This window comes from Burkholderia sp. 3C (genome assembly GCF_054589155.1).
The window spans coordinates 1-57,671 of sequence record NZ_BAAILN010000066.1; the positions used below are offsets into that span (position 1 = coordinate 1).

General features: G+C 57.8%; 47 protein-coding genes, 1 tRNA gene and 6 pseudogenes (1 of these 54 running past the window's edge). 19 read left to right on the top strand and 35 right to left on the bottom strand.

The window, feature by feature from the left end; all coding sequences use genetic code 11:
* Positions 1 to 283 precede the first annotated feature (283 nt).
* Positions 284 to 379 (top strand): annotated as a pseudogene (locus ACYP33_RS10310) (IS5/IS1182 family transposase); the annotation flags it as partial.
* 231 nt (positions 380 to 610) lie between these two features.
* Here ACYP33_RS10310 and ACYP33_RS10315 read toward each other — a convergent pair.
* The 5 genes from ACYP33_RS10315 to ACYP33_RS10335 all read right to left on the bottom strand — a co-directional run bounded on the left by ACYP33_RS10315 (position 611) and on the right by ACYP33_RS10335 (position 4,131).
* Complete coding sequence (locus ACYP33_RS10315) at positions 611 to 1,177, bottom strand: hypothetical protein (protein WP_459621432.1); 567 nt, start codon at positions 1,175 to 1,177, stop codon at positions 611 to 613.
* 41 nt (positions 1,178 to 1,218) lie between these two features.
* Positions 1,219 to 2,166 (bottom strand): abortive infection family protein, encoded by a 948-nt coding sequence (locus ACYP33_RS10320; protein ID WP_459621434.1) that lies wholly within the window; start codon positions 2,164 to 2,166, stop codon positions 1,219 to 1,221.
* A 738-nt stretch (positions 2,167 to 2,904) separates the two neighbouring features.
* Complete coding sequence (locus ACYP33_RS10325) at positions 2,905 to 3,111, bottom strand: hypothetical protein (RefSeq protein WP_459621436.1); 207 nt, start codon at positions 3,109 to 3,111, stop codon at positions 2,905 to 2,907.
* A 115-nt stretch (positions 3,112 to 3,226) separates the two neighbouring features.
* On the bottom strand, positions 3,227 to 3,649 hold the full coding sequence (locus ACYP33_RS10330) for a hypothetical protein (RefSeq protein ID WP_459621438.1): 423 nt from the start codon (positions 3,647 to 3,649) through the stop codon (positions 3,227 to 3,229).
* A complete protein-coding gene (locus tag ACYP33_RS10335; RefSeq protein WP_459621440.1) occupies positions 3,646 to 4,131 on the bottom strand; it encodes a glycoside hydrolase family protein in 486 nt (161 codons plus the stop codon). Before ACYP33_RS10335 ends, ACYP33_RS10330 begins: the two co-directional genes overlap by 4 nt.
* A 228-nt stretch (positions 4,132 to 4,359) precedes the next feature.
* On the opposite strand from ACYP33_RS10335, the gene ACYP33_RS10340 reads away from it, so the two are divergent.
* The 8 genes and pseudogenes from ACYP33_RS10340 to ACYP33_RS10375 all read left to right on the top strand — a co-directional run bounded on the left by ACYP33_RS10340 (position 4,360) and on the right by ACYP33_RS10375 (position 10,675).
* Positions 4,360 to 5,085 (top strand): hypothetical protein, encoded by a 726-nt coding sequence (locus tag ACYP33_RS10340; RefSeq protein WP_459621441.1) that lies wholly within the window; start codon positions 4,360 to 4,362, stop codon positions 5,083 to 5,085.
* A gap of 92 nt (positions 5,086 to 5,177) precedes the next feature.
* A complete protein-coding gene (locus tag ACYP33_RS10345) occupies positions 5,178 to 6,146 on the top strand; it encodes a DUF932 domain-containing protein (protein WP_459621442.1) in 969 nt (322 codons plus the stop codon).
* A gap of 71 nt (positions 6,147 to 6,217) precedes the next feature.
* On the top strand, positions 6,218 to 7,213 hold the full coding sequence (locus ACYP33_RS10350) for a YqaJ viral recombinase family nuclease (RefSeq protein ID WP_459621444.1): 996 nt from the start codon (positions 6,218 to 6,220) through the stop codon (positions 7,211 to 7,213).
* An 8-nt stretch (positions 7,214 to 7,221) separates the two neighbouring features.
* A complete protein-coding gene (locus ACYP33_RS10355; protein ID WP_459621446.1) occupies positions 7,222 to 7,449 on the top strand; it encodes a hypothetical protein in 228 nt (75 codons plus the stop codon).
* 39 nt (positions 7,450 to 7,488) lie between these two features.
* A pseudogene (locus ACYP33_RS10360) lies at positions 7,489 to 8,393 on the top strand (recombination directionality factor).
* Positions 8,390 to 9,409 (top strand): hypothetical protein, encoded by a 1,020-nt coding sequence (locus ACYP33_RS10365; RefSeq protein WP_459621447.1) that lies wholly within the window; start codon positions 8,390 to 8,392, stop codon positions 9,407 to 9,409. The pseudogene ACYP33_RS10360 and the gene ACYP33_RS10365 overlap by 4 nt, the downstream one beginning before the upstream one ends.
* A 62-nt stretch (positions 9,410 to 9,471) precedes the next feature.
* Positions 9,472 to 10,278, top strand: coding sequence for a DUF4942 domain-containing protein (locus ACYP33_RS10370; RefSeq protein ID WP_459621449.1), 807 nt, complete (start codon positions 9,472 to 9,474; stop codon positions 10,276 to 10,278).
* A 97-nt stretch (positions 10,279 to 10,375) separates the two neighbouring features.
* Positions 10,376 to 10,675: a hypothetical protein gene (locus ACYP33_RS10375; protein WP_459621450.1), complete on the top strand. Its 300-nt coding sequence runs from the start codon at positions 10,376 to 10,378 to the stop codon at positions 10,673 to 10,675.
* A 3-nt stretch (positions 10,676 to 10,678) separates the two neighbouring features.
* Here the strand turns inward: ACYP33_RS10375 and ACYP33_RS10380 are convergent, their stop codons facing one another.
* Positions 10,679 to 10,936, bottom strand: coding sequence for a helix-turn-helix domain-containing protein (locus tag ACYP33_RS10380; RefSeq protein ID WP_459621452.1), 258 nt, complete (start codon positions 10,934 to 10,936; stop codon positions 10,679 to 10,681).
* A gap of 582 nt (positions 10,937 to 11,518) precedes the next feature.
* On the opposite strand from ACYP33_RS10380, the gene ACYP33_RS10385 reads away from it, so the two are divergent.
* Both ACYP33_RS10385 and ACYP33_RS10390 read left to right on the top strand, forming a co-directional pair.
* The gene (locus ACYP33_RS10385) at positions 11,519 to 13,291 is read left to right on the top strand and encodes a hypothetical protein (RefSeq protein WP_459621454.1); all 1,773 of its coding nucleotides are present in this window, start codon (positions 11,519 to 11,521) and stop codon (positions 13,289 to 13,291) included.
* 142 nt (positions 13,292 to 13,433) lie between these two features.
* Entirely contained in the window at positions 13,434 to 14,618 is a 1,185-nt protein-coding gene (locus tag ACYP33_RS10390) for a toxin-antitoxin system YwqK family antitoxin (RefSeq protein ID WP_459621456.1), read from the top strand.
* A gap of 441 nt (positions 14,619 to 15,059) precedes the next feature.
* Here ACYP33_RS10390 and ACYP33_RS10395 read toward each other — a convergent pair whose 3' ends face one another.
* From ACYP33_RS10395 to ACYP33_RS10405, 3 genes are all read right to left on the bottom strand, one after another.
* Positions 15,060 to 15,938: an HNH endonuclease gene (locus ACYP33_RS10395; protein ID WP_459621458.1), complete on the bottom strand. Its 879-nt coding sequence runs from the start codon at positions 15,936 to 15,938 to the stop codon at positions 15,060 to 15,062.
* The gene (locus tag ACYP33_RS10400) at positions 15,935 to 17,512 is read right to left on the bottom strand and encodes an AAA family ATPase (protein WP_459621460.1); all 1,578 of its coding nucleotides are present in this window, start codon (positions 17,510 to 17,512) and stop codon (positions 15,935 to 15,937) included. The genes ACYP33_RS10395 and ACYP33_RS10400 overlap by 4 nt, the downstream gene beginning before the upstream one ends.
* Positions 17,513 to 17,997: 485 nt before the next feature.
* Positions 17,998 to 18,249 carry a hypothetical protein gene (locus tag ACYP33_RS10405; RefSeq protein ID WP_459621461.1) on the bottom strand — a complete coding sequence of 84 codons (252 nt, stop codon included), beginning with the start codon at positions 18,247 to 18,249 and terminating at the stop codon, positions 17,998 to 18,000.
* A gap of 85 nt (positions 18,250 to 18,334) precedes the next feature.
* Here ACYP33_RS10405 and ACYP33_RS10410 point away from each other — a divergent pair.
* Positions 18,335 to 18,490, top strand: a pseudogene (locus ACYP33_RS10410) (IS5/IS1182 family transposase); the annotation flags it as partial.
* Between the two features lie 317 nt (positions 18,491 to 18,807).
* Here the strand turns inward: ACYP33_RS10410 and ACYP33_RS10415 are convergent.
* Genes ACYP33_RS10415 through ACYP33_RS10425 form a run of 3 tightly spaced genes read right to left on the bottom strand, consistent with a single transcriptional unit; the run spans position 18,808 to position 21,045 of the window.
* The gene (locus tag ACYP33_RS10415) at positions 18,808 to 19,512 is read right to left on the bottom strand and encodes an RES domain-containing protein (RefSeq protein WP_459621463.1); all 705 of its coding nucleotides are present in this window, start codon (positions 19,510 to 19,512) and stop codon (positions 18,808 to 18,810) included.
* Between the two features lie 12 nt (positions 19,513 to 19,524).
* Positions 19,525 to 20,199: a hypothetical protein gene (locus ACYP33_RS10420; RefSeq protein WP_459621465.1), complete on the bottom strand. Its 675-nt coding sequence runs from the start codon at positions 20,197 to 20,199 to the stop codon at positions 19,525 to 19,527.
* A 9-nt stretch (positions 20,200 to 20,208) separates the two neighbouring features.
* Positions 20,209 to 21,045, bottom strand: coding sequence for a hypothetical protein (locus ACYP33_RS10425; protein ID WP_459621467.1), 837 nt, complete (start codon positions 21,043 to 21,045; stop codon positions 20,209 to 20,211).
* A gap of 414 nt (positions 21,046 to 21,459) precedes the next feature.
* On the opposite strand from ACYP33_RS10425, the gene ACYP33_RS10430 reads away from it, so the two are divergent.
* Positions 21,460 to 22,265, top strand: a protein-coding gene (locus ACYP33_RS10430) for an IS5 family transposase (RefSeq protein ID WP_459621469.1) whose coding sequence is annotated in 2 segments (ribosomal slippage) — positions 21,460 to 21,790 and positions 21,790 to 22,265 — 807 coding nt in all. Because the reading frame shifts where the segments join, the coding sequence is not laid out codon by codon here.
* Between the two features lie 654 nt (positions 22,266 to 22,919).
* Here ACYP33_RS10430 and ACYP33_RS10435 read toward each other — a convergent pair.
* The 4 genes and pseudogenes from ACYP33_RS10435 to ACYP33_RS10450 form a co-directional block, all read right to left on the bottom strand.
* Complete coding sequence (locus ACYP33_RS10435) at positions 22,920 to 23,435, bottom strand: hypothetical protein (RefSeq protein ID WP_459621471.1); 516 nt, start codon at positions 23,433 to 23,435, stop codon at positions 22,920 to 22,922.
* A 184-nt stretch (positions 23,436 to 23,619) separates the two neighbouring features.
* Positions 23,620 to 29,487: an ESPR-type extended signal peptide-containing protein gene (locus ACYP33_RS10440; protein WP_459621916.1), complete on the bottom strand. Its 5,868-nt coding sequence runs from the start codon at positions 29,485 to 29,487 to the stop codon at positions 23,620 to 23,622.
* Between the two features lie 57 nt (positions 29,488 to 29,544).
* Positions 29,545 to 30,039, bottom strand: a pseudogene (locus ACYP33_RS10445) (YadA-like family protein); the annotation flags it as partial.
* 136 nt (positions 30,040 to 30,175) lie between these two features.
* On the bottom strand, positions 30,176 to 30,235 hold the full coding sequence (locus tag ACYP33_RS10450) for an ESPR-type extended signal peptide-containing protein (RefSeq protein ID WP_459621918.1): 60 nt from the start codon (positions 30,233 to 30,235) through the stop codon (positions 30,176 to 30,178).
* Between the two features lie 387 nt (positions 30,236 to 30,622).
* On the opposite strand from ACYP33_RS10450, the gene ACYP33_RS10455 reads away from it, so the two are divergent.
* The gene (locus ACYP33_RS10455) at positions 30,623 to 31,921 is read left to right on the top strand and encodes an excisionase family DNA-binding protein (RefSeq protein WP_459621473.1); all 1,299 of its coding nucleotides are present in this window, start codon (positions 30,623 to 30,625) and stop codon (positions 31,919 to 31,921) included.
* A 352-nt stretch (positions 31,922 to 32,273) separates the two neighbouring features.
* Here ACYP33_RS10455 and ACYP33_RS10460 read toward each other — a convergent pair.
* Positions 32,274 to 32,576 (bottom strand): annotated as a pseudogene (locus ACYP33_RS10460) (H-NS histone family protein).
* A gap of 352 nt (positions 32,577 to 32,928) precedes the next feature.
* Between ACYP33_RS10460 and ACYP33_RS10465 the strand changes: the two are divergent.
* Positions 32,929 to 33,732, top strand: a complete 804-nt coding sequence (locus tag ACYP33_RS10465; protein WP_459621475.1) for a lysozyme inhibitor LprI family protein — start codon at positions 32,929 to 32,931, stop codon at positions 33,730 to 33,732.
* A gap of 382 nt (positions 33,733 to 34,114) precedes the next feature.
* Here the strand turns inward: ACYP33_RS10465 and ACYP33_RS10470 are convergent, their stop codons facing one another.
* Genes ACYP33_RS10470 through ACYP33_RS10495 form a run of 6 tightly spaced genes read right to left on the bottom strand, consistent with a single transcriptional unit; the run spans position 34,115 to position 39,726 of the window.
* A complete protein-coding gene (locus ACYP33_RS10470; RefSeq protein ID WP_459621477.1) occupies positions 34,115 to 35,422 on the bottom strand; it encodes an MFS transporter in 1,308 nt (435 codons plus the stop codon).
* A 4-nt stretch (positions 35,423 to 35,426) separates the two neighbouring features.
* Positions 35,427 to 36,305: an amidohydrolase family protein gene (locus ACYP33_RS10475; RefSeq protein WP_459621479.1), complete on the bottom strand. Its 879-nt coding sequence runs from the start codon at positions 36,303 to 36,305 to the stop codon at positions 35,427 to 35,429.
* Between the two features lie 25 nt (positions 36,306 to 36,330).
* Entirely contained in the window at positions 36,331 to 37,134 is an 804-nt protein-coding gene (locus tag ACYP33_RS10480) for an SDR family NAD(P)-dependent oxidoreductase (protein WP_459621481.1), read from the bottom strand.
* Positions 37,131 to 37,688, bottom strand: coding sequence for a carboxymuconolactone decarboxylase family protein (locus ACYP33_RS10485; RefSeq protein ID WP_459621483.1), 558 nt, complete (start codon positions 37,686 to 37,688; stop codon positions 37,131 to 37,133). The genes ACYP33_RS10480 and ACYP33_RS10485 overlap by 4 nt, the downstream gene beginning before the upstream one ends.
* A 42-nt stretch (positions 37,689 to 37,730) precedes the next feature.
* Positions 37,731 to 39,050 (bottom strand): cation:dicarboxylate symporter family transporter, encoded by a 1,320-nt coding sequence (locus ACYP33_RS10490; protein WP_459621484.1) that lies wholly within the window; start codon positions 39,048 to 39,050, stop codon positions 37,731 to 37,733.
* A 34-nt stretch (positions 39,051 to 39,084) separates the two neighbouring features.
* Complete coding sequence (locus tag ACYP33_RS10495) at positions 39,085 to 39,726, bottom strand: hypothetical protein (protein WP_459621486.1); 642 nt, start codon at positions 39,724 to 39,726, stop codon at positions 39,085 to 39,087.
* 162 nt (positions 39,727 to 39,888) lie between these two features.
* Between ACYP33_RS10495 and ACYP33_RS10500 the strand changes: the two genes are divergently transcribed.
* Together ACYP33_RS10500 and ACYP33_RS10505 are read left to right on the top strand one after the other, a co-directional pair.
* Positions 39,889 to 40,821: a LysR family transcriptional regulator gene (locus tag ACYP33_RS10500; RefSeq protein ID WP_459621488.1), complete on the top strand. Its 933-nt coding sequence runs from the start codon at positions 39,889 to 39,891 to the stop codon at positions 40,819 to 40,821.
* 127 nt (positions 40,822 to 40,948) lie between these two features.
* Positions 40,949 to 41,791 (top strand): alpha/beta fold hydrolase, encoded by an 843-nt coding sequence (locus ACYP33_RS10505; RefSeq protein WP_459621489.1) that lies wholly within the window; start codon positions 40,949 to 40,951, stop codon positions 41,789 to 41,791.
* A 71-nt stretch (positions 41,792 to 41,862) separates the two neighbouring features.
* On the opposite strand, the gene ACYP33_RS10510 is transcribed toward ACYP33_RS10505, so the two are convergent.
* The 4 genes from ACYP33_RS10510 to ACYP33_RS10525 form a co-directional block, all read right to left on the bottom strand.
* Positions 41,863 to 43,146 carry a porin gene (locus tag ACYP33_RS10510; protein ID WP_459621490.1) on the bottom strand — a complete coding sequence of 428 codons (1,284 nt, stop codon included), beginning with the start codon at positions 43,144 to 43,146 and terminating at the stop codon, positions 41,863 to 41,865.
* 56 nt (positions 43,147 to 43,202) lie between these two features.
* Positions 43,203 to 43,658: a nuclear transport factor 2 family protein gene (locus ACYP33_RS10515; RefSeq protein ID WP_459621491.1), complete on the bottom strand. Its 456-nt coding sequence runs from the start codon at positions 43,656 to 43,658 to the stop codon at positions 43,203 to 43,205.
* Entirely contained in the window at positions 43,655 to 44,968 is a 1,314-nt protein-coding gene (locus ACYP33_RS10520) for an MFS transporter (RefSeq protein ID WP_459621493.1), read from the bottom strand. Before ACYP33_RS10520 ends, ACYP33_RS10515 begins: the two co-directional genes overlap by 4 nt.
* 552 nt (positions 44,969 to 45,520) lie before the next feature.
* Positions 45,521 to 46,684 carry a YagK/YfjJ domain-containing protein gene (locus tag ACYP33_RS10525; RefSeq protein WP_459621494.1) on the bottom strand — a complete coding sequence of 388 codons (1,164 nt, stop codon included), beginning with the start codon at positions 46,682 to 46,684 and terminating at the stop codon, positions 45,521 to 45,523.
* Positions 46,685 to 46,856: 172 nt separating this feature from the next.
* Between ACYP33_RS10525 and ACYP33_RS10530 the strand changes: the two genes are divergently transcribed.
* Positions 46,857 to 47,099, top strand: a complete 243-nt coding sequence (locus tag ACYP33_RS10530) for a hypothetical protein (RefSeq protein WP_459621496.1) — start codon at positions 46,857 to 46,859, stop codon at positions 47,097 to 47,099.
* Positions 47,100 to 47,412: 313 nt separating this feature from the next.
* On the opposite strand, the gene ACYP33_RS10535 is transcribed toward ACYP33_RS10530, so the two are convergent.
* From ACYP33_RS10535 to ACYP33_RS10545, 3 genes are all read right to left on the bottom strand, one after another.
* A complete protein-coding gene (locus tag ACYP33_RS10535) occupies positions 47,413 to 49,137 on the bottom strand; it encodes a DUF3987 domain-containing protein (RefSeq protein ID WP_459621497.1) in 1,725 nt (574 codons plus the stop codon).
* Positions 49,124 to 50,263, bottom strand: coding sequence for a hypothetical protein (locus ACYP33_RS10540; protein WP_459621498.1), 1,140 nt, complete (start codon positions 50,261 to 50,263; stop codon positions 49,124 to 49,126). The genes ACYP33_RS10535 and ACYP33_RS10540 overlap by 14 nt, the downstream gene beginning before the upstream one ends.
* Positions 50,264 to 50,385: 122 nt before the next feature.
* Complete coding sequence (locus ACYP33_RS10545) at positions 50,386 to 50,679, bottom strand: helix-turn-helix transcriptional regulator (protein WP_459621500.1); 294 nt, start codon at positions 50,677 to 50,679, stop codon at positions 50,386 to 50,388.
* A 288-nt stretch (positions 50,680 to 50,967) separates the two neighbouring features.
* On the opposite strand from ACYP33_RS10545, the pseudogene ACYP33_RS10550 reads away from it, so the two are divergent.
* Positions 50,968 to 52,170, top strand: a pseudogene (locus ACYP33_RS10550) (IS3 family transposase).
* Between the two features lie 179 nt (positions 52,171 to 52,349).
* Here the strand turns inward: ACYP33_RS10550 and ACYP33_RS10555 are convergent.
* From ACYP33_RS10555 to dnaG, 5 genes are all read right to left on the bottom strand, one after another.
* Entirely contained in the window at positions 52,350 to 53,204 is an 855-nt protein-coding gene (locus ACYP33_RS10555; RefSeq protein ID WP_459621502.1) for a hypothetical protein, read from the bottom strand.
* 28 nt (positions 53,205 to 53,232) lie between these two features.
* Positions 53,233 to 54,447: a tyrosine-type recombinase/integrase gene (locus tag ACYP33_RS10560; protein WP_459621504.1), complete on the bottom strand. Its 1,215-nt coding sequence runs from the start codon at positions 54,445 to 54,447 to the stop codon at positions 53,233 to 53,235.
* A gap of 177 nt (positions 54,448 to 54,624) precedes the next feature.
* Positions 54,625 to 54,700: transfer RNA gene (locus ACYP33_RS10565), tRNA-Ile, on the bottom strand.
* Between the two features lie 175 nt (positions 54,701 to 54,875).
* Complete coding sequence (gene rpoD, locus ACYP33_RS10570) at positions 54,876 to 57,290, bottom strand: RNA polymerase sigma factor RpoD (RefSeq protein ID WP_414439828.1); 2,415 nt, start codon at positions 57,288 to 57,290, stop codon at positions 54,876 to 54,878.
* A 96-nt stretch (positions 57,291 to 57,386) separates the two neighbouring features.
* On the bottom strand, positions 57,387 to 57,671 hold the final stretch of the coding sequence (dnaG, locus tag ACYP33_RS10575) for a DNA primase (protein WP_459621506.1). The gene runs 1,596 nt beyond the window's last position; the window shows 285 of its 1,881 coding nt (coding positions 1,597-1,881); its start codon lies beyond the right edge, outside the window; the stop codon is at positions 57,387 to 57,389.

Genomic DNA, 57,671 nt, shown 5'->3' on the forward strand with positions numbered 1-57,671 from the left:
GAGAGTACAACGAGGAACGGCCGAAGAAATCGCTGGGCGGGCTGACGCCTGCAAACTACGCCCGTCAGTTGATGGCAAACGCAGCTAAATTAACTCCGGGCTCCAAAGCCGAGTGCTACTGAAACCGGGGGGACGTCGGTGTATTTTTTATCTTCTCAGGGTAGAACAAGGATGGAAAAACGCTGCCCCTACCCAAGTGATGTGACTGATAAAGAATGAGGCTTCGTGGCACCCGCACCGCAGTGGCAATAAGAACTGCGAGATAACGCACTGCGCAGGCTGCGCGAGTGACTACGAGCGTCTGCCTGAAACTTTAGCTAATTCGCACTTCGTCGCCTTTGCCTCGTTGATGCTCGCCCGCGCTGCCCAGTATTTTTGAAAGTACATAACACGCTCTGGGCTGCATCCCTCGGGAACGACCAAATACTCCATCTGTTGGCTCCAGGCTGAACTACGGGTTTTCCAATTACCACCGGATAAATGGCAGAACTCCGAACATTTATTTTATTTTTACCCCAAACCAATCAACAATTTAATTCGACAAACTGAGTCAACACGGGCACACCATTATTAATCCAAACACATAACACGCCGACCATTTTATATAATCTCAAAAATTATTAGAAATATCTTCGTAAAATGTAACAAAATAAAAATGCCTCCCCAGAGGACTTGCTTCGAAGCCAAGTATCCCGAATGGAGCTTTCCCGGCTAACGAGCGGGCAGATGCCCGCCAGCCCAGGCTGTAATGATTTGAACCAGATGCAACCTGGTCGCTCGAGTCGTATATAAGCGCCTCGGTAAACCCCCATCCCTCCCAGCGAATATCTTGCCAACACACACTCAATTTTTGATTGTCGTCGAACGTTACCGCGTCCCGCTTGCATGCCTCATAACTCGCCGCGTGAAACCTGATGTCTAGCATGGGAATCCAGTGCCAATATCGGTTCGAAAATAGCAAAACCAGGGGCACGACGATCAACAAGAAAGATGCACCTCCCAAAATTACTCCACGACGATTCGCAGTGGCTGAGGCACTCGATATCGCAGCAATGCTGATACTCAGAAGAGAGATAGTGACGACCAGATGCCCCCAAAAAAGCACAACATCATATTTCGTATATTCGAGTGCGCAAGCGGACAGAAAACATACCGCGAACATAACAATGAATTTCATTGATAGTGACGATTCAAATCAAAATTAAACATAACACTACCCTAGACGATTGGCCTATCGCTTGGACCACTTGCCGTCAGCGAACTGGCCTGATGACGATCGAGCAAGAACGTGGCAGCGGCCACAGTCGCCTGTTTCACGAATACGGCGTAGCCTCGATCGAGCGGCGGCAAATGACTATTCGCGCCGTGGGCGGTGCCGAAGTGCGTGCGCAGAGCGCCGATTCCTTGGGTGATCGACTGGATACCGCCGAGCAGCTTCCTCACGTCCTCTTCGGCTTCTTTCTCGGCCGGCCACGCGAGCGTCTCCAAGCATGTCTTCACGAGAGGGGACATCGACTTGTCTCTAGGCAGCACCATCCCCCGTTCTCGCAAGATCGTGGAACACACGGCCTCCATGAACCGGCTACAACGAGTCAATGCGTCGGCGCTGTCTTGGTTCGTGGCATCCACCGCTTCTCGCCACAAACGGGACAGGTTGTCATCGCCAGCCGTGACGAGACTTGCAACCATTTCAGTATCGATTGCGGCCGTTTCGATCGAGAGTGCAGCCTGAACGGAGGCGAGCGTCTCATCAATCTTCACTTCTCGGGCACCAATGTCATCACCACCAAGACTATCGATCAACGATGCGATGACGTCTGGGTCGAGCAGTTGTTGCAACCAATCCGTTCTGCAGTCGTCGAGATACGTCCAACACCATCCATCAGTCGCCCAAGGAGGACCGGGCTCCTCCCAAAGCACCGTGCCTTCCGGTTGATAGACAACGACTACGCCGCCGTCCGAGTAATTCAGCCAAGCGGGGATCGACATGCCCTTACCGCCATCGGGATGGGCGACCAGCACGGAGCGACTCGAGCCGCTCACATTAAGATCGTCCATCTCCTCCCGCAGCGCCGCGACAAACTCGCGAGCCATTTTTCTGATATTGGCTTCTTTGCCTTCAATCCGTCTGAGCCGTGCGGCCCGGTCTTTAATCAGGTTTCTCATTTCGCGACTTTGTCTGCGTTCGCCATTCGTTTGTCTTCGTCACTCAATTCCGCGATGTGATGCTCAGTAGCGAAGCGACCGAGCTAAGCGCCACAGCGATCAAGGTTAGGCGTGCGGCGATCCGGTTGCGGCGCGCGGATTCCATCGCTTGGCGCACGTCGCCCGCATTCAACTGCTGTTGCTGGAGTCCAGGATCCGGCGAAAGGATCGCGTGCGGGTCTCCGTTTAGTGGGTCCCACGGCGCGCGGGTCGACCAGGCCCAGGCAAACGCCGCCGCCACGCCGATTACGAGCCCGCCGAATGCGCACCACCAGGCAACCGGTGTGCATCACGTTGCAGTGCAGTAGACCATGTCGAGCTCCTTGCGTTACGAATGCGCACTGCGTCGCCGCATGTCCGCTGCTGGCGGCCTTACGCGCCCCGGAAGCACTAGCCGCCACATCGATGGAGGCGACCACATATCTACGCTGGGTAATGTGGTCTGACGGGATTCTAGAGCATTAATCAAGTCTGCCAATGGGGATTAACGGACTTGACGATGCGCGCAAAAAACCCGGCCGCAGCCGCGTCCCAATTCCGTTGAGCGGCCTCACACGCGTGGCAAGATGCGCATGTTTTTGAGCCAAACGTCGTATGCACACACGTACTTGTGGTGAGCCCGAATTCCCGCCAGAAGCCTCATCAGCATCTTTCGAAGGTGCCCACGCACACCACCAGCGGTTTGGAGGACGAGACTGGTCAGTCGAACGTGATCGTGTGGTCAACTCTGCTCGAGAAATATCGGCATGATGCACCGGGCGTATTCAGGAACTGGCGCAACAAGCCCAGCAAGCGACGGACAAACCGGTGCAACTCGTTTTCGCGGACCAAGGATACACCGGCAAGGATGCGGCAGCCGCCGCGAGCGCCGAAGGTGACCTGCGGCGGAATTTTGTAGCCATTCAAGCAGTGAGTCGATTGTTGACGTTATCGAATTTTGGCCAGGCTCGAAGGGCCGTATCGAGAGATCCTTCGAACGATACAAACAATTGCTGGTCAAGCAACAGTTTTTATCCCTCGTTCAGCGTTTCACCGCTCGCATGATGACTCCATCCCAACCAAATACGATTCGATGGGAGTCCATCCGAAATATCGGCGCGCAGGCCGAGCTGTCTAGCAACAAGGTCTTCTGCGGTAGTCCGGCATCTGCAACGGCTATCTGGTAATAATCCAGAAGCTTGGGAGCCGTGTCCACTGTCGAGACTGTGAAGCCATCGGATGGCTGGCATTGCTGTCCGTCAAAATCGATCTCGTTCTTTGCGATCTTGATCGTCTTGCCGAGCAGACGCTTCGCCTCAGGCGGCCCACCCGACGTGTCGCTATATCCCACAACGTCTTGCACGACCCACGAACCCACAAACGGATTCGACTGACTCGCTGCATGAGCGCTTACCGAGGCAGCAACGACATACAGAAGCAGTGCTGATTTAAGTCTCGTCATCATTGCCCCGCCTGCGGCCGAAACGGTGCCGATTCACGCTGGCGGCGCGTTACCAGCCCGCGACTCAGTCGAGCCGGACCGGAGGGGCGGCCGTTGCTGTCACGTGGCGTAATCATCACATTGCGCGACATGTGATCAGCGACAGCAGCCATATCGCCTCGGTTGGCGGGGGCTAGCGTCGTCCTGGTGTTAGCCGTCGCGGAGTTATACGCGAACGAGACGGCTGCATCGAATTGCGCCTGCGTCAGTGGATGTACGTTGACCACAGCGCGTACTTTTCTTTCCGCATCCTGGACTCGCGTGCGCAACACAGCGTTGACTTGCTCGGTCGTCACCGTGCGCTGCAATTCTTCCGCCGTACACGGCCCACGGTGCGCAAGCGTCCCAACACCCCATGTGCAGTTGCCGTTCTGCGGCGCATCGTTGTAGTACCCCATCACGACGCCCTCGTTCACACGAAGCTGCGCGTATCCTGCCGAGCTCATCGATAGGCTCGCATTCGGGTTGGGTTGGCTGGCATGACTTCGGCCCTCTCTCATTCTGTTATGGATGATGCGAGATCTATTGTCGCATTTCCGCAGATTGAGCTGCGACGACACGGCTCGGCGGTCGAATCTAAAAAATCTCAGTCCCATATCACTCCCTCGAGCAAGGCCAACCACGGCCGCTCCGCCGCTGCCCTACCCATCGGCGCACATCGCTCAGGAGATATCGTGTCACCCATCATCTATTACGTTGCGTCGGCCGCGCTGACGGTCGCGCTGGTCCTTACCCTCACGCTGGGCCTCTACTGGCTGGCCAAAAACAATCGCCGGCCTGCTAAGCCGGCCTCACCTGCATTGTTCCCTTCTGATGACCATGACGACGTGAACGAGCAGGCAGCAGAAGCTGCGTATGCGCGACACGCTTTCGATACGGCATACGACGAGTTCGACGAAGCTGACGACGTCAGTTTCCACTTCGAGCCGCACAAGACAACGTCGCCGTCGTTTCGATCCGACGATAACGCTCGCGACAACGTCTTCGACTCCACCGGATCGCCGATCTTCGGAGCGGCAACACAAGAGTCACCGGTTTCCAATGCGGCACCTCGCGCGCCCGCGACGTCTGCGCTCCGCTGCCCACGCTGTCTGTCATCACGCATCGACACGCGGAATCGAGCTCGCAAAGCGGGCAGTACGATCGGCAGCGTCGCCGGAGCAACCGGCGGCATGGCCGCGGCACTGGCAGGCGCCGAAACCGGCGCGATCGTCGGTTCGGTGGCCGGCCCCATCGGGACCGTATTCGGCGGCCTGGCCGGCGCGGTCCTTGCCGGCCTCGTCGGTAGCGCAGCAGGCTGTGCCGCGGGCTCCGCAGTGGGCGGCGCCATCGACGACAACGTGCTCGACAACCACCTCTGCCTCGCCTGCGGCCACGCCTTCAGCGCCACGTTCAACTAGACGCCGCACATCTTCGCTTTTCCCTCGATCACCATTCTCGTCCGGCGATAGCCGGGCTGTATGCCCTCGCCTATTTCCCATCAGGAGCACACATGCATCTCGTCCAAACCATGGCCTATACCGGCCAAGAACCTTGGCACGGCCTCGGCCATCGCCTTGCCCCCAACCAGCCGATCGAAGTCTGGGCCGACAGCGCCGGCATGAACTGGACCATCGAATCATCCGAAGTCCGCTTCGTAACGGGCGCCGCCGGCATCGGAGCGATTCACGCGTTTCCTGATCAGAAGGTGCTCTACCGCTCCGACAACAAAGCGCCGCTGTCGGTTGTCTCCGCGCGATACCAGGTCGTGCAACCGCGGGAGATCCTCGAGTTTTATCGAGACCTCACCGAGATCGGCGGCTTCAAGCTCGAAACGGCGGGTGTGCTCAAGGAAGGACGCAAGCTTTGGGCGCTCGCGCGCACCGGCCAAAGCGCAACGCTCAAGGGCAATGATCAGATCAACGGTTACTTGCTGTTGGCGACTGCGTGCGATGGAACTCTGGCAACCACAGCTCAATTCACAAGCGTACGTGTGGTCTGCAACAACACCCTGCAGATTGCCCTCGGTCACGACAGCGTCGGTGCAGTCAAGGTATCCCATCGAACCCAATTCGATGCCCAAGCGGTCAAGCGTCAGCTCGGCATCGCCGTGTCGTCCTGGGACGCCTTCATGGCACGCACCAAAGCCCTCGCCGACCGAAAGGTCAATGCAACGACCGCGGAGACCTATCTGCGACGTGTGCTCACCTATCCCACGACCAACGTGGTGGATCGCGACGCACTTGCCGTGAACGAACGGGCGATCAAGGCCGTCGCTCAGCTGTATACCGGCCGCGGCAAGGGCTCCGATCTCGCATCGGCATCCAACACCGCCTGGGGTTTGGTCAATGCGGTAACGGAGTATGTCGATCATCACCGGCGCGCACGCAGCGATGACCATCGTCGCGACGCGGCTTGGTTCGGCGCCGGTTCGCTGCTGAAACAGCGCGCCTGGGACGAAGCCCTCAAGCTTGTCGCGTAAATGCTCCCGTATCCCCTCACCGTTGGCCCGGCCAGGTTCGCCTGCCGGGCCTTTCTGTTTTTGGAGACTTCATGAGTGCGACTCCATCCAATCATGGCCGATCGCGGCGCGGTGCACTGCGCCTGGTCAAGACTGACAATCTGTCTCGCAAAGAATGGCTTGAGGTCCGACGTACCGGGATCGGCGGGTCAGACGCAGCGGCAGCCGTTGGCCTCAATCCCTACATGAGCCCGCTCGAACTGTGGCTCGACAAAACCGGACGGGCAGACGGCATGCCCCGGCCCGACCCTGCCGACACGACCGCACCGACGTATTGGGGAACCCTGCTCGAACCCATCGTCGCGGCTGTATATACGCAGCAAACCGGCAACAAGGTTCGCAAGGTCAACGCTGTGCTTCGGCATTCAACGATTCCATGGCTGCTCGCCAATATCGATCGAGAGATCGTGGGCGCACCCGATGTGCAGATTCTGGAGTGCAAGACCGCGGGCGAATTCGGCGCCCGTCTTTGGCGCGAAGGTGTCCCGGAATACGTGCAGGTCCAGGTTCAGCACCAGCTCGCCGTAACAGGCAAGGCGGCCGCCCATGTTGCAGTGCTGTTGTGTGGTCAAGCCCTGGAAGTCCACCGCATCGAACGGGACGATGCACTGATCACCCGGCTCATCGAACTCGAAGCGCGGTTCTGGAAGTTCGTGCAGTCCGACACGCCACCACCTGCGGACGGGTCGGAGTCAGCCGATCGTGCGCTACGCCATCTGTACCCGGGCAATGGCGAAGCGATCGACTTCAGCGGTGATCGCGGTCTGTCGTCAGTGTTTGCCGATCTGGTGGCGGTACGCGCTGACATTGAAACGCGGCAGCAGCTCGAAGCGCAGCTCAAGCAAACCCTTCAGCAAGCCATGGGCGATGCCACGCGTGCGGTGTTCGAGACCGGCTCGGTGTCGTTCAAGCGCAGTCGGGATTCGTCGTCGATCGACCTCGATCGGCTTCTCACCGATCACCCGTCTCTGCGCGAGCAGTACGCCATCTCGAAGCCCGGCTCCCGGCGCTTTCTCGTGTCGCCTTGAGGATCACCATGACCAATCTCGAATGCCTGGACGACATCATGACCTTCTCGCGCTACGGCGCACTTGCGCAGGCCTTCGTCATGGATGCCCTCAGCAAGCACGCGCAACGTGTCGCATCCCTTCCGCTCGACACGCTCAAGGAAAAGATCGGCGCACATCCGCTGATCAATGCCGAATCCTGGCAAGGCGTGGCGCGCGAGATCCACGAGAAGCTCGAAGCGCATTTTTCGCAATAGTGCGCCTCCCCTCCCCCTTCTTCCAGCTATAGGCTAATCATGATCAAAGGTCTGGCGGTGACCCGCCTGTCATTGGACGTATTTCCATCGGGCGCATCGTTGAAAAGAACGGTAAGCGTCTTCCCGAGAAGGACGACCAGTTCACCCTTACGACGCAAATCCAGCAGCGTGGCGAGTGGATGCTGCATCCGCTCAACGAGAGCCTGCGCAAGACGACGCAAGGCAAACTGCGAGCCATACCAGTTCGGATGCTGTTCAACGATCCGGATCTGAACCTGCGCGCCGATTACTCGGTGTTCGATCGCGATACCGGCCGACCGGTGTGCGTCGGCAACGGTGAGACGTGTCGTCGCTCGACCGACGCGGGTATTGAATCCCTGCCCTGTCCGTCACCGGACGGCTGCGTCTTCGGGCGCCAGAGTGGTTGCAAGCCTTACGCTCGGCTGAACGTGCTCATCGGCGACGACGACGAAATGGGCTCGTTCATCTTGCGCACCACGTCGTACAACAGCATTCGAACGCTGGCGGCGCGTTTGCACTACTTCCGCGCCGTCTCTGGCGACCTGCTGGCCTGCCTGCCACTGGAACTGAAGCTGCGCGGCAAGTCGACCACGCAAAGCTACCGGTCCGCGATCTACTACGTCGACCTCGGAATTCGACCAGGGAGCACGTTGGAAGGTGCGCTCGTACAGGCCAGAGAAGTCGATACACGGCGGCGCGCCGCCGGGTTCGACCAAGCGGCGCTCGATGCGGCGGCGAGACTCGGGTTCGCCAATGGTGCGTTCGAAGACAGCCCGGACGAACGCGCCGCCGTCGCGGAAGAGTTTTTCCCCGGCAACTCGGCTGGCGTAGAGATCGAAGGGCGCACGCCGGACGAGACGCCCAGTACATTGCGCGGCAAGCTCGAGCGCAAAGCGGCGTTGTTGACCGGGAAAGCCGCATGAACGTTCAGCGCTGGTCGCTCACGCTGGCGATCCTGGCCACGTCCACCGCGCTCAGCCTGTCGATTTTGGCCGGCTGGCAGCGGGGCGGAACAGTGCCCGAGCGGCTCGTCTGGGTGGCGATCGGCCTGGTGCTCGTCATCAGCGCGCACCTGCTGCCGGCGTTGATCCAGAATGCTTCGATCTTGACGCGTTTGGTGGGCGGGTTGCTATGGGCGGCGTGTTTGGCGGCAGCGTGTTATGGGCACGCGGAGTTCTTCGTCTTCGCCCAGATACACGCCGGCGAGCAACGCGTGTCGTTGGTACCCGTAGCCCCCGTCGCGGCTAGTACACGCAGCCTCACGGTGGTCATGCAGGAGCGCGCCGCCGTGACCGCTCAGCTTGCTTCGGTGGACGCGCGTTACTGCCCCAATAACTGCGCCACCCAGGCCGGTCGTCACGCGACGCTTACGGCCAAGATCGCGGCGCTCGACGCCGAAGCTGACGATATCCATCGGCGGCAGGTCGTGACCGATCAGGCAGTCGCGCACCACGACGCACTACTGGTCGATCCAGTCACGTCGCGACTCTCGGCGCTACTCGGCACGACCAATGCTCGCGTTGATCTGCTGACGAGCCTCGCGTTCGCTGCCGTGCTCGAAGGCGTGGCCTGCGTGCTGTGGACTGTTGCACTACGACCGTCCGCACCGGCCACGCCGACTGGCAGGCCGGAAACTGAGGATTCAGTCGTCGTGGCGACCATTGCGACTCTAGCCGACGTCTCCAGCGATACGGAGGCGCATGCGGACGAGACCGTTAGTAGCAATGACGTGCCTCCCGGTCGTGTGCAGCCTGATGCGCCGAATCCTCCGATACCGACTGTTGATCCCCTCAGCGTCACCGTGGATCAGCTACGCCGAGATGTGGCGGCTGGCCTGCTGCGCCCCACCGTAGCCGACATCCGTATCCATCTCGCCTGTTCGCAGGCTCGCGCTCTGGCCTTGCGCCGGGAACTCTCAAAACACGACTCGATGGCATAGAAGCCGGGCCTCGCGCCCGGCTTTTTCTTGCTCGCTGTCTCCTCTCTCCATCGCCATGACCTATGGACTCAACCGACCTCGTCAAAAGCATCAGCATCGCCAATCTCGCCAATCAACGCGTCGCCGTCGTCGAGCGCGTGCGCGCCGCTCTTGATCTGCTAGACGAAGCCCAGGAGCTTGCCAAATCGGCGAACCTTGGATTTCCGCGGCTCGTCCTTGATGAAAGCTACGGCTGCCGCGGGCGCCCCACCATCACCGGGGAATACGCAAAGCGCCACGAAGCGGAGGCTGCCGTGGTACGCATCATCGACATTCGTGGCTGGGATTATCTGCTGAAGGAATCAGGGCTCCGAACGTTCATGGACGCCCAGGCCCGCGATCAATGGAGTCGACAGATTGCTGAAGGCGATGTACCCGAACTGACGGCAGCCAATATCGAGGCCACCTTCACGCAGCTCTATGGCGCGCGAGGTGACATGTTCGAGCGCGGGGTGCTTCAGTGCTTCCAACGACTATCTTGGGACTACAAGACCAACCAGCCCTTCAAGTTCGGCAAGCGCATCATCGTGAAGTATCTGCTACTGCAAGGCAGCATTAATCACCGCGTCACCGACGAGCTGGATGACCTGATCCGTGTGTTCAGCGTACTGGATACCAAGCCCGAGCCGGATCACCGGCACGGTGCCTATCCGCTCATCTCTGACGCGCAGCGAGCGAGGCAGATGGAAGCCGAGAACGACTACTTCCACCTGCGCTGGTTCAAGAACGGGAACGGGCATCTGACGTTCAAGCGCCCTGACCTCGTCAATACGATGAACCAGATACTCGCGAAGCACCACCCGAACGCTCTCGCCTCAGAGGCTCGGTAACTCCCCGCCTCGCCCTTCCTCGCTTTCCTTACCTATTGACGCAATCGGTAGCCGGCCATGCCGGAGGACCGTGCTCATCCATGAATTGGAGTACCTCATGAATCAACCGCCAACGAAGCCGTCCGGCTCCCGCTTCAAACTCGGACGGATTTTTGCCACGCCCGCAGCATTGCATGCATGCGAGCGCTCGACGGTCACGATATTTGACTTGTTGCTACGCCACCTGCGCGGAGACTGGGGTGATTTGCCGGAATCGGATCGGCAACAAAATGAGCGGGCCCTTGAGGTCGGGCTGGCGCTCTTGTCCAGCTACAAGCTGTCCGACGGACAGGTGGTTTGGATCATCACGGAGTGGGATCGCTCGGTCACGACACTTCTCTTGCCTAGTGATTACTAACTACTAGCGAGGCAACGAAGAAAGAGGCTGATCCATCAATGCGTCGATAAAACCATGCGGATCCGCATCCAACGCACGCAGGAAGTCCAGCAGTTCGACCATGTCGATACGGCGGGCACCGCTCTCTACCTTCGAGACGAAAGCTTGCGGTCGCCCAAGCCGGTCTGCCACGTCCTGCTGCAGTAGACCACGCTGCTTGCGCAACTCAGCGAGTAGCGAAGCGATGCGCTGGTAGCGAGGATCGTGGATAGGATGAGTCATCCGAAAATTCTAAATACATATACGCTATATTCCATATCCGTATACGATATATTTACGGAGGACTCCATGTTTCCACTACTTTGGTTAGGCAGTGCGATCACCACCGCCGCTGCCATATGCCTAGATATGAATCGTCTCAAAGCTCATCGCGTCGACCTCCCCCTTTCGGGATGGATGTTTGCATCCGTTTGCGTTGGACCATTCGCAGGCGCAGCTTACCTAGCCAGAAGAGGTGCCGTTAAACGTGCATTGACGGACGCCGCATGGCTCTTTATCGGGGACGCATCATCTCCAATGCGAGTGCGACGGGACCGATTGATGGCTCTACGAGCCGCGGGCCTGCTTGGCCCATCAATTTTTCACGCATGCGCCGACGCTCTAGATGCGGAAGCACGCATGGGCACAAAACTCGACGAAGACGTCGTCTACGAGACTTCGACGCGTCATACCGATTCTGACCACTCGAGTTCTGGCAACAAAAACTCCACTGCCTGATCCGGAGGTACTCCGCATACCGGCTCGCCGGTCTTTTTGTCGTTTTTTCAATAGCTATCCACTAAACATCCCAATAACGGTGAAACAATGAAGGCCAATAGACCTACGGGGCTCATTAGCAAACACATTCTCGGAATCTCCGTCGTTGCATCGCTTACGGCCTGCGGCGGCGGTGGCGACTCCTCTCCCTCGTCGCCGGCTACCGGCTCCGGCGGAACGCCCACCAGCCCCCAAACCACTGCAGTCTCGGGCAAAGCAGTCGACGGCTACCTTGTCGGCGCCGTGGCTTGCCTAGATCTGAACAACAACGGCGTTTGCGACTCAGGCGAGCCCAGCGCGACTACCGACGCGACTGGCCAGTTCTCGATTCCGTACAACGGCGACCCGACGGGTAAAGCGCTACTGGTACAAGTCACCACGGCGACGAAAGATCTCTTGCGCCCGGCTGGCTTTCAGTTCCCCGCTTCGTTCACGTTGTCTCAGGTCGTGCAGTCCACCGGCGCTCAGGTCGTGAGCCCACTGACCTCCATGGTCGCCGCGCAGATGCAGACCGGCCTGAGTCGCGCTCAGGCAGTCGCGGCGGTGCAGAGCCTGATCGGCAGTCAGATCGACCCGAATGCCGACTACGTCGCAGGTCATGACGCCACGACTACGGCGCTCGCCCAGCAGGTTGTCGACAAGGTCGGCAGCTTTTCCGCCAACGGTGCGGTCGATGGTGCAACGCTGCGCAACGTGCTGAATGCCATCGTCGTCAAAGGCAGCGTGACCTCGGTGACGTCGCAGGACATCGCGACGCAAGCCGCCAAGCCGGTTTATCAAATCGCTGATGCTTCGCAAGTGCTGGCCCAGCCAACCTACAGCTTCGTGGACTTTCTGGTTTCGTTCTTCGGCGGCTCTAATCCGGCTCCGGGCTCGACCAATCAGGCCCTAGTGCGGGATGTTCGACAGGTCACCAATGGCACCCTGCAATCGACGGAGCAGGAGAATTTGCCGGTTGGAAGCACCACCTGGACTGACGTTCAACTCGGCGCCTACAACGGTGGCAAGTACGACGGTCTGAGCGGCTCTTATCAGCTCAAGGCAGACGGATCGTGGTCGAATTTCACGACGGAAACGCAGCGTCTCGCTCCTCTCCCGGTTTCTACCACCGGGGCGGTGTTGTCGGGTACCGATCCGACATCAGGCATCGCATTCACGTATGCGCTGCGGTCCGTCGATCTGTCAGGCCAGCCGTTGACCGTAGCGGCACCGCCTGTCGCTGGCCTCTTTGACTTCGCTCATGCATCGCAGTTGACCGGCTCCACCTTTCCGAGCGGAACGACCGGCTATCTCGGAATTCAGACCTACGCGTCCGATCGAATCGAATTGCCCGTCTCGGTACCGATGTGCGACAACGCAACCGTGCAAAACGGTGCTGTCTGCGGATCCACTCCGGCCTATCTCGACGGCAGCACGATCGTCATGACGTCCGGCAGTTCGAGCACGACCTACACGTCGATCCAGCAAGCGGTCGGTATCAACCTGCACGGGCTGAACGTCGGTATCAATTCGATGCAGTTGTCTGCGGATCACAGCGCCATGATCGATAGCGTACCTGCCACCTGGGCAGCCTATCCGACCAACCCCAACGTGCTCGTCATCAGTCTGGCTCCTTCGGACATCGCTACTGCGGTCGCCAACAGCGGCCGGCTGCAACCGCTGGCGCTTGGCGCGAAGCTGATCGTGGCGCTGCGCCAAGGGCACATTCAGGATGGTTGGCTGTACCCGACGAGCTATGCGGACAAGTCTCTCCAGTTCCAATCAGGCCTGCCTGCCTCGTTGCTGAGTGCCCTCAACTCGGTCGTCACCGCACAGCCATGATCGTGACATCAACGGCAGTGGGCTTGCATCGTCACTGTTAGCTGCCTGGCTGCCGTTTGCTCATGCCGACCGTATCCCGGTCGGCTTTTTTTCTTCTTAAGACTTTTCGAACTGCCGAAGAGTCCCCAACCTCGATCTCATCATGAATCACTCACGTCTGCGCTCGGCAGGGCTGTTTGTCTCGGTAGCTTTGATCGTCGCCAATCTCGCTGGATGCGGGAAGAGCACCCTGGACTACCGCAACGCTGAATTGGTCAACGGTAAGGTATATGCGGACGGCTCAAACTCGTCGTTCTCGGGAGCACTGACGAACGTCCCAAGCGGCAGCATTCTTGCAAACCAGCCAGGCTTCCAGAAAATGGTTTCCAGTATCGAGCGGGTTTTGCCTGGACTCACCAGTGACTATGTCCGCGCTACTGGGATCGACTTTTTCCCAACTGACTCACGGATACCTGTCCCGGTGTTCTGCGATGCGCACGTCAACGATGGTGCGTTGGATGGCAGCGTGGTCTGCAAGACAAGCAACTCGGATAGCGTCCGGCTCGACATGTCGTTCAGCGGTGGACAACCCGACGGGAAGATGACGGTGTATGCGGTGGGCACTGACAAGCAACCACTTGCGACCGTGGCGTTCAAAAATGGTCAGCCGGACGGCCGGCAGGAAATCTACAGCACGAGCACGCACCGGTTGGTCCATGTGTCGAACTGGAATGCTGGCGTGGTCCAAGGCCAGGAAGAAGGCTTCGACGAAAACACGGGCAATCGAGTTTTGCTCGCCTCGTATGTCGATGGCAAGGTCCAGGGCGATTTCACCCGCTATGCGCCGGACGGGAAGCAATTGACCTATCGCGCAACGTTCGTCGATGGCAAACCAGAAGGCACCGAACAGAGCTACGATCCCCAAACCGGCAAGCTGACAGGTCAGGCCCAATATGTAGGCGGCTTGCTCAATGGCTTGGTCAAGCGCTGGAGCTCGGACGGCGGCCTGATCTACGAGAAGGCGTACCAGAACGGCCAAGTGTTACCAGCGGGTCCGGTGATCAATGCGTGCATCGACAAACGCGTCACCGCAGCCGAGGCAACCAATCCCGATGTGAACATCAATGCTCCGCTACTTGATCAGTGGGAAGCCGAGTGCAGAGAAGAACAAAGCTCGTCTCAATCCACCGCCGCAAGCACGTCAAGCCAGCAATCGCCGAGCGAAGACGCTTGTGTATCTGCTTGGACTACAGTCTTTCGCAAGGAAAACGGCGAGGATGCACTCGTTACAGCAGATCAGCTCAACGAATGGCGTTCATCATGCACGGCGGGAAAGCAAGCGGACTAGAAGAGCGCTGCCTCAACTAAAAGACGAGATGCCGCGACGCGGCATCTCGTCTCTCACCATATCTTTTTTTGACCGAAATCGACCCAGAACCGCCGGTCGTTGCTGGTGTGGTGGCAACGGCCGCTTGAATCCGTAACGTAAAGCGGCACTTCGTTTCTGCGGATCGTAAAGCCGGTGATTGTTTGCTGACATTCGTGCAGTCGCATTGGCGAGGCAATGACACGTTGTACACCGCCCCATTGAAGTGCCACGGCGCTAATGTCTCCGTCACGTCGGCGGGCGAGCGACATAACCTGTTGAGGACATGCGCCAGAGCTGCGAACTCGTCTCCCTCGAAAGCAGTCAACTGCGCCGCCGAGGCAAGCGGCGGTTAGCCGCTGGCCAGACGCTTGCATTGCACGCAGCATGATCTCTCGGCGGCTCGTGGGTCTCCCGCGTCGACTATCTCAGCAACTCTCCAGCTAGGACGTGCTCTGCAAGCGCTTGATACTTTCCTCTTTGCCAATGATTGACGAAAGGAGCTTCATCAATTCCCGGTTGGAGCAGCACCTCGCATACATCCTGATCACTCAACCCATGACGCGTCATCCTTTCTATTTGCTTCAAATTCGTCCCCAATCCTTCAGCTGCCTTTATTGAAAAGCGCTTGCCCAAACCGAATTTAACAAAATGCGCGGCTACGCGTGCCTTATCCACCTCATTCCAATGTCCTGGTGGAGCAACGTAGTAATCAAAGACACCAGGTGAGCCGTCCCCGGATTCTTTATACCGTGCAAAAATCCATTGCTCGTCAAAGAAATGACCGTTTTCGGCGTAAGGATGAATTATCTGCTCCTCCTCGAGTTGTGCAAACCCCTCCCCTTTTTCGCCAAGATTGCAATCGAGGCACGACGGCACCAAATTACCCGGAACAATAGAAAATTGTGGGAAAATGCTTTTCGGCAAAAAATGGTCCAAATTGCGCGGAATACCTATCCCACCGCAAAATGGACACCGCTCCAAAGCCGAATTCAATAGAGAATCGTAAATATCCCTTGCAGGCTTCTTGATTTTTGAGAAATAATTATCATACAGTTTAATCAAATCGCTCTTTGTTAATTGATCAATCACTGCCACATCATCAGGCGCCCTCACATCTAACGCTACAATTTCGATCAGCTTTCCGACTTCCGCCGATTCTAGGTAGCGACCACTACCTTGAACCAAGCTTAATTTGCTTAGCATAACCTTCGCTTTCAGAACATTATTTCCCGTAATCCCCTCAATGCATTTGTCCACCGCCTGTTCTGCTGTGTATTTTGGTTCAGACAAGCGCATCATAGTTGCTGCTCCCTTTCCCGAACAGCTATAAGGGATTTAAGGATTGCTCTTCCTTCAAAGCCAAGTTGGCCCTCGTACGACTCGATAATTGAATTATAATCACCACCTTTCCGAACGGAGTCCGCAAGTAATTGATGAAATCCGGAACGCTCTACCTCCAGACTGAACACCTCGCTGGTAAGTAAGCCTACGTTTTCGCCGAAAGTTTCTACAGATGGTCTGCTTGCTTCAACACTCAGGCCTACTCGGTGCATTTTCCACACGCAAGATCGAGGAATTTCTTGCAAAACGACAGGGGAATGCGTAGCAATTATCGCCACACCGTTTTGTTCGATAAGTAGGTCGGCGAGTGCGCGGACGAAGGCAGACAGCAGGGGCGGATGCAAATGGCTCTCCGGCTCGTCCAGAAGTACCAAAGTTTTCTCCTCAACGGTAGCGACAAGCCGGGTTATGCTCAACAAAACAACGGCATGTCCAGAGCTCATCCGCTTTAGAAATGGTCGAATTGCATCAAAATATTTACCCGTGAATTCCACGCTATCAGACTGCTCCTCTGATCGAAGCTTCTTTCGAAGTTCTCGGTATTTTTCTTCGAGAATTTCCAACTCCATAGAGGTGAAATTCTCGTCCGATCCTAATTTTTCTATTGCGTGAAACCATCGCTTAGTCTTTTTTGAATTTGCAAAGCAAATGATCAGGGATTTTGTCAAATCGCTCTGCAATTCACTAATACTTCGAAGCCTATCATCATCCTTCGAGTCTTTCAGTCCAATATAGAAATAACATGTACCCTTTGCTGGATCTGGCTGTTCCGTCGGTGGATTGAACGGATCGAATGCACTAAAGGAAACAGATACAAGGCTGCTAAAATAGTCTCGCGAAATTTCTCGATCTGAAAACATCCCCCTGTCTACAAATCGCACGCTTTCCGGTTCACCAATAATCGCATCAATCATATCGTTCAGCAACGTCGTTTTTCCGACTCCGTTACGTCCGATGACGGCATGAATATTTGTATTTGGCAAGGCACCAACCCTTACACTGAACCGAAGATTTATTTCACCCATTTTTATCGATTTCTCTCGTTGAAATTCGAAATCGAAATTGGTCAATTCAGGGTAACCATCCAAAACTCGGGAGAATTGCCCTTTCACAGATGAAAGACTAATTCCTCTGAGCAATGAGGTGCTGAATACTTTCTCGTCTTTTACAATTTCTATTATTTCTGGTGATACCACAATGTCTCGTAGGCTAAGTAGTATTCTTCGACCCATTTCATGCGGCAGTTCTCGAATTTTTTTATAAAATTCGACATCCTCACCCAGAGAAAAGAAATCGGCGTCCAACTCCTCAAAATGCTTATCAAGCCGTTGATGAGTAGAGGTCTCAGTGGTTTGTCCAACAAATCCGATCTTTACATTTCCTATATCGTATTTGTTTCCAGACTGATCGCAAGCCGACATATGAAACATTGTAACAAACGAATAATCATTCCACCGATCAATTTGCAAAATGACCGATTCTGGACCATAATCAGCCACCCTCGAATCGCGAGAAATCACGTAAAAATTCATTTTTACCCGTCTTATCTATAAAATCAAAATATCAAGATTCCGCGTCAGAAATCTACCGGCAATCACGTGGCTAGGCAATTCTATTTCTCCCCAGATTGCCACAAGCAAGAAAAGCTGAGCAAGATACTCATCGAGCGGAAAAAGGCACCCACGCTCTCCTAACTCTGGGAATTACGTGTAATGATGGAGAGAGACGCGAGCTTTGTCACCTTCCGGCATACATGAACTGGGTGTTTCGGGCCTCTACCTAGGCGCGCGCTACAGGGGCAACAGTACGCACCTGGTGGCAATAATTGAGAACATTGCGGGTGCGGAAGCTTGAGAGGCCGATAACGCGCCAGCGAGCGGCGGCGGACGACAGTCTACTGCTAGAGCGGAGCCGACGTAAGAACGCTTAACTGAGAGCGTGATTGGACGTCTGTAGATGGCCGGCAGCAGTCCGATACGACCGGTCGTGACCGACCGAGGCTGTGTGAAAACACGAGCTAGGCGCTCGGCCCGAATTGGAGTTCGATGATGGGATCGGCAAAGGCCAATAGTGTGGCGACCTGTTCGGCCGCACTCGGGTCGAGGCCAAGATGCTCGTTGCTAAGGTATGCAACCATATCCTCAGGCAGCCAAGGGCCCAGCGAGGTCATGTAATCAGCGATCTCATTTTGGATTTGTCGCCACGATTCATATCGGCGGCGCGACAGAAGGATTCGATCGCGTCGTGTATAGATCACATGGAGATCCACTTTCGTTCTCGTCGATGAAAATGAGTCTTCATTCTCTCACGTGATCTCCTAAACCTCGGCCAGCATTTCAAGGTCGGAGGAACAATTGAAGCGATTCGTTGAAGATGACGACCGGAAGCAAGTGACATTGCTGCCCGGATGTCTGAACGATTTCGTTGCCGAGGAAAACCCGGTCAGGACCGTCGATACTTTTGTCGAAGAGCTGCCGCTAGAAGCGCTCGGATTCGTTGGCGTTACGCCCTTGTCGTACAAGACCGACGAGAAAATCTTCAGTCAACTAAGTCTGTGTCTACCCGTGTTCAATCATCAACTAAAGTTGTAACGCAAAGCTCGATTTTAAGTAAAGTCGTACCCCAATCTCCTATTCTCGGCAATGCAGGGAGCGGCAACGCACACGACGAGACATGCGCCGACCCATTGAAGACCGCCGGCCCACTCCATCTCGCCTACCACGATCATTGAACATCCCGTGTCTCGGACGACTAATCCCGGTACGCCATCGGTCCCAAAAACTGACCGGAGCTCGATTCGAGAGATTTTCAGCGCTCTCGTGGTGGTTTAGTCAGTCGCGCCTACGGTGAATTCAGGCGCCTCGCTACGCAACGGACTGCCCCGCAACTGCGCGTAGCTCATATGTTCGACAAAGCGCGTCGTGGTGTACGTGATGTCCTGCCGCATCGGAGCCAACGCTTCAAACGAGAGAATCAGCGCATCTCGCCCCTGATACCGCCGAGACGGATACAGTACGCCGTCCGGCCGCTGCTCCGGCTCGACAAGTCGGATCGCCTCGTGAAGCCGCACCCCGAACCACTGGCACCACTCATGGTCCGGCGACGACAATCGGTCGTAGATGCCGAGCAAGCTCGATACCGGCGCCCGCAGATCCCAAAAGCGAAGCACCCGTGGGAACGTTATGGTCGCAATCAAGCCGACCTTCTCCGCGTCACTGGATAGGTAAAACGTCCCAGGCCTCCGTGCATCATTGCGAGCGAACTGCGCTTCCCAGACGGTCGTCTCGACCTCAGGTGCGAGATACAGCCATTGGAATGGCATGGTTCCGTCAGCCGCGATGACGCTCTTTGGCGGCCCAAATCGATACGGCCGCAGAATGCGATTGGGGACGACGCCTTCCGGGGAATATGCGGCCCGATACAGCACGGGGCCACCTTCAAGGAGCGTGCCGGTTAGGCCAGTTACGAGTTGCTGCACCGAAGGCAGCGACGCTTCGATGTCCGGCGGTCCCGCAGGTTGATGTTTTCCCATTTCGTAGCCACTTCAGTAAGCCACGCCATCTCCAGCCTGGGGGATTGCGTCGATCACTCGACGCTGACGCTCAATGGCAGGCAACTGCAGCAGCCGACGCTGACTCGCGTGCGGCTCGCCCCGCCCTTCAAAAAGCTTCCCAGCCAGCAGCTCCGCGGGCGCGAGCTCGTTGAGCTCGTCGCACACGGTCACGAAGAAGGCATGGACCTCTGTTTCCAAGGCCCCTTGGAGTGCTTCGAGCACGGTGGGCAGCAACGTCGGCACGGCACCGACAAACTGCCATGCCGGAAACACGCGGCCATTGGTCTGGCCGCGCGGCCGAACGCAGTAGAACCGGACTCCATCCACGGATCGATAGAGGCTCGCGATCGACAGCGGCACCAGCTTTTGCTCGACGACTTCCGAGGGTTTCAGGTTGGTAACAGGCAAAGCATGCGAAACCGTAGGCGCATCCGACACCAACATGGTCGCCAAGCGACGCTCCAATGTGTCTCGAATGAGCCTACTAAACATCTCCACATGGACATCCGGAGAAATCCGACCGCGCAGCGTGTCCTCGATATCCGCCGTAAACAGTTCAGCGACATCGCGCGCGATGTGAGTTGTGTTGAGATCCTGCCCTTCGCTGGGCACCGCTCGGATCTTGATGTTAGCGATCCGACTGGTTTCGTTGATTGCCTGTGCCATATGAACTCCTTAGGCGAAATGGGGCGGCGCGCCAAGTGGGTGCATCCGCCGTGCCAGGGCAGCGGCACCGCCGGTCTCAGACGTCCGCTCCGGAACCCATTGCATGATCAGCTGGCGAATGCGCGCGGCCAGCTTGGCGCGTGCAGCAAGGACGCGCGCAACGAGAGCCTTGAAGGCTTCAAGAACCTCTTCGAAAGGATTTCGCACCACCAAGCCAGACGCGATCCGAGGGAGATACTCGATCGCCGTACTTGCCAGCTCTGGGTAGGAGTCGGAACGAAGTTCGATTTCGCTCAATCGCTGTGCGAGCCGCCTAAGCTTTCGCACTTTTTTGGATACGGTCTGCGGCAAGTCGAGAAGTCCTCGCCAGACAAGCACCGAAGACTTCCCGACCCCGCCCCTGGGATTGAACTTAAACACGATGGGAGACGGATTGCCTTGGGGCACCTCACTAAGCTCCGCACGATGGATCATCATCTGCCACTCGAGATTCCGGATACGATACTCAAGACCAAATTGGTCCCGGCGTGCAGCGGCAAGTCTCAGCTCCAGAAAGTACAGCGACAGCCGCTTATGACGTGCTTCGCGCGAGGCTTCATCAAACGGAGACTCTTCCAGCAGCCGAATTTGCGCAGAAATCTCGGTCACCTGCTGACGCGCGCGACCGAGTTCTAGCCGAGCAAGGCTCAGCGCTTCCAATGTGCCACGAACAGCCGTCACGGCGTCGGCTTGGCCATCCCTCTCGCAGCCCAGCGCAGTCAATTCATCAAGATCAATTGGTGCAGGCTGGATCTCTGAACTGGGGACAGCAGACAAGCTCGCGGGGATGGCTTCGGGCATCGACATGATGAACTCCAAACAAGTTCGATAAGTTTATCATTTTTATCATCTTTCGCAAGTTTCGCATTTGCGATGCGGCCTATACGAACAAACAGTAATTCAATCTGACCCCAAATTTTCGCAAGCCAAACCGCGCCCCCTGCTCTCGCCACTGGGCCTGAGATGGCAGAGTCGCTCGAGGAAACGGCGGTCCTCGGTCCAGCCCCAAAGCCCTGGGACCGTCCTTACTACCGTCACCACGGGCGCAGTAACTTATTTCCATAGTCGCCCCAACTGCGCGTCTGACTTCCAGCACGTTGCCCATCTCGAGGGACTCGGTGTCATTGTGGAATGAGCAACGTCGGTGTGTTTTCCCCGCCGAGGCTTAGAGCGGCTAACACAACCTAGACATGACACAACAGGCGTCGTATCGTCTGCGGCATGGCAAGACGTAAAATCAGCAACGAGTTGTGGGTGGCGCTGGAACCTCTGATTCCGGAGTTCGCGCCATCGCCCAAAGGCGGACGCCGGCGCACGGTCGATGACCGAGCTGCGCTCAACGGCATCCTGTATGTGCTGCAAACCGGTATCCCGTGGGAAGACCTCCCGCAAGAACTGGGCTTCGGCAGTGGCATGACGTGCTGGCGACGTCTGCGAGACTGGCAAGCGGCGGGTATATGGCATCGGCTGCATCTGGCGATGCTGCGTCGGCTGCGCGAACACGACCAGATCGACTGGGAGCGCGCGAGCCTCGATGGAGCCTGCGTCTCCAACCCCCGGGGGGCCAGGAAACCGGCCCCAACCCAACGGACCGCGGCAAGCTCGGATCGAAACGACACATCGTCGTAGATGCACGCGGCATCCCGCTGGCTGTCACAATCACGGGAGCCAACCGGCACGATTCGATGGCATTCGAGTCCACGCTGGATGCCATTCCTGCGGTACCGGGCCTGAAAGGTCAGCCGCGCAAGCGCCCGACCAAATTGCACGCGGACAAAGGGTATGACTTCGCTCGTTGCCGGCGCTATCTGAGACAGCGCGGCATCAAGGCCCGTATTGGCCGCCGTGGTATCGAAAGCAGCGAGCGGCTCGGGCGGCATCGTTGGGTGGTCGAGCGCACGCATGCTTGGTTCGCTGGATTTGGAAAACTCCGGATTCGTTTCGAGCGCCGCCTCGATATTCATGCCGCCTTGCTCGTCCTGGCTGCCGCCATCATCTGCTCAAGATTCGTGGATGACTTGTGTTAGCGATTCTTAAATATCCTCATTTTGCCCCCCATATCAGATAACGTTGCAAAGATCCGTCCGTCCAGCGCATTGAGTAATAATGGTGCAATCGTTTTTCTCATAAATTTCACCAACAACGTCACGCATCTCATAATTAAGCTCGATGTACTTTCGCGCCGACGCACCCTCGTGACACTCATCTACGACGAAGGTCTTTTCGTCACAATCTATTTCAATTATTCAATCAGTTCGATTCAATAAATGCACCCTTCAACACGTCCGGACTATGGCAGTTCGGACAGCGCGGGAACATTGCATAAGCGCCCACACGTTTACGCAAAATAGCCTGCGGATCAGGAGGTATTGCATCGAATCCTTCGAAAGTCCGGCCGCTGCACCCCCAGTCGTCAGAGTGATCTATCCAGACACCCGTATGGCCGCATCCCTGGCACGTCGCGACATATCTGTCGTGTTCAGTGGACATGCTAGATCTCCTTCGTGTCGTCGCGGGCCGGCGTTTTCCGACCCGTTAATTAGTCACGCACATGGCTTCGTCGATTAGTGCATCCAGATTACGAACCCCGACACCACTTAGGCCCGCACTCGTCGCCATGATGACAACGAATTCGATTGCTTTATCTCTAGCTCGAGGTCCGAAGAAGCGCAGCAGGTATCCTATCCCAGCTCGTCGAACGACAATGTTCTCCGCGCACCCTCCAGCCAACTATCTTCCTCTGGATCGATCCCGATCAATTCGTATTCGCCCGCGTCGTTTCGATAACCGACACCCATCGTGAGCCGCTCTCCACGGGCAACGATGTATGCCGCAGTGGCCTTGCCTTCGCTGGAGTACTCGTGCCCACTGAACACAGCTGAGATTGGACCTAGCGCTTCGTTGTCCTGCTGCGTCTCGGCCCGTAGAAACCGAATGAACGCCTGTTGCTTTTCCGCAAGATCTGCCCGAAGCCCCCTCGGGTATCCATCTTCGAACTCGACGCCAAAGATAAAAGCGGTACCGTTAGACTCGACGAACAGCACATCTTCAAACACATCACACTGAAAAGCATGACGACATGCCTTCACATCGGCAGCCCAGAGTTGATCGCTTCCCGTCGGGAAGGCACTCATGAATTTCGTTGCGTTCACAGCGAACGCGATAGGTGGTTTGATCACAGTCATATTGTTACCCATGTTTTCCTATTCGCCGCCAAGGCCAACGTTTTCATCCGGAGCGTTGAATTTCACTATGGCTTGAGCTACCGGCGCTGGCGCCAATCGCCAGCGCCGCTCCGTCGGACGCAATCAAAATCAACGTATGCAACTCGAGTGTGAATCAAAGGCTCGTCGTCTAACGCTGTGCTGTTGTCCTAGCCCTTTACCACTGGTACCCAGCCCCCATCACGGCACCATAATCACTTCGAGTATTAGTCGTGACAGCTGCCTTGTAAATCCAATGGTTGTTCTCCGAAATCGTAGAGATTCCGATCGCCTGCCCTGACTGGCTCCGATAGACACTACCGGCAATCGCAACCATGCTTTTCCCCGGTCCGGATGGCTGAGGCAGCCCTGCAACTGCCATGGCGCTTGCAGTGCCGGCATCTGCGTCACGACGCAAGCCCTGGATCCGTGCATCGGTGTAGGCGTTGGCACTGCCCATTGCGGCATTCAACTGCTGGACATTGACGCCATCGCTCGGCGCCGTGCCTGCTGCGACGTTGGCGATTTGCCGCGGTGCACTATCCGAGCCAACCGACACGACATTGTTGCGCCCACCGTCATCGCTACCCGCACCTATCGCCACGGAACTGTTCCCGGAAGACTTTGCACTCGAGCCAATCGTGGTCGAATTCGAACCAGACGCATTCGAACCATTACCCACGGCCGTACTGTTGTTACCTGACGCCACGGCACCATTCCCGCCCGCCGATGAGTTCGAACCAGTGGATGCAGGCGGCGCCGAAGATCCCGGAGTAGAAGGAAACCCGCCCGTGGGGTTGATATTCTGAATCATGGTGGTAAGGCTCTGATTCACCGCCTGCAGTTGACTGACGTTGACCGCGTCTGTCCCAGCAACCCCCGCAGCAACGCCGGTGATCTGCCGGTTGCCGATGTTTACTTCACCAATCGACGACTGCGGCGTAGAGAGCCCGTAACCGATGTAGTTGCTCAAAGCGCCAACGGTCGTAATCGAGCCTGCGCCCAGCGCAACGCTGTTGGCAAAAGTCGCAGTTGCTCCTGAGCCAAACGCAAGCGCATCCGCTTCTTTGCTTTGGGCACCCGAGCCAATAGCCACAGCCCCAGAGGCGCTAGCAACGGCATTGGCACCTTGCGCGATCGATTGCGGTCCCATTGCATTCGCTCCACTGCCTACTGCAACCGCATCTGCTTGCCCTGAATTTGCCGATTGCCCAATTGCGATTCCACCAGGAGCAGTTTGCTGCACAATCGCGCCATTCCCAACGCCGATGCCATTATCGCCATTGACGACGGTCGAGGGACCCACTGCGACCGACTCGGTGCCCACCGCCAAAGAGTCGGCACTCGTCGAATTAGCATGGAAGTATTGTGTCCCGGTCACGGCAAAGGACTGGAGCGCACCGGTCAACTGCCGAACTGTCACCGCATCGTGCGCCTGGGTGCCGTCAGCAACGTTGATAAGCTGTCGGTAGGTGTTATCCGAAGCACTTCCGAACGACACTGCACCAAGCAGCGTTGCATCGGAGGTATTGAACGGAACAGCATGACTACCGCTCGGAATCGTACCGTTTCCCGCCGCGATGACTCGGTCGGCCACCGACCCGGAGCCAACTGCCACGCTGCCCACAATCAGAGCTGCCGATTGCACGCCGAGTGCCGTGCCACCAGTCGCGCTTGCTTTTGCCGCGTTGCCTGCGGCCAAACTATCCGTTGCACTCGCTACTGCTTGTGGACCAACAGCAATGCTATCTGCTCCCGTCGCTTGACTATCAGCCAGTGTCGAATCAGCATGGAAGTACTTGATCCCACCTCCGTTGTTGATGTTCGAAACCGTCGCATCGAGGTTCGAAATGCCCGTGGTATTAGCTGTCACCTGCTGATTGGTCGCATTCAACTGCGAGCCGTTCACCGCGTCCGTGCTGGTCGCATTCAACTGACCGGCGGCCACGTTCTGGATCTGTCGTTCGGCTCCCACCGCACCCACACTGACAACACCTACCGGCGTCGATCCGGCGAAGCTGTAATTCACACCGCCAATCGTAGCGCCACTCGTGGGTGTCGCCGCCGTCGTCACTGAGTTCGAGCCCAAGGCGACGGAGTTCGCTACCGTCGCCTGTGCATTGCCGCCTATCGCCACTGCATCGGCACCACTCGCCACCGAATCCGCGAGCGTCGAATTGGCATGAAAATATTTGATGCCTGCACCGTTGTTGATGTCGGTAATCGCGGTAGTGTTGGCCGTCACCTGCTGATTGGTAGCATTCAGCTGCGAGCCGTTCACCGCGTCCGTGCTGCTTGCACTCAACCGGCCGGCGGCCACGTTCTGGATCTGTCGTTCGGCTCCCACTGCACCCGCACTAACAACGCCTACCGGCGTCGATCCGGCGAAGCTGTAATTCACACCGCCAATCGTGACACCACTCGTGGGTGTCGCCGCCGTCGTCGCTGAGTTCGAGCCCAAGGCGACGGAGTTCGCTACCGTCGCCTGTGCGTTGCCGCCTATCGCCACTGCATCGGCACCACTCGCCGTCGAATCCGCGAGCGTCGAATTGGCATGAAAATATTTGATGCCTGCACCGTTGTTGATATCGGTAATCGCGGTAGTGTTGGCCGTCACCTGCTGATTGGTCGCATTCAACTGCGAGCCGTTCACCGCGTCCGTGCTGGTCGCATTCAACTGACCGGCGGCCACGTTCTGGATCTGTCGTTCGGCTCCCACCGCCCCAACGCTTAGCACGCTGGCCGGTGCCGCGCCTGCGAACGTATAGGCCACGCCACCAATGGTCGAGCTTGTCGTTGGAGTGGCCGCTGAGGTAGTCGATCCGCTTCCCAGTGCCACATCTCCGGTGTTGTTAGCTACCGCACTCGCTCCGATTGCTACACTGTTTGCACCTACAGCTTGGCCGTCAGAGGCAGTGGAGTTCACATGGAAGTACTTGATTCCGGCACCATTGTTGATGTTCGAAACCGTCGTGTTGAGGTTTGAAATATCTGTCGTATTGGTGGTCACCTGCTGATTGGTGGCGAACAACTGCGATCCGTTGATTGCATCTGTGCTGCTAGCCGTTACGCGACCTGCGGCGACAGTAGTAATTTGACGTTCCGCACCTGGTGCCCCCACACTCACCACACTGGTCGGCGCGGCGCCCGCATAGTTAGACGTCGTTTGACCAACAGTACCAGCCGCCGTCGGGTTGGCCGCTGCCGCCACAGATCCTGAACCCAATGCCACATCGTTCGCGTTGTTCGCTACTGCGTTTTGGCCTATTGCAACCGTACGAGCAGCACTACCGGTCGCGCCATCTCCCAATGCCACCGCACTAGCGCCCGTCGCCATCGCATTCGTTCCGACCGCTAGCGCATTACTACCCGTGGCGCCGTCGTTGTTAAAGTTACCCTGCTGTGTACCGTTGTCATTAACACTGTAGTAGTGAGTTTTCGCGGCATTGATCGCCGTTGACGTAGAAGTCGACAATGACGCGACGTTGCTGTTTGTCGAACTCAACCCTGTCGACAGCGAGCCAATACCTGTTGAGCTAGACGTCGATAGCGATGCAATCGAGCTCGTCGCAGTCGACAACCCCGTCGAGGCCGAGGTCGATAATGACGCAACGTTACTGCCTGTCGTGCTCAAGCCCGTCGACAGCGAACCTATTCCCGTTGACGTCGATGTAGACAGTGATGCGATCGAGCTCGTAGCATTCGTCAGACCGGTCGATGTCGAAACCGACAGCGATGTCACGTTACTGCTCGTCGTGCTGAGGCCTGTTGACAACGAGTTGGCGCTTGTCGAGGTTGAGGTCGACAATGACGCAACGCTACTGCCGATCGTATTCAAGCCCGTCGACAGCGAACCTATTCCCGTTGACGTGGACGTAGACAGCGAAGCAATCGAACTCGTTGTGGTCGATAACCCCGTTGATGTCGAAACCGACAACGACGCAACGTTGCTGCCAATTGAACTGAGACCGGTTGACAACGACCCAAGACCGACGGTGGTCGATGTCGACAGACTATTGATAGCCGTATTCGTTGCGAACAGTTGCGATCCGTTGATCGCATCGGTGCTGCTTGCCGTTACACGACCTGCGGCTAGATTTGTGACTTGACGCTCTGCTCCTGGTGCACCCACGCTCACAACGCTTGTCGGTACGGTACCGGCATAGTTGTACGTCGTTCCTCCAATCGTTCCAGTTGTAACCGAATTGGCGCTAGCCGTCGCTGAATTGGCGCCCAACGCTACGTCATTGGCGTTGTTCGCCACTGAGCCCTGACCAAGGGCAACGGCGCCCGTGCCGATGCCCTGCGCACCGTTGCCCACTGCCACCGCGCTTGCTCCTGCAGCGGTCGTATTCACACCTTCCGCCAGCGCGTTGACGCCCGTCGCACCGTCGTTGTTGTAGTTGCCCTGCTGTGTACCGTTATCGTTAACGCTGTAGTAGTGCGTCCTCGCGGCATTGACCGCTGTTGAGGTAGAGGTCGACAACGACGCCACATCATTGTTCGTTGTCGTTAAGCCAGTGGATAGGGATCCCACGCTCGTGCTGGTGGAGCTCGACAACGAAGTGATTGAACTCAGGGTGCCGGAAAGGCCCGTAGACAGCGAAGCGACATTGCTGTTTGTGCTCGACAGTCCCGTCGACAAAGATCCAATACCAGCAGCAGTTGAAGTAGAAAGACCGTCAATCGCCGTGTTCGCCGCAAATAACTGCGATCCATTGATCGCGTCGGTGCTAGCTGCCGTGACGCGCCCAGCTGCGACGTTCGCAATCTGGCGTTCGCTACCCGGCGCACCTACGCTCACCACACTGGTCGGCGTCGCCCCTGCATAGTTGTATGTCGTGCCACCCACCGTACCCGAGGCGGCGGGATTCGCGGTCGTCGTTACCGAGTTCGAACCTAACGCCACGCTATTCGCGTCACTTGCTACCGCGTTCTGGCCGAGAGCAACACCACCAGCCGCACTCGTATTTGCACCATTACCGACGGCTAACGCACTCGCACCCGTTGCCGCTGCGTTTGTGCCAATTGCTAGCGCATTAACACCTGTCGCACCGTCGTTGTTAAAGTTGCCTTGCTGCGTGCCGTTATCGTTGACGCTGTAGTAGTGCGCCTTCGCGGCATTGACTGCTGTCGACGTAGACGTCGACAACGACGCCACACTGCTGTTCGCGGTGCTCAGTCCTGACGAAAGAGAGGTGACGTTACTGATGGTGCTGCTCAAGCCAGTGGACAACGACCCAATACTCGTCGACGCCGAGGTCGACAAGGATACGATTGAACTGGTTGCATTCGACAATCCCGTAGACGTCGAGGTCGACAACGAGGCAATCGAACTTGTGGCCGTGGACAGCCCTGTTGAAGCCGAGGTCGACAGACTGCCGATCGCCGTGTTTGTAGCGAACAATTGCGAGCCATTAATCGCATCGGTACTTGTCGCGCTTACACGACCTGCCGCCACATTGGATATCTGACGCTCAGTTCCCGGGCCACCAACGCTGACTACGCTGTCCGGTGTCGTACCTGCGTAATTGTAAGTCGCACCACCAATCACACCTGTCGCAGTCGGATTCGATGCCGCCGTCACTGAATTTGTTCCCAGTGCGACGCTGTTCGCATTGTTAGCGATTGCGCCCGAGCCGATAGCAACGCCTTTCGTCGCTGCAGCCACGACGCTTGCAGTATCGCCAAATGCCAGCGAACCCGCGCTACCTGCTGTCGACGCGTTACCGAGCGCAACGGCTCCTTGGCCAATCGCAACGTTGCTATTACCTTGCGCAATCGCACCCTGTCCGGTAGCGGTATTGTTGGCACCCACTGCAACTGAACCGGTGCCGCTAGCGCCATTGGGATCACCGATCGCGACCGCACCATTCCCACTAGCGGTTTGCTGGCTGCCGATTGCAACCGCCCCCGTTCCACTAGTTACCTGTGATTGAAAGCCCAATGCTGTCGCACCGGTGCCGGCGGCAGCCGCCACGCTGCTCGTATCGCCGATCGCAATCGTAGAAGCAGCCGTCGCAGTAGAGAAATTTCCGAGTGCCACTGCACTTGTCCCTGACGCAGTGGCTCGGTTACCGGCCGCGACGGTATTCACTCCCGTTGCGACTGCCTGCGTGCCAAGCGCCGACGCATGAACCCCGCTCGCAATAGACCCATTTCCTAACGCCGAGGCACTATTTCCTGAGGAGACAGCTTGATTGCCAATTGCAAGAAAATTGGCGCCACTTGCACCACTCGCTGTTGCGGCCTGTCCTATCGCAATGCTCGCGCCAGACGCGGTCGTCGCACCGGCCGTCGCACCATTGCCGATGGCGACAGAACCAATCCCAACGGCCAGCGCATTCGTGCCAAATGCACTACTCGACGCCCCAGACGCAGTTGCGTAAAGGCCAAATGCGGAAGCTGACGCTCCCGCAAAGGCGCCGAACCCCGTCGCGACTGCACCGTCTCCGGCCGCCGTTGTAAATGCGCCGAATAAGGTGACAGCGAAATTTCCGGCTCCGCCGTTCGCGCTGCAGCCGGCTACGCTCGAGTAGGTTCCGTTACCGTCTATTGCTGCCGTCTCTGCGGGAAGCGGACGCCCACCAGGTCCCACTGACGCTCCAACACTACATGGCCCAGACGGAGTAAAGGTGACGGCATATGCGCCTTGGGCAACGTTGAGCAAAAATAAACCAGCAACAATATTAGCTCGTTTGGAACGACCACTTTTTCCCCGCGAGCGATCATGCTCAGACAGCAACCCAAGCGCCAAGTGCAGCGTTCCAAACAGTTCGATATAATTTATTCATTTCAATTGCCCCCTCAAATCACGCGCCAGTTAGCGACATAAATTTATTAATTCGATTATCAAATTTTAAATTAATTATCCAACCCACATCCAAAGGCATATCGCCCATGTGAAATTGGTATTCATAAAAATATGCGACATGAATTATCTAAAATTTCAATAATTCATAATTCCAAGTTAAAAAAAGACAACGCCCCATCAGCACCCTCAACGTCGATCATCGCGATAAAAAACGGAACCGCTTTCACAGAGTCAACTTTCGGCAACTGATCCGTTACTACCGCCACCGCATGCGATGCCTCCGCCCGTACAACTTCCCTTGCCCGATGGCGTCCTCTGGTAAGCACGCGACCGTCACACCGCCCCTCCTCGCTCGATGACACTGGCATTGACCTCGGAAAAGCTATGGCTGGCACCCTATCACAAGTTTCAATTTTTCAATACTATCAAATTAATCACATTTGTATTGCTCCCTAATTTTCGACGCAACAGCGCCGATCCGTCGTCGACGAAATGTCACGATCCGGTAGCAGAGACGTCAGTAGGAGAGAAAATCCGTCGTGAGATAATTGCGAGATATGAAGAGGACACCATGACCGACGAGATATTGACCACGGCTGAGGCTGCAGGACTGCTGGGCGTTTCGACTCGCACGGTTCAGCTGTGGATCGAGGGGGGCACCCTTGCCTCGTGGAAAACACCGGGCGGCCATCGGCGAGTACGCCGTTCGGCAGTCGAGGCCGTGATTGCAACGCAGATGTCGACGGCTCGACGCAGCTCCGCGCTCGTCACGCTGATTGCGGCGCAGCCTGCCCTGGACGCCTTCCGTGCGATGTTGCTGCCTGTCGCGGAATGTGTCGTCGACGCCTACGACAACCCCCTGACGGCAATGCGCGCCATCGGTGCGCGTGCGCCGTTTGCGATCGTTATCGATGTGGAATCACTCAATCTGCCGCACGCAGTATTGATGGATGAACTACTAAAGGACGTGCGACTGTCGCACACATCGATCATTGCGATCTCTGGCAAACCACCGGGCAACAGTGTTCAAATTACTGGCCGGGCGGAACGCATACATCACATCACGGCATCAAAAGCCGGCACGGAGTTGCCGGCCACGTTGCGTCAACTATTCGCCAAGGCAGCTTCGAGCCCGTACGGAGAAACGGTGCCCAACTATCCATTTCCGGTAGCCGCGAACGAAGCGGATCGATTGCTTGCGGTGCAGAACAGCGGGCTCCTTGGTTCCAGTGCCGACGAGGGATTTGATCGCCTGACGCGGATGGCGAGCAGTATCGTCGCAACGCCTTTTTCACTCGTGACGCTACTGACGCGTGACGAGCAATGGTTCAAGTCCCGCCAAGGCATGGCGCTCGAAGCCACGCCACGCGATTGGGCGTTCTGCAACTACACGATTTTGCAGCGCGGCGTATTCGCGGTGCACGATCTGTCGAAAGACGCGCGTTTTTCATCGATTCCAGGCGTCGTACAGGCGCCGCAGTTGCGCTTTTATGCGGGTGCGCCCATTTTCGACGAGCAAGGATTTGCGCTCGGCTCGGTGTGTGTGATGGACATCAAGCCGCGTCGCCTAAGCGAGACGCAAAAAACAACGCTGTTGGATCTCGCAGCGATCGCAACAGACGAAATAAATCTCGCAAAATTTCGACACAACGAGACCGTCAATTAAACCCCGCAGTCAAGTAGTCTGCTCATCGCTCCTACTTGACGCGAGTTGAAGGCGGCCCACTTTACTTGAGGAGACATCCTGATATCAGAGGTCATTGCCTACAGATCCGTGCCAACATCCTTGCTTGTGGGCAGCCGGCTCAGCGCAAGGTGATGAATTATTCATCGCGCAAGCGCGAAGCCCAGTGGCAATTGGTCACGAATTTGGAGTCTTTCATGATGCCAGCGCTTCCATAGTGTCAGTGGGTTGTACGCAAGCTCAAGCTGATGAAGTGGCCCTCAAGATGTGCACCCAGACCGCAACGTAATGAAGGCCGTCCGCATCAAATTCGGTTGGTATCGCGCTAGATCATCTACTTCGCGATAAGGAATCGGTCGCGGTTCTTCGCATCGCGAATCCAGAGCGGCGCACGGCCTCGTCCCGACCAAGTTTCACCGGTCTTTGGGTTTTAGTACTTGGGTTCTACGACTTCTGCTTGCTTGACTGCGCGCGATCCGCGCTTACGACCGTAAATCTGGTCCTCGGTGATGCCATACTCAGCGACGAGCTCGCGAATCTGCGCGACGACTGTCTCGAGTTCAGCAACGCGCGCCGCTTCGGTACGCTCTTGGAGCTCGTTAAGCTGCGCTTTCAGTGCTTTGTAAGCTTGTGCCATTTTCTTCTCCCATTCGTAGTTTCTCAGCAAGTTAAGCACCGCTGATTGCTGCATTGTAGTCGAGCGGCGCGGCGTAGCCTCAGCCCGACGGCCGGCGCAGCGATCCCATTAGAGCTAATCAGCCAAGATACGGCGCGCGCCCCCCTACACTACGTCGGTAAAAAGCAGATTGATTCGTTCGCCACGTTGGGGGACGGACGTCACCTCGCATCATGCCCACATCGTGCAAATCAGCGGCGTGGAAGTTTTCCGTCAGCGTTGACAGATATTGAGAATCACACGCGCCGCGAACGGAAGTACGACATGTTCTGTCTCGGCATCTACAATTCGAACCACTGAAAACCAACGATCGATGATGAATCCCATTCGTACTGTATTAGCGCTCGTGTTGTCGGCCGCGGTCGTCACGGCCCAGTCCGCGCCGCAGACCGTGTATCGGATGACCGGCGTGGCAAATTTCACGAAGGGTGCCGGCGACAAGAAACTGTCGTTTCCCGTCAACCCGGCGACGTCGCCGCTGTTGACGTTTGACGGCGGCACTTTCACGTATCAAGAGTCGGGGCACAGCTGCGCAATAGCGGTCGACACGACGCTGCCCTATCAGTTCGACATGATGATGGTGCATGCCTTCGGCACGCCGGAGAAATTCAACGCATTCCTGAGCGACAAGTTTCATGTGAGCAGCACCGGTCTGGCCCATACCTATCTTCTCGGTCAGGAAAACGCCCCGCTGTGTTCAGGCTTGCGCGCGGCAATGATTTACCAGTCACCCAGTCAATTCCTGGTCGTGACGGGCCCACGCATCTACCTGTTCGAGCGTCAAACGCAGGCGCCGTCCGACGCCGAGCTCAGCTTCGACTGCGGCAAGGCGCGCAGCAAGGTCGAGCACCTGATCTGCAACGATCCGGCGCTGGTCAAGCTCGATGCCACGGTGAACCGCGGCTACGTCGTCATGCGGCTGTTGAAATCCCCGGAAATTTCCTACCAGGATCCGGTCCGGCTGAATCAGATCGCGTGGATCCGCAAGGTCCGCAACGCCTGCGACGATCAGGCTTGCCTGATGAAAGCCTATAACGGCCGGGTGCAATACATCAAAGGCCAACTCGGCGACAATGATCCCGATTACCCGAACGAATCCACCCAGGACAGCGGCTGAGCCAAACGCGGTGGCAGCAAGCCGACTCATCATTTCGGGCCAAAGGCGCGTGCTATGCACCGACATTCCAGAGAGAGTCAGGCCTACGGCCGCGGATCCACATAGTGCCCAATGACCATGCCGCGCGAGGTGTGCTAAGGACCCGGTCTCGGCTCTCCCGCTTCGACATGCACCGGCGCCTCCACAGCCGGGTTTTGCCGCAGATCAAATCAGCGAATGGCATCCGTTATGCGAGACGCACAAGCAACCAAACTAGAAGAGCACAGCCTCAGCTACAAGACGAGATGTCGCGTCGCGGCATCTCGTCTTTCACCATATTTTTTGGCCGAAAATCTCGGCCGCCATTTATCGTTACCCGACAACGAGCATGGCATTGCGTGATCTACCGAGCTTTGGCAACGCGCGCAAGCAACCCCGTCAGCAGCGCCGCAACGATAAGCATGACTGACATGAGCAGCATTCCCGGAGCATACGAATGCGTCGCATCCTTCAGCACGCCGACCATCCACGGCCCGACGTAGCCGCCCAAGCTGCCGACCGAATTGATGAACGCCATCCCGCCCGCTGCAGCGAGGCCACCTAGATAGCGCGTAGGCAAGCTATAAAACGCGGGGCGTGCCGCGCTCAGGCCGATCACGCCAAACACCATGCCGATCAGCGCGGGCACCAAGGAGCCGAACATCACCGCTATCGCCAACCCTCCCGCCGAAGTCAGACATGCAAGCGCCAAATGCAACAGATGTCGGCCCGATCGCTCCATCACCCTCGCCCACGCGATCATCACCGCCGACGCCACCAGATATGGCAGTCCAGATAGAAAACCGACTGCGACGTCGCTCAGTCCGTGGCCCTTGAGGATCAGCGGCAGCCAGATCGCGATGCCGTTGATGCCGATCCAGTAACTGAACAGGATGCCAGTCATGATCCACACTTTGAGATCGCGCAGCGCAGCGCCCAAGTGCTTCTGCGGGAGTGCGGCGGTTTCGGCGGTCAGCACGGCAGCGAGTGCGTCAGCCTCGTCGCGGGTGAGCCAGCTCGCGTCGCGCGGATGGTCACGCAGCAGCCATAGCGTCAGCAGTCCGCAGACGCATGCGGGTATTCCTTCGAGCACGAACAACCATTGCCATCCCTTCAGGCCGGCTACACCGTCCATCTGCAGGATGCCGACCGACAGCGGGCCACCGACCACCGACGACAACGGAATCGCGATCAAAAACCAGGCCAGGACGCGGATGCGCCACGCCTTCGGAAACCAGCACGACAGATAAAACAGTACGCCCGGGAAGAAGCCTGCTTCGGCCGCACCGGTCAGAACGCGCAGCGCGTAGAAGCCGGTGGGTCCGCTCACCAGCGCACACGCCGCCGACAGCACGCCCCACGACACCATGATCCGCGCCAGCCAGCGGCGCGCGCCGAAGCGCACCAGAGCCAGGTTGCTCGGCACTTCGAGCAGACAATAGCCGACAAAAAACAGCCCCGCCGCCGCACCGAACTGGCTGCTAGTGAGACCGAGATCCCGGTTCATCGTCAGCGCGGCGAAGCCGAGGTTGGTCCGATCGATGTAATTGAAGAAATAACCGATCGCCAGCAGTGGCACGAGGCGAATCAGGTTCTTGCGCAGCGCGCGTTGCAGCGCGGCTTCGCCCGCCGCGTCGAGCAGCGGCGTAGCCGCGGAAAGAATCGAGGACATTGCGTTACCTGAAGCCGAAAAAGCGCGCAGGATTGTCGACGAGAAGCTGCCTGCGTGCCGCCTCGTCCGGAACGATGCGCGCAATCAGATCGGCGAGATCGCCGTCGTCGGGCATCGGGCCGTGCAAGTTCACGTGCGGCCAGTCGCTGCCCCACAGCACACGCTCAGGTGCGTGCGTGGCAAGCGATTGCGCAATCGGCAACGCATCGCTGAACGGTGCGCCGGCATGCGACAGCCGATCCGAGCCAGATAGCTTGACCCAGACGTTGCCCCTGTCGATCAGGCCGCGCAGTGCGCGCAGCGCCGGACCGTCCGGGCCTTCGCCAAGCGGCGGCCGCGCCATGTGATCGATTACGACCGGCACATCCAGCGACGCGATGAACGGTGCGAATTCAACAACGTCGTGACCCGCCACATGGATCGCCAGATGCCAGCGCAGCGGCCTGATGCGCGCAGCGATTGTGCGAATCGCGTCGAGATCAGGACGTCCGCCGAGATGCGCTAGAAATGAGAAACGTGCGCCGCACACGCCGGCCGCATCGTAATCGGCGATCGCCGCGTCGCTTTCCTGCGGGCGGATCAGCGCGACGCCTTTGTACCGCCCCTCGCCCGCACGCAGTGCATCGAGCAGTGGCCGGTGATCGAAGCCGTGTCCCTGGCTTTGCACGATCACCGCTCGCGCGAAACCCAGCCGATCATGCAACGCACGCAACGCCGTTTCGGGCGCGGGTGCTGGATTGAAACTGCGATCGTCGGGAAGCGGATAGCGATCGAACGGGCCGAAGATGTGGCAGTGCGCATCGCACGCGTCTGCGGGCAGGCGCCAGTCAATCGCACGCGGCTCGGCGAGCGGTGGCGCGCAGGTGTTCAGTGTTCTGGTCATGAAGTCAAAGCCTTTGGAAAATCGATCAACCGCACCGCACCGTCATTCCGCCATCGACGACGATTTCCGTGCCCGTCACAAACTGCGCCTCGTCGGAGGCCAGATAAAGTGCAGCGTTCGCGGTGTCGCGCCCATCACCCATGAAGCCAAGCGGAATGCGCGCGAGCCGTTGCGCGAGCAGCGTGTCGAGATCGCCGCCGGTGCGCTGCTTCGCGAGCCGCGCTTCGACCATCGGCGTATGTAGCTGGCCGGGAACGACCGTATTTACACGGATCCCGCGCGACGCATATTCGACCGCCACCACTCGTGAGAGCTGGATCACACCCGCCTTCGACGCCGCGTAGCCGACCTGTGCCGCACCGGTAAAACGCACGCCCGAGGTCGATGCCGTATTGACGATCGCGCCGCTTTTCTGTTTCTCCATAATGGGCAACACGTGCTTGCAGGTCAGATACACGCTCGTCAGATTCGAGGCGATCTGCGCGTCCCAGCGTGCTTCATCGAGATCAACGGGGCCACCCGGCGCCGACCCACCGACGTTATTTACCAGCACGTCGATCCGCCCGAAGCGGGCAACGCACGCATCGACCATGCGTTTGACCGCCGCGCTATCGGTGACGTCGCATTCGACCGTGTCGATCTCGCCACCCACCGCGCGTACGCGCTCGATGGTTTCGCGCATCGCGTCGAGATCTCGATCAACGGCGAAGATCTTTGCCCCCTCCTCCGCGAAACGCACGCATACCGCGCGCCCGTTTCCCCAACCTGGACCAACGCAGCCCGCACCGGTGACGATCGCCACTTTGCCCTGCAGTCGCGTGCCGTTCATACGAGTTCTCCGAGTTCGTCCGGCGTGCCATCAGGTGGACGCACGCCAAACACGTTGATCGTCATCGAGATCAGCGTGTAGTACCCGCACACCCCGATTAGATCGATCACGCCCGCTTCGCCCAGGTGCTTCACGGCAGCGTCGTAAATCGGCTGAGAGACCTCGCGTGTGCGATGCAGTTCGACGATCAGCGCATGCAGCGCCGCTTCGTCCGCATGTGAGAAAACCGGTGAACGATGCGCACGAATCGCTTCGACGACGTCAGGTTCGACGCCCGCTTCCAGCGCAATCGGCTTGTGCGCGTACCACTCGTACTCCGAACCCCAAACGCGCGCGATTGTCAGAATTGCGAGTTCGGAAAGACGCGGCTCGAGCGAGGTCTCATACCGGCAGTAGCGACCTAGCGCCTGTGCATGCTGCGCAAGCTCGGGCCGATGCAACCATACGGCGAGTGGTCCGCGCACGCCTTTGCGTGGGCCACTCGCAATCGCATCGTAGACCGCGCGTTGCTTCGGCGACATGTTTTGCGGATCGAGATCGGCAATTCGTTTCATGCGGAAAGGTCCTTGTCTTACAGGCAAAAGTGAAGATGTGTGTCAGCGCATCGATTCGCGATGCGCAAGGGCGACATCTGGCGCATCGACGTCCTTCACATCGGCAGCGTCAGCGGACGTCGGCGTGTTCAAATACGTGACAAAGCGCTCGCGATCAAACCCGCGTTCCCAGCGCGCCAATGCGATCACCGCGACCACGTTGCCAATCACGTTGGTCAGTGCGGTTGCCGTCGCCATTAGCCGATCGATGCCAAACAGCAGACCAAGTCCGCTGAGCGGTAGCGCACGCACCGATTGCATCGTCGCGGCAAGCTTGATGAACGCGCCGCCCGCCACGGTCGTGCCGCCGCGCGAAGTCAGCATCAGCACCGCCAGCAGGCCAAGTTGCTGGCCAAGCGAAAACGGCGTGTCGGTCGCCTGCGCGAGAAATCCGACCGCCATCGCCATGTAAATGCCAGTGCCATCGAGATTGAAGCTGTAGCCCGCCGGCAACACGAAACCCACGACGACTTCGTCGCAGCCTGCTTGCCGTAATTTCTGCACGAGCCGCGGGAACACGACTTCGCCAGATGCCGTGCCAAACACCAGCAGGATCTCGTCGCGCATGAAGCGCAGCACCGCGAAAATCGACAGGCCGCACCGTGCAGTGACGATGCCGAGCACAACGAGTATGAAAATGATCGACGCTGCCCAATACAGCGCAACAAGCTTGAGCAGGTACAGTAGCGTCACGCCGCCATAACTGCCGATCGCCGCCGCCATCGCACCGAACGCGCCGATCGGCGCGACGCGCATTACAAAGCCGAGAATCGTGAACAGCACGCGCTGTCCTTCGGCAATACCCCGCGCCAGCAGCGAATTCGGTCCGACCGACAGATTCAGCGCGATACCGGTGAAGATCGCGATCAGCAGTACCTGAAGAATGTTGCCTTCGGTGAACGCACCAACCAGTGTGTGCGGCACAAGCCCGAGCACGAAACCGGTCACGGTCATCTGCGAAGCCGCATGTGCGGCTTGCGCAATATTCGCAGCGGTCTCGAGATGCGTCGCATGCAGACCGTCACCAGGACGAAACACATTGATTACGACAAAACCGAGCGCCATGCCGATCGTGCTGAGCACTTCGAAATAGATCAGTGTTTTCACGCCAAGCCGGCCGAGCCGGCGCATATCGGCGGTATGCGTCAGGCCATGCACGACGGTGCAGAAGACGATCGGTGCGAGCAGCATGCGCAACAGGCTGATGAAGAGATCGCCGAGCGGCTTCATCGAGATTGCCGTCGATGGCGCGACGATGCCGAGTATCGCGGCGGCGACCAGGGCGATCAGCACCTGAACGTGCAACTTGCCGAGCAGCCTCATCGAATGTCTCCCATTTTTTTTGAAATATGTCGCGTCACGGTCCGCGTCTATAAGGCGCGTACACGTTCAGAACGGTCGCGCTGTGGCCCGCGAGGCGCCCACTCAGTGGTGCGAGCGATGCCCGGTCAACGGGCGTAGCGAACGCGAAAATCAGCCAAGCAACGCCACTCGCGGGTGCGTCAGGCAGCGTTTCAAGAAAAGCGCGTAGTTGCAGCACGCCGCGATCCGAATCCGCCCAGTTGCGTGCCGCGTGCACGATTGCATCTGCCGCATCGCGCGACTCGACCGGCACGCCCGCGACCACCAACCGAGAGGTTCGCTCGATCGGATGCTGCAACGTGGTGTGATCGTCGTGATCGGTGAGCGCACTTGCGACCACACGCCTGCGGCCAATCGTGCGCGGCAACAAACGTCGGCTCCACGGCGTGGAATTCGCGCCGGACGCGGCACGGTACGCGTCACTGTCCAGCGCGCCGAGATTGCACAGATCGTAGAGCGCCATCCAGCGTGGCCAGCCATCGAGGCATACCCAGCGCGAGGCCGACTCGAATCCCGGCATGGCGCGGCGCTGTGGAAAGTGTTCGGTGTCGTACCAGTCGTTGAATTCTTCTTCGAGCGAGGCAGGCGGCTCCATCGACACCATCAGGATCGCTCGCGCACGGTCAGCGTTTTGCAAGGTGTGTCTCCTTCGAATCCCGCTACTGTGGGCGCGCCCGTATGCATTGACAAAAACCTTTTTTCGATGGAAAGCTATCGCGAAAATGCATAGCTTCGAAACGCTTTTTCTGCGAGGCTTTCGCGGCAACACCACGAGGAGACAGCCATCGATATCCGTGAATTGCGCTCGTTCGTACATATCGCGCGCGTCGGCAGTTTCAGCCGCGCCGCGGCCGAGCTATACATCGCCCAACCGGCCTTGAGCCGGCAGATCGGCAAACTTGAAGAGGAGCTCGGTACCGCACTTTTTGTGCGTTACGGGCGCGGCGTGCGGCTCACCAGTGCAGGAGCGCGGCTACTCGAGCGTGCCGAAATGATCATCAGTTACGTGGCACAGGCGAGCGAACACGTGCGCGCGTCAACGGACCGGCTGACGGGGCGCATCGCGCTCGGCATGCCGCCGGCGGTCGGCGTGCGCGTGTCGGCGCCGATCATCGCGACCTTCCGGCAGCGCTGGCCCGATGTCGGACTACACGTGCGAGAAGGCCTGTCCAGTTCGCTGCAAGAATGGCTGCTCGACCGACGTGTCGATCTCGCACTCGTCTACAACCAGCCCCCACTCGAAGCCTTCGACGTCGTCACGCTGTGCAGCGAGCCAATGGTCGTGGTCGGACCTCCACACGATCTCGCACCCGACGTCGGCGACGACACGACGCTGCGGATTCGCGATCTCGCTGAATTGCCGCTGATCGTGCCAGGTTTTCCACATGCAAATCGCCGCGTGCTCGAACAGGCGGCTGTGCAACACGGCATTCATCTACGCATCGAGATGGAAGTGGATAGCGTCGCACTGACCAAGGCGCTGGTAAAAAGCGGCCTCGGATATTCGCTGCTGACGTACACCGCCGTCGCCGACGAAGTCGAACGCGGTGAATTGCGTGCGTTGCCAATCGAACGCCCGTCGATCCGCTCGACTATCGCCATCGCCACGCTTCGCGAACAACGCGCATCGAAGCTGGTGCAGACAATGGCTGAAGTGGTGACAGGAAAGATGCGTGATCTGGTGATGGACGGACCGTGGCGCGATCGCGTGACGTGGGTCGCTCAGGACTGACGCATCCGCGCAGGTTCATGCGAGCTATGCTGGCGCAGCATGACTTCATATCGCCGAAAGGTTGTGGCGAAACGACGAACGGCACGGCAAAGTGCCACATCGTCCTTAGTGTCAGTTGCATCTGTCGATGAACGCCGTCATTTCCCGCTGGACCACCGCTGCGAACACCCCATCACTGCACTACACGCTGCATGGCTCACATCATCGTCTCTCGCCGACGGTCGTGCTGTTGCACGAACTAGGCGGCAGCGTGGCGAGTTGGGACGGCGTTGCCGCGCACCTTGCCGAGCACTTCGATGTGCTTTGCGTCGACCAACGCGGCCACGGCCTGTCGGAGAAGCCGCGCGCGCCGTGGGCCCTCGGCGATCTCGCCGACGATCTCCGCGTCGTGCTTGACGATGCGCGCGCACTGAACTCGCCCGCGTCAACCAATGCGCCGGTATGGATCGTCGGCCTAGCGGCGGGCGCAGCCAGCGCGCTGGCGTATGCGTCGCGGCATGCCGACGACGTCGCGGGTCTTGTTCTGTGTTGTCCTGCACTCGATATCGACGACGCGCGCCGCGACTATCTTGAAACACGTGCGCAACGAGCGATTGACGAAGGCATGCAAGCGATTGCCGATGCATCCCTCGCGCGTTCATATCCGCCGCTGCTGCGCGAACGACTTGGCGGTGATGCGTTCGCCGCGTATCGCGGACGTTTTCTCGCCAACGATCCCGTGTCCTACGCGTACGCCAATCGAGCGTTGAGCGACGCACGCGCCTCGGTGTGGCTCGAAGCGGTGACGGGTCCGTGTCTGCTGATCGGCGCAGAGCACGATTTGCTGCGCCCGCCCGCGCAAGTGCAAGCCCTTTCCGATCGCACACCGGGTGCGATATACGCGCAAATCGACGCGGGCCATCTCGCAGCGGTACAGGCGCCGCGAGCGCTCGCCGCAATGATCGAGGCATACGTGCGGCGCGCACGCTGAGTTTGCGCGCTATTCGACTGATACGACTGACAACTGTACGGGACATGCGCGGGCCGAAGCCCGCTCTGTATTCAGAATTTGGTTCGCAATGCGAGCCGCAAACCGACTTGCCGGCTCGTCGTCGATGGTGTCAGGCCATTGATCGACGCATGCGCGGGCGCCCCCGTCGAGTCGACGCCGCTCGCGCGTTGATAGACCCCCACCAGATTCACGTCTGTACGCTTCGAAAGGCCATAATCCAGCCCCGCGGCGATCTGCTGATAGACGGCACCCACAGTGCCACCGTTCGCCAGCTGTACCGCATTGCCTCGCGTGTAGCTATACGCTGCGCCGAGCAGTATCGCCGGCGTAAGTTGGTACGACAAATTCAGTTCGCCGGAATTGAACGCCGCGTTCTGATCGGCGGCGAAAGTCGGTGTGCCCGACACAGCGAGCGCGCCAAGATGCCGATATCGTACGTTCGACCAAATCAACGCGGCGCTTACGGGACCGTAGGTATAGCTGCCCGACGCCGACGCGATACGCTCGCCGCTTGCCGACGCGAAGCCCGAGAAAGCCGGCCGCGTCGAACCGATATTGTTGTTGTTCGGTGCTCCCGTCGCGCCCACCGATGTCGGCGTCAGAGCATTGCCGTTGCCGCCGTAGTAACCGAAGTCCGGTTGCTTCGCGTCGAGCCACGCCGCAGCCGTCTTGAATCCACCGGATTCGTAGCCGACACCGAACGACCAGACTTGATTCCGCGTGGCGTCTCCGGCTATGCCCCCGAAGCTGTACATGCCGCTTGCGCGCAGCCCGCGCCATATCGGCGTGGTGTATTTGATCGCATTGTTAGTGCGATTCGTATCGAGCACGTTGTCGATGTCATCGGCACGTCCGCCCATGTAACCAGCCCATTGCGCACCCGCCGAGAACGGCTGGATCATGTCGACCACCGTGTCGTACTGGCGGCCGAGTGTCACGGTGCCGATGGGCGATCCAAGCCCGACGTACGCCTGCCGCCCAAACATCAGGCCACCCTGAGCGGCTGCCCCGTTCGGAATCGTGAAGCCGTTTTCGAGCAGGAATATAGCCGACAGACCGCCGCCAAGAGCCTCATTACCGCGCAATCCCCAGCGGCTACCTGAGCGGCCGCTCTGATTGCCGTCTTGCATCGCGATCAGGCTGTGACCGCCGTTGTTGTTCGTGTATGTAAAGCCTGTATCGATAATGCCGTATAGCGTCACACTGTTTTGCGCCTGCGCGCGATGCGCGTTCAGCGCGCACATCGCGGCGCCGGCAATCAGCGCAAACCGCATGACAGGCACGAGCGTGCCCCGCGCGTGCGCTTGCGCGCCGCGCTGTCCTAAGTCTTTCATGGTGTCTCCGTGCCGTTGCGGCTATCGTTATCGTTGCCGTGCGGTGAGGTCGGCAGTCAGGACTCGCGCGGCGTCAGCAGGCCGCTTTCGCCAGCAATGTCGTGAAAGAGCTCGCGGCGCTGGAAGCGCCAGCCATCGGCAGCGCGCACAAGTGTGTCCAGATAAGTCCCGGCAACGGCAATTGCCGGGCCGTTGTCGCTATCGCGGATCACGAGGAAATACGAGCGCACGTGCGCGCGCTCGCCGTCGAGGCGGATCGAGAGGTTGGTGTTCAGATGGCGACGTCGCGTACCGGGTCCAGGCGGAGGCACCAAGGCGCGCAACAGCGTTTCGATCGCTGCTGGACCTTGCGCTTCGCCGTTGCGAGAAATCCAACGGCCGTCGTTGGCGAAAAGGCACGCAAACGCATCGAGTTTGTAATCGTCAAGAAGGAAACAGTACTGCGCAAGCAGTTCACGAATCGCGTCGCGATCGTCCGCAGCGCGGTGGGATGCTTTGTCCGGTGCATTCATGCCTGGGCTCCTTTGCGGGTATCGGCGACCAGGCTCGATGCCTTACTCAATGGCATGTCGTAGCCGGGCGGTACGATCGGCTGGCGCGTCATCGTCAAACAAACCGTCGCACCGACCAGCAGCAGGCCGCCTGCAATGAGGAACGCCATGTCGTAGTTGCCGGTGATCGACACGACGTAGCCCGTCGCGATCGGCGCTAGTACCCCGAACAGATTGCCACCGGTCACGAGAAAACCGTGCGCACGGCCCGTGTTCGCAGGATTGGGCAGCAGATCGCTGACGAGCGCGATGTTCAGTCCGACCGTGCTACCGATGCTGGTGAGCGACACCGCGAACAGTGCAAGTATCAGGCGGATATCGGTAATCCATGGCGTCACGAGGATGCACGACGAACACAGCATCATCACCGCAACCATCGTACGGCGACGCCCCGAATGCACGGGTGCGTCGCGCAGCAAGCGGTCGCTCAGCCAGCCAAAAAAGATCGTACCCGGCACCGCGACCGCGTACGGCACCGCAGTGTAGAAGCCCGTCTTCAGCACCGTGAGGCCGCGCGTCGCCTGCAGATAACTCGGCAGCCAAGTCAAAAAGAGATACACGGTGTAGACGGCGCAGCCTTGAACGATGAACGTACCCCACAGGCTGCGGCAACGGAGCAGCGCGGACAGCGGTGCGCTCGCGCCTGCGATTGCGGTGCCACCGCGCTCGTCGAGAATTCGTTTGCGCTCTGCTTCGCCGATGAACTGGGCGTGCTCAGGTTGCCGATACAGCAACATCCACAGTGCGATCCATACGACACCGATAACAGCCGACACGAAGAAGCCGCCGCGCCAGCCGACTTCGCCGACCAGATAGCCCATCAGCGTCGAGCCGATTGCGGGCCCAAAATAGCCCCCGCAGTTGAAAACCGTCGTCGCAAGACCACGTTCGCGCGCGGGCATCCATTCGCGGATCGTGCGTGCGCCTGCCGGATAGGTTGACGCTTCCCCAAAACCCATTAGCAAGCGAGACGCGAACGCACCGACGAAGCCCGCCGACAGTCCAGTCCAGATCGTCGCAAGCGACCAGATCGCCATGCCGGCGCTGGTAGCGCGTCGCGTGCCGACCTTGTCGACAAACACGCCCCATGGCAATACGAAAACGAGGTAAGTCCAGAGGAATGCTGAAAACAGATAGCCCATCTGGATCGTCGATAAGTCAAACTCGTGGCGAATCGGCCCGGCCGCTACCGACAACACAACGCGATCGACGTAGTTGATGGAGCAGCCGGTAAACAGCAGCAGATAGATGAGCACGCGGCCTGCTTTCACGTCGAAGTCTCCAAAGGTCGTTGTTCTGGCATGCCTGGAGGCACCTGCGTAATGTGCCTGCTGCGGGCTTTTTTGACCAAAACCTTTGGGTAATTGCAAGCCATGCCTTTATGGCATGGCAGAGGGGATGCATCGCGGAGGACGCGCGCATGCCGCGACGACTCACAATGACCAGCTCTTGACATGGAAGGCGGTGAAGCGCCGTGTCGGCTCGACGTCGACTTAACTCGCCAATGAATTCTGGAAGTATCACTATCGGCGCAGCTCCAACTGGCTACTTCATCGCAGTGCACTTCTCGAGCGCTAACAGATCTGCCTTAAGGCTGCTTACGAGATCGTCGAATCTCTGACTTCATCAGCGTCGGTGTCTGTTTGATAAGTTGCTCGATTGGGCGCAGGCTGTCTTCGGCTCCTTTCAGCGCCTCCTTATACGCGCGATACTCGAACGTGAATCGCTTGCGCTTCTTGTGCTGGCGGCCACCATCGAACGGATGCCGTCACCGGTTCGTCGTTTCGAACATGGACCGAATGGTCAACTGAAACGTCACTGCACTACCGTCCCATGGTCAACGTCCATGCCTTCGGAGTAGGCTTGACCCGAATCATCTGGCCGTCATCTTTCGTAAGATAGGAGGCCACGTAACCGATCAGTCTTTCGACCTGAATCGGATCGGAGCAGTCAACAGCATCAATAGCCCAGCGTCCTTGTGCCCTGAGCCTCGCTTGATCCGCCCTCTCGTGGCAATCGAACATCAAACCTTGCCCGCGCGTGATTCGGCGCCAACGATCCGCTATCGCGTACTTCAATCCGTGTAACTGATCCTGGCGTACCTGCCGCGCATCGAGGAAGAAGATGCAGTGAAAATGATTCGCTCGGTGCCTGCCACCTTGTTCCATCTTGCAGATGTGACCCACCATCGGATCGAACAATGCTCGGTCTGCTCCGCGACGATTCCCAAAAAACAGGTCACGATCGTGCATCGCTACACGCGGATCAATACGCGCTCGTGTCTCGGCACGACCATGTCCTATCGGTGCGTTTGAAAACGACGGCATCCAGCCTGCACTCGGCTCCATCGTCCAACCTGTTCGGACCAATGCGTCGTTGTCGTCCACCGCATAGTCCGCGTAGTACAGGTCGACACGCACCGGTAGCAGCGCTTTATGCCGCGCCTGTAGCTTATCGATGTAATTCCGAATCGACGTTTCCTGGCTACTCAGGTTGCCTCGCCAATTCCATAGCCCTTTCCTCACCCCTCGACGCACCGCCTCCATACGCAAACAACCAACGAAGTCGTTGTAAAGATTCGACGCTGCTGCTTTGTCGGCGCTACTCGGCAATGGACTGTTACTGAACACCTTAGCAAATGGATGATGCATAAAGCAATCGAAAAACAGTTGAAAGTCAGCACTGTAGATATATCCAGGCCAATACAAATCCATCCACTCTTTGCATTGAAACATAAAGCCTGACAAGCTCTTGTACCCCGGATACGCAAGATTACGCACCGGCCGCTGTCTCCCTGCTTCATCTCGAATATCAAAAGGAATTTGATTAGTCTCTAACACTGCCCCCAAGAAGCACTCCATCTGCTGCATCAACTCTGCATACTCGCCGATCTCCCAGTATCTGATGAAGTTCGATGAATAGCGATTAACCGCAACGACACTCGAATCGAATTCAAATTGATTTATCTGGTTACCTTGGTGGATCATCCTGAATCTCCCTTATTTGGACACTCAATGGATGAGACATGTAAATTTCAACCAAAACACCGAACATCAGACTTTCATTCGAAACTGCGGCACATCGAGGTCGTATTGAACAGAGATCCTCACGGACCTGTGGTCAACCTTGACCGCATCATGACGAGGACGTTATCTACCAATGTCTCAGGCTGATGCATCCCAAAATCATCCTTATAGATCAAAATATAACAAATGCCATCTTAATATAGGAGGAAGTCAAACCATCATTTTCAAAAAAGCAAAACAATCTGAAATTTCCCATCAAATCACACCAAAACAATGGTTTTATCGAACAACTTTCGATCAAACGACCTTTACCGAACTATCCAGACGAAAGCAGCCTATCGACTACCTTGCAAAGCTAATCATCATCTCAATTTGAACGGCAAATTACACTGCCTGTTGATGCTGGAACTCCAGTGCATTCGTATAGCGATAAAGAATCAATCGACGCCCAACTTCCACCCGGATAGGTCCGCATACGGGAACGAACCCACAGCTACATTGCTACAACCGCGAAGTAGCAGCGTAGCAATCGTGGAAACGGCAGGAACGAGCCTACTTTCGTTGCGCACGCACAACACCCAATCAAGTCTGACTGATGGTTCGGCCTGAGCCGATCTCGAGCATGTCGTGAGGAAATAAAAAAGCGCCCATTTTCATGGGCGCTCATATGTACGTTATTTTCTACAAATTCAATCAGCAAGCGATTTTGCGGCACTTTCCGAAAGAATTTCACGGAGCCCCCTTATTTCGGCACTCATGTCTCCACTAACGCTCAATCTGTCGAAATCAAGCCCCGGCTCAGGAAAGTGATCATGTCCTTCCCGTTGCGCGACAGTATCCGTAGTCACATGGCGCACTCCAGCAACCTGTTGGTTTACCGGCATCGCCGACGCGTAGTTACCAAAACCACCTGCATTGAAATTATTCATTATCGGCACCGGCGGCGCCCAGCCGCTTGCTGGAAATACAATCATTCTCCCGCCGCCTTTCCCTTGCCAAGACGATATAAGCTGCCGCTGCCAAAGCATATTTATCGCGCGCCCCAGTTGATCAGGGTCGTTCCGAATGCTTGAATAATTCCGCAAATCTCGCTCTGTATACCTTCCCGGCGTCAACTTGGGATAACGCATCGGATTCGCAACTGCACCCTGAAGCCACTCCAGCAGCTTTTGCATTGCTGCCTCGTCCTTCTGCTGTTGCGTTGGCGCGTGCTGCTCGAACGCCTTCAGATACTCGAACACGTACCATTCGCACAAATCGATTGCTGCCTTCATCGCCTTCCCAGATATATTACCCTCACCCGCTTCAACGTAATGGAACAGCGCTGCGATACGGCTCGCCAGTTGGGCCAACTTTCTGAAGAAGGACTTAATGCTGTCGGCGTAATTGCCGGCAAGCAACGAATTGTTAATTTCGTCCTTGAACAATTTCCAATAAATCTTTGCTTCATGCGAAAACTTCAAGGCCTCTCGGTTCATCGGGAGAGGCACCGCTTGATTAAAAATTTGGGCCATCCGCTCATTGAAAAAATCAAGTTTCGGATCCGGTATGTCCCCGACTTCCGTGCTGGTACCCGATATATCGACCACTGGCGCAAACGCGGGCAGGCATCGAGCCAGTAACCCCGTACTGAAGGCATCTGAGCCTCGATTCCGCATATAAGTGGAAAACTGATCTTCCTGTGTCATGATCGACACAGTCACCCGGGGCTCGATAGGTCGACGCATGCCGCCGGCCAGACCCGCAGCGCGGTCCTCGCCGCTCCAGTAGTCACACATCACCGCTGGTTTGCTAAATGTCTCTCCGTTTAGCGTCGGCCCACCATCAGCGGAGAAAATTCCAATCGCGCCATTCGCAATCAGCATGTCTCGAAGTCCCTGAGGTGTCGTACTGACCATTTTAAAAACTCGGATCGATGGCTTTATCGGGCGGCTCTGTACATGAAGCAATCGCTCATCGCGCAAACGTTCGGCTTCGTCAGATCCGTGCTTGGCTGCACGATACGCCTTTGCTAACCGGCGCTCATCGTCGTTCCAGATCGCCATTTCAGCCTCGAAGAGCATCATCTGGTCGTTGAATTCTTCATCCTGGCGCCGCTCTGACGCCGACACTGCCCGAAGAAAGCATCGCTCCATCAGAGATTTTCCGCCGCTGCTATTGCTGATAGTGAGCAAAAACAATGAAATAGGCGCCGGTTCATAGCCGGGACATTGGACATTGATGTAGTTTTGGGCAACCAGAGACGCCGCACCAAGTGCTGCCTGCGCGGCCATCGCTATCGGCGCATTGAGCTTCTTACTCGCCTCGCGAACTGCCTCGGCAATAGTCGGTGGACAGGAATCGATCGGATATGGTCCCTGCGCGTTTGGTGGTTGATAGCAGGCTGGGCCATATAAGGGTTCAATAATCGGCATGCTTGCCCCCGTGATTCGGCCCGACGATCAGTTTCGACTCGATTGCGAAAGACTCCGAGGGTTCCCCGTGACAGCCTGTTACCACACCTGTCCAGCATCCGTCCTTGGTACGCGAACTACCAAAATGCGCTGCGTATAAGCGATTGAGATGGCCTGCTCTCGGTTGGCCGCATCGCAGATGTTTGCGGATCGCACCCTGTGTCGGCCGCAGACGCCCAGCAACCACAGCCTCGTGAATTTCTTGAAGCTGGCGCAGGTCGTCATCGTCGCCCCCGCCATGACTTACTGGGTTGTCGCAGACAAGCGGTACATCGCGCGTCAGGCTCCGCCCAAAGTCGGCAGTCGGCCTGATGCGGTCGTCTGGAACGGTCTCCGACTCTGACGCGACAGCCCTTTGCTCCGATGTTTCCTCGTTGCGACCGGACAAAACCGCATCACGACAATTCGCGCGACCCGATGCGACCGACACGAGTAGCCAACCCATAATGGCTGAGCCTTCGAGCACGACCGCACACGCGACCGCTAACATCAATTCCAGTCGTCCTTCGGTCGTGCCGAACCATGGTGCGACCTGGCTCGCGACCGGGTCGGCCCGTAGGGCCGCACGGAACGTCGCTTCGCGATCGGCCAGTTCGTCGCGCCGGTCGTGCTCGGCCTCGTGCCGTCGCACTTCGCTCGCTTCTGCTTCCAAGGTTGCGATCTTCGTCACGAGAATCGTCCGCCGAACCTTACCTCGCTGACAATCTACGGCACAGGGGCGGGAGTCCGCTCGGGCCAGATCAATCTTGGCCTTCGCAACGTCTCGAGCAATATCGGTCTGCGATCGTCCAGGCGGCATTTCTCCGCGCGATAACGAGGCGGTCATCGGCACCGCCGCAGCTCGCTGATCTCCGGCGTGTTGCCGAGAGATCAGAACGAAGGTGACTTGGCCGTACAACACAACAATCAGGCCGACGCACCACAACACGAAAGCGATCGGCCATACCGGCCCCTTCAGCAAGCGCCGCCCCATCGGCAGCAGGTGAACGAACATCACTGCCACACACCCGATCAAGACGGCCATCACCCGCTCAACAGCCGAGCCGCCCCGATGCCAACCGGCATACACGGCGATAGAAATCGACACGGTGGTCGCCGCGAATGCTCCGAGCCTCACAAGGTTTCCGGAACTGGCCTGATGCGCCCTATTGGTTGCCACACTGTTTGGAAAGCGCGTGGTTGTATTAACGAAACTCATGTTGCCCCCCCTCAAGCCACATTGCGCAATTCAGCACGGGCTGCGATCCATGCATCGACTTCGGACTCCAGGAAGCCGATCGAGCGCGCCGTCAGCTTGATTTTTTTCGGAAAAGTCGGGTCGCTCGACATGAGCACATACAAGGTCGCACGCGATAGATTCGTGCACTCGATCAACTGTTTCATCCGAAGAATGCGCATCACGCTGCCAAACCGACGAGGCATCTCGGCCATGTTGATTGGCGTGGGTTGATGAGCAGGTAGGGATTGACGCAGAGCTGCATCCTGTACTTGGTTTTTGGCCATTACTTTCTCCATCACGGTTAGCGCAAACGCAACGATCAATCGCTGTTTGCCGAAATCCAGCGGGTGCCGAACGTGGCGAAGAATGCAATCGGAAATGCATTTCCGAGCAAGCAGTTTGGTCTAGCCTTGTCTGGCAAGGCTTTCAGACGCCCAAGTAGGAAATGACTCGGAACACACTGGGCACAAGATCAGTGGAGTAGCTCCCCCTGAAACACCGTACACGGCTACTCACTTAAACTAGCTGGTATGCATAAGACCGTGTTTTTGCCTAACACCAGGCAGGAAGTGATGGACGTGTTGACGGGCCCGGAGCGTCGGCGACGCTGGACGGCAGAGCAGAAGCTGGCGCCGGTTCGCGAGAGTTTCGAGCCGGGGAAATCGGTTTCGATGGTCGCGCGCCAGCACGACGTGAATCCGAATCAGCTGTTCCACTGGCGCAAGCTGTACCAGGACGGAAGCCTGTTGGCGGTCAAGGCAGGCGAGAGTCGTCCCAGCAACAGAGCTGGCTGACGCGCTCAAACAGATTCGCGAGCTGCAGCGCATGCTCGGCAAGAAGACGATGGAGAACGAGATTCTTCGTGAAGCCATTGACTATGGCCGAGCAAAAAAATGGATAGCGCACTCGCCATCGTTGCCGGAGGACGGCCAGTGAAACTGGTCTGCGACGTCCTCGGCGTGTCGCGCTCGAACGTATCGGCACGCAGGTCACGCGAGGCGACTTGGCGCGACGCACGGCAGTCCAGACCAACCCACGATGCACCGGTCGTCGAGGCCATTCAGTGGGTTATCAGTGACTTGCCCAGCTGAGGATATCGACGCGTATGGGGAACGTTGCGCCGCGAGCGCATCGCGGCGGGACAGGCGCCGCTGAACGCCAAGCGCATTTACCGCGCGATGCGCGCGCATGGACTGCTGATGCAACACAGAGCGGCACCAGTTCGGGCGCAGCGCTGTCACGATGGCAAGGTTGCGGTGGGACGCAGCAACCAGCGTTGGTGTTCCAACTGCTTCGAGTTTCGCTGCGATAACGGCGAGCCGTTGCGCGTGATGTTCGCGCTCGACTGCTGTGACCGCGAAGCGATGAGTTGGGCGGCCACGACGGCCGGCCATAGCGGCGACATCGTGCGCGGCGTGATGCTGGCTGCCGTGGAAAACCGGTTCGGGAATGGGCTGCATACCGAATCCGAAATCGAGTGGCTGAGCGACAACGGCTCGGGCTATACGGCGGACGAGACGCGTTGGCTTACGGCGCTCTCGGCCTGAAGCCGTTGACTACGCGCGTACGCAGCCCGCAAAGCAACGGCATGGCGGAAAGCTTCGTGAAGACCATGAAGCGCGATTACATCGCTATCATGCCGAAGCCGGACGCAGCGACAGCGGCAAGGAATCTGGCCATCGCATTCGATGCATTACAACGAAAAGCATCCCCATAGCGCGTTGAAGTACAACTCGCCTCGCGAGTTTCGACTCTCTACTGATTCAACAACCTAAGTATGTGCGATGTCCGGAGTTATGGGGAAGCCTCCAACCAGGCTATTGCCGCTTTGGAGCTATACGTTGATCGATTCGCTCTTCTTCCGGTCGTTGGTTACGTGCGACCTTAATAACTATATTGTAGACTTGTTTTGTACTGATACCAAACTTCTCGGCTGTTAATTTCTTGAAATTTCTTACACCAGATTTTTTAATTTATTGCAAAAATTAGCGACCTCAGGCTCTTGTTCCAGGCTGATTTTTCGTTCGCCCGGCTTCCGAGTTTTTCCTTTGGCTGGTGGCTCTTCAGCCTGTATCTCGCTTTTCTCCGCCGCAGTATCGACAGTATCGAAATTTTCATACGAAAAACCATACAACTCCAGGTAGGCGACAACTTGCGTCCGTGGAATGAATGTGTGTGGCATTAATGTTGCAACGGGGATGTGGTCTGCATTGACGGGGGCGAGTCGCCCATTTTCAAAATCTCGCTGCAAAGCTTGTTGAATTTTGGAAAACTGACGCTTATACAAGACCTCACGTTCATTGATCGTCGCTTGGGTAACAAAGTTAGGAATCCACATCGGGCGGTTCGGCAAGCTGCAATAGGCTTGCAAGAACGCATCTTTCTCCTCCGCAGACATCGGACAGCGAAGCGGCGGCAACATGGGAAGCAATTGCTCCAGCTCTGTACGCTCATTGGCGCTCATCGGCGATGGCAGTGTGAGTTCACTAAGCTCTCGAGGTGTGTCCGCCACAAAAGCTAACTGCGCCTCTACACTGGCATCGGAGATGCGCCGGGCAGAGGGGCGAAGCTCGTTAAGAGTTCGTCCATCATCCGACGTCAGCACGTGCTGCCAAGCGTGATAGAACGGATCAGACTTCTTCGCTCTGAACGCCGGAATTGGTACGTGCTGGGTCACAATCTTCCCGATTACACAGTCGATACCACTCAGTTTTTCTTCACCAGTCGGGCAAACAGCGGCGGTTAATGCGTTACACAAATCCAAATACTCGATCAACAAATCAGACGATAGCTTAACGTGCGCTTTCATTTCTCTCACTTATTACTTACGACTAACATCAACCAATATTTGACTTCAATTTATCAAGGTAGTCCGCCCAACGCTGCATCATTTCCCGTCGCTCCTTCATGAACGTAGTTCGGTTGTACGCTCGGCCCAATGGATCTCGGATAGCGTGGGCAAGTTGGGCTTCAATAATTTCAGCAGAAATTCCAAGCTCTTCAACGGCAACCGTTCGCACCATCGCGCGAAAGCCGTGCCCCGTCATGGTTGTTCGATCATAGCCTAAGCGACGCAACGCAGCATTGATCGTATTGTCCGACATCGGTCGACCCTTTGCACGAACACTTGGAAACACAAGCGGCCCATCCCCGGTAAGAGGCAGCAGTTCACGCAGAATTCCGACAGCTTGATTTGACAACGGAACAAAGTGCCCAGCGCCGTTCGTCTTTCCTTGAAGTGTGCGCTTCATGCGGGCGGCAGGAATTTCCCAAAGCGCACTGTCAAGATCAAATTCGGACCAAGCGGCGGCTCGCAGTTCCCCGGGGCGCTGAAAGAGTAAAGCGCCGAGTTTCAGAGCGCATGCGACCACGAAAGTGCCTTGGTAGCCATCGATGGCACGCATGAGTTGACCGATTTCATTGGCATTAGTAATTGCAGCATAGTGGCGAGTCGGAGCTGGAGGCAGAGCTCCTCGCAAGTCCGTCGTGACGTCGCGCGACGCTCGTCCGGTAGCAACCGCATACCGCATCACTTGCCCGATGATCCCGCGGAGCCGGTGCGCCGTTTCAAGTGCACCACGCCGCTCGACCCGAGTCAGCACGTTCAGTACCTCAGTGGGCATTAGCGTCGCGACAGATGTTCTACCAACCCACGGGAAAACGTCAGCCTCAAGTCGCGCAAGGTTTCTGGTTGCGTGACTTCGAGACCACGTTGGCAAGTATTTCGCGTACCACTCACGCGCTATCGCTTCGAAGGAATTGCCAGCATCCAACCGGCCAGTGAGCTTTTCCGCTTTCCTCGCAACGCCAGGATCAACCCCATCAGCCAACTGAGTGCGGGCACTGTCTCTCTTGGCTCTAGCGTCTTTGAGGCTTACCTCAGGATACACACCGAGTGAGAGGCGCTTCTCTTTCCCTGCGCTTCGATATTTCAATCGCCACCACTTCCCTCCAGCGGGAGAAATTTCGAGGTATAGACCACCGCCGTCGAACATGCGGATGGTTTTGTCGGCAGGCTTAGCATTCTTGATTGCGACTTCGGTCAGGGGCACGTCATAGCTCCATTGGGGGCAACAGCTGAATCAGTAGCAGCTGTTGCCCCCAATGTTGCCCCCACTTGCATCTGGCTGTCTATAAACAACGCCGGATCGAAATGGACGATCAAACTCCGCAAACCCTTGCAGAACAAGGATCAGCGAGACATCACTGGACATCTTCGGAAGGGAATGTGGTGGGCCCGGCGGGGTTTGAACCCGCGACCAATCGATTATGAGTCGACTGCTCTAACCGCTGAGCTACAGGCCCTGAGGTGCTGCTGACTGAACTGCCTGAATGGACGGCGACGCAGTGCAAACACTGAACCGAGACGCGCGCCTCGAATGCCGCTGAGGGCACCGGGGACGGCATTGTACCGAACAATTGGGGAGACAAGAACCGCCGCCGGTCATGCAACCGGCGGCGGCCGGGACAGCGCCTTCGATCAGTTCCCTTCGAGGAACGACTTCAGCTTGTCCGAGCGGCTCGGGTGACGCAGCTTACGCAGCGCCTTGGCCTCGATCTGGCGGATCCGCTCACGCGTGACGTCGAATTGCTTGCCGACTTCTTCCAGCGTGTGATCGGTGCTCATCTCGATACCGAAACGCATGCGCAGCACCTTTGCTTCGCGCGGCGTCAGCGAATCGAGCACGTCCTTCACGACATCGCGCATGCTGGCGTGCAGCGCGGCATCGGCCGGCGCGACCGTGTTCGAATCCTCGATGAAGTCGCCCAGATGGGAATCGTCGTCGTCACCGATCGGCGTTTCCATCGAGATCGGCTCCTTCGCGATCTTCATGATCTTGCGGATCTTGTCTTCCGGCATTTCCATCTTCTCGGCCAGCGTTGCCGGATCCGGCTCGAGGCCGGTTTCCTGCAGGATCTGACGCGAGATGCGGTTCATCTTGTTGATCGTTTCGATCATGTGAACCGGAATCCGGATGGTACGTGCCTGGTCCGCGATCGAACGCGTGATGGCCTGACGGATCCACCACGTCGCGTAGGTCGAGAACTTGTAGCCGCGACGGTATTCGAACTTGTCCACCGCCTTCATCAGGCCGATGTTGCCTTCCTGAATCAGATCGAGGAACTGCAGGCCGCGGTTCGTGTACTTCTTGGCGATCGAGATCACGAGACGCAGGTTGGCCTCGGTCATTTCACGCTTGGCCTGACGCGCCTTCAGTTCGCCGGCCGCCATCTGGCGGTTGGTTTCCTTCAGGTCCTTCAGCGGCAACACCACGCGCGCCTGCAGATCCAGCAGGCGCTGCTGCTGCTCGTGGATCGCCGGCACGTTGCGTTCGAGGATCGCACCGTACGAATGGTTTTCGCTCGCGAGCTTTTCGGCCCACGTCAGATCCGTTTCGTTGCCCGGGAAGCGCGTGATGAATTCCGAACGCTGCATGCCGCACTTGTCGACCACGATGTGCAGGATCTGACGCTCGACCTGACGCACTTCGTCGACCTGCGCACGCAACGTGTCGCACAGACGCTCGACCGTACGCGCCGTGAAGCGGATCGACATCAGTTCGTTCTGAATCGTTTCCTGCGCCTTCAGGTAGGACTTCGACTTGTAGCCTTCCTTCTCGAACGCGCGGCGCATCTTGTCGAACCATTCGCTGATGAGCGCGAACTTCTCGAGCGAGGTGCGCTTGAGGGCTTCGAGCTGCGCCGCGTTGGCCGTGGCCTGGGCCGCGCCGTCGTCGTCCTCTTCTTCCTCGCTCTCGCCCGATTCCTCTTCCTCGGCATCCGCGGCTTCGGCTTCTTCCGCTTCCTTCGCGTTGAAACCGTCGGAATCCTCGGCGTTCGGATCGTTCAGGCCGTCGACGAGCTCGTCGACGCGAATTTCCTCGTTCGCCACGCGCTCGGCCATCGCGAGGATGTCGGCGATCGTGGTCGGGCACGCGGAAATCGCCATCACCATGTGGCGCAGGCCGTCTTCGATACGCTTCGCGATTTCGATTTCGCCTTCGCGCGTCAACAGCTCGACCGTGCCCATTTCACGCATGTACATCCGGACCGGATCGGTCGTGCGACCGAATTCCGAATCGACGGTGGACAGCGCGACTTCCGCTTCTTCCTCGACTTCGTCGTCCGACGAAGCCGCCGGCGCGTTGTCGTTCAGCAGCAGCGTTTCGGCATCGGGCGCCTGCTCGTAGACAGCCACGCCCATGTCGTTGAACGTGCCGATGATCCCTTCCAGGGCTTCCGTTTCCGTGAAGTTGTCCGGCAGGTGATCGTTGATTTCGGCGTAGGTCAGGAAGCCACGTTCCTTACCCAGCTTGATCAGCGCGCGCAGCTTGACGCGTCGCTCCTCGAGTTCCTCGGCGGTGCCGGGCTGGCTCGTGGCGAACGCTTCCTTCAGCAGCATCTTTTCTTTTGCGCGGCGATCACGCGCCTTGGTCTTCTCCTTACCCGTTGCAGCGGTCGGCTGCTGCTCGTCGCTCTGCGTTGCGTCGTCATCGACGGATACTTCGTTCAACTTTTTCGTCATGGAGTTCGCCGTACCGGCTAAATCGACTCGCGGCTGCTGGACAACAGCCTCTTGAACCGTGGATGCATGAGTAGTGCGCACTGCCGTTTCGTCCGCGGCGGCAGCCGCTGCCCTTGCGCTATTCGCACTCGCCCGCCTCACCGACGGCTTGGGCGCCGTGCGGGATGCGGATTTCGCGACGGCTCTTGATGCGCGAACCGTCGGTGCCGGCGCAGCCTTCGCGGTGCCGGCGGCGGTGCGTTTTCCGCCAGTGGGCGATGCGCCGGCAGACAACCGGGCGGAAGATAGAGTCTTGGCTTTCGTGACCTTGTTGGTCGGCTCGTCGGAGCCCTTGCCCACTGCTCTTTTCCCGCCTGTCGTCTTTGCCATTGCGAATTTCGCCTCTGTGCTTAGAAAACAAACCGCTGAAAACCTTGTATTATAGCACGTCGGGGAAAGCCTCTAGCTGCCCCCGTTGTTCCTCGTTTACAGCCCGAGTTTTGCCTTCATTTCCGTGCGTGCCCGGTTGAGGGCCATCAGCTCGCTCAACTCTTCAGGGGTATGCGTGGATTGCCGCGACAACTGGTTCATCCGGTCGTTGCAGGCGTCGTAGCGCATCTTGAGCACCGCCGCCTTGAATTCCGCGCCGGCGATCCGCTCACGCTCCTGCATCGCTTCCTGTCCTGCGTCGTCTTCCGGGCTCTGCATCAGCAGGTCACGGACGTTTTCATCATAGTCGAGAATTTCACGGAAGATTTCGTCATACGTTTC

What these genes read in the sequence shown, in the direction of transcription:
- ACYP33_RS10465 (WP_459621475.1), top strand. Translation starts at nt 32,929, where the DNA reads ATGATGAATCCCATTCGTACTGTATTAGCGCTCGTGTTGTCGGCCGCG.
- ACYP33_RS10490 (WP_459621484.1), bottom strand. Translation starts at nt 39,050, where the DNA reads ATGAGGCTGCTCGGCAAGTTGCACGTTCAGGTGCTGATCGCCCTGGTC.
- ACYP33_RS10475 (WP_459621479.1), bottom strand. Translation starts at nt 36,305, where the DNA reads ATGACCAGAACACTGAACACCTGCGCGCCACCGCTCGCCGAGCCGCGT.
- ACYP33_RS10380 (WP_459621452.1), bottom strand. Translation starts at nt 10,936, where the DNA reads ATGACTCATCCTATCCACGATCCTCGCTACCAGCGCATCGCTTCGCTA.
- ACYP33_RS10530 (WP_459621496.1), top strand. Translation starts at nt 46,857, where the DNA reads ATGTCTCAGGCTGATGCATCCCAAAATCATCCTTATAGATCAAAATAT.
- ACYP33_RS10545 (WP_459621500.1), bottom strand. Translation starts at nt 50,679, where the DNA reads ATGGCCAAAAACCAAGTACAGGATGCAGCTCTGCGTCAATCCCTACCT.
- ACYP33_RS10420 (WP_459621465.1), bottom strand. Translation starts at nt 20,199, where the DNA reads ATGGCACAGGCAATCAACGAAACCAGTCGGATCGCTAACATCAAGATC.
- ACYP33_RS10485 (WP_459621483.1), bottom strand. Translation starts at nt 37,688, where the DNA reads ATGAAACGAATTGCCGATCTCGATCCGCAAAACATGTCGCCGAAGCAA.
- ACYP33_RS10510 (WP_459621490.1), bottom strand. Translation starts at nt 43,146, where the DNA reads ATGAAAGACTTAGGACAGCGCGGCGCGCAAGCGCACGCGCGGGGCACG.
- ACYP33_RS10350 (WP_459621444.1), top strand. Translation starts at nt 6,218, where the DNA reads ATGAGTGCGACTCCATCCAATCATGGCCGATCGCGGCGCGGTGCACTG.
- ACYP33_RS10415 (WP_459621463.1), bottom strand. Translation starts at nt 19,512, where the DNA reads ATGGGAAAACATCAACCTGCGGGACCGCCGGACATCGAAGCGTCGCTG.
- ACYP33_RS10470 (WP_459621477.1), bottom strand. Translation starts at nt 35,422, where the DNA reads ATGTCCTCGATTCTTTCCGCGGCTACGCCGCTGCTCGACGCGGCGGGC.
- ACYP33_RS10425 (WP_459621467.1), bottom strand. Translation starts at nt 21,045, where the DNA reads ATGTCGATGCCCGAAGCCATCCCCGCGAGCTTGTCTGCTGTCCCCAGT.
- ACYP33_RS10365 (WP_459621447.1), top strand. Translation starts at nt 8,390, where the DNA reads ATGAACGTTCAGCGCTGGTCGCTCACGCTGGCGATCCTGGCCACGTCC.
- ACYP33_RS10375 (WP_459621450.1), top strand. Translation starts at nt 10,376, where the DNA reads ATGAATCAACCGCCAACGAAGCCGTCCGGCTCCCGCTTCAAACTCGGA.
- ACYP33_RS10330 (WP_459621438.1), bottom strand. Translation starts at nt 3,649, where the DNA reads ATGATGACGAGACTTAAATCAGCACTGCTTCTGTATGTCGTTGCTGCC.
- ACYP33_RS10435 (WP_459621471.1), bottom strand. Translation starts at nt 23,435, where the DNA reads ATGGGTAACAATATGACTGTGATCAAACCACCTATCGCGTTCGCTGTG.
- ACYP33_RS10385 (WP_459621454.1), top strand. Translation starts at nt 11,519, where the DNA reads ATGAAGGCCAATAGACCTACGGGGCTCATTAGCAAACACATTCTCGGA.
- ACYP33_RS10355 (WP_459621446.1), top strand. Translation starts at nt 7,222, where the DNA reads ATGACCAATCTCGAATGCCTGGACGACATCATGACCTTCTCGCGCTAC.
- ACYP33_RS10535 (WP_459621497.1), bottom strand. Translation starts at nt 49,137, where the DNA reads ATGCCGATTATTGAACCCTTATATGGCCCAGCCTGCTATCAACCACCA.
- ACYP33_RS10315 (WP_459621432.1), bottom strand. Translation starts at nt 1,177, where the DNA reads ATGAAATTCATTGTTATGTTCGCGGTATGTTTTCTGTCCGCTTGCGCA.
- ACYP33_RS10335 (WP_459621440.1), bottom strand. Translation starts at nt 4,131, where the DNA reads ATGAGCTCGGCAGGATACGCGCAGCTTCGTGTGAACGAGGGCGTCGTG.
- ACYP33_RS10555 (WP_459621502.1), bottom strand. Translation starts at nt 53,204, where the DNA reads ATGAAAGCGCACGTTAAGCTATCGTCTGATTTGTTGATCGAGTATTTG.
- ACYP33_RS10390 (WP_459621456.1), top strand. Translation starts at nt 13,434, where the DNA reads ATGAATCACTCACGTCTGCGCTCGGCAGGGCTGTTTGTCTCGGTAGCT.
- ACYP33_RS10320 (WP_459621434.1), bottom strand. Translation starts at nt 2,166, where the DNA reads ATGAGAAACCTGATTAAAGACCGGGCCGCACGGCTCAGACGGATTGAA.
- rpoD (WP_414439828.1), bottom strand. Translation starts at nt 57,290, where the DNA reads ATGGCAAAGACGACAGGCGGGAAAAGAGCAGTGGGCAAGGGCTCCGAC.
- ACYP33_RS10480 (WP_459621481.1), bottom strand. Translation starts at nt 37,134, where the DNA reads ATGAACGGCACGCGACTGCAGGGCAAAGTGGCGATCGTCACCGGTGCG.
- ACYP33_RS10525 (WP_459621494.1), bottom strand. Translation starts at nt 46,684, where the DNA reads ATGATCCACCAAGGTAACCAGATAAATCAATTTGAATTCGATTCGAGT.
- ACYP33_RS10505 (WP_459621489.1), top strand. Translation starts at nt 40,949, where the DNA reads ATGAACGCCGTCATTTCCCGCTGGACCACCGCTGCGAACACCCCATCA.
- ACYP33_RS10395 (WP_459621458.1), bottom strand. Translation starts at nt 15,938, where the DNA reads ATGATGCGCTTGTCTGAACCAAAATACACAGCAGAACAGGCGGTGGAC.
- ACYP33_RS10370 (WP_459621449.1), top strand. Translation starts at nt 9,472, where the DNA reads ATGGACTCAACCGACCTCGTCAAAAGCATCAGCATCGCCAATCTCGCC.
- ACYP33_RS10515 (WP_459621491.1), bottom strand. Translation starts at nt 43,658, where the DNA reads ATGAATGCACCGGACAAAGCATCCCACCGCGCTGCGGACGATCGCGAC.
- ACYP33_RS10345 (WP_459621442.1), top strand. Translation starts at nt 5,178, where the DNA reads ATGCATCTCGTCCAAACCATGGCCTATACCGGCCAAGAACCTTGGCAC.
- ACYP33_RS10400 (WP_459621460.1), bottom strand. Translation starts at nt 17,512, where the DNA reads ATGAATTTTTACGTGATTTCTCGCGATTCGAGGGTGGCTGATTATGGT.